Origin of the sequence: Thalassospira profundimaris, from assembly GCF_003326755.1 — a bacterium.
Classification (GTDB): domain Bacteria; phylum Pseudomonadota; class Alphaproteobacteria; order Rhodospirillales; family Thalassospiraceae; genus Thalassospira; species Thalassospira profundimaris_B.
The window spans coordinates 1-57,156 of record NZ_JPWH01000013.1; the positions used below are offsets into that span (position 1 = coordinate 1).

Annotated in this window: 54 protein-coding genes, 1 tRNA gene and 1 pseudogene; 20 read left to right on the forward strand and 36 right to left on the reverse strand. The window is 55.5% G+C overall.

Going from position 1 to position 57,156, the window contains the following annotated elements; all coding sequences use genetic code 11:
* Positions 1–91 precede the first annotated feature (91 nt).
* A complete protein-coding gene (locus TH25_RS15185) occupies positions 92–700 on the forward strand; it encodes a phage tail protein (protein ID WP_114089212.1) in 609 nt (202 codons plus the stop codon).
* A gap of 55 nt (positions 701–755) precedes the next feature.
* On the opposite strand, the gene TH25_RS15190 is transcribed toward TH25_RS15185, so the two are convergent.
* The gene (locus TH25_RS15190) at positions 756–1,286 is read right to left on the reverse strand and encodes a GNAT family N-acetyltransferase (RefSeq protein ID WP_114089213.1); all 531 of its coding nucleotides are present in this window, start codon (positions 1,284–1,286) and stop codon (positions 756–758) included.
* 112 nt (positions 1,287–1,398) lie between these two features.
* On the opposite strand from TH25_RS15190, the gene TH25_RS15195 reads away from it, so the two are divergent.
* The 3 genes from TH25_RS15195 to TH25_RS15205 all read left to right on the forward strand — a co-directional run bounded on the left by TH25_RS15195 (position 1,399) and on the right by TH25_RS15205 (position 2,810).
* Positions 1,399–1,713: a hypothetical protein gene (locus tag TH25_RS15195; RefSeq protein ID WP_147253030.1), complete on the forward strand. Its 315-nt coding sequence runs from the start codon at positions 1,399–1,401 to the stop codon at positions 1,711–1,713.
* On the forward strand, positions 1,697–1,978 hold the full coding sequence (locus TH25_RS15200) for a hypothetical protein (RefSeq protein WP_114089215.1): 282 nt from the start codon (positions 1,697–1,699) through the stop codon (positions 1,976–1,978). The genes TH25_RS15195 and TH25_RS15200 overlap by 17 nt, the downstream gene beginning before the upstream one ends.
* A gap of 202 nt (positions 1,979–2,180) precedes the next feature.
* Positions 2,181–2,810 carry a phytanoyl-CoA dioxygenase family protein gene (locus TH25_RS15205; RefSeq protein ID WP_181847648.1) on the forward strand — a complete coding sequence of 210 codons (630 nt, stop codon included), beginning with the start codon at positions 2,181–2,183 and terminating at the stop codon, positions 2,808–2,810.
* Between the two features lie 78 nt (positions 2,811–2,888).
* On the opposite strand, the gene mntR is transcribed toward TH25_RS15205, so the two are convergent.
* Positions 2,889–3,332, reverse strand: coding sequence for a manganese-binding transcriptional regulator MntR (gene mntR, locus TH25_RS15210; RefSeq protein WP_114089217.1), 444 nt, complete (start codon positions 3,330–3,332; stop codon positions 2,889–2,891).
* Positions 3,333–3,429: 97 nt separating this feature from the next.
* The gene (locus tag TH25_RS15215; protein WP_114089218.1) at positions 3,430–4,548 is read right to left on the reverse strand and encodes a siderophore-interacting protein; all 1,119 of its coding nucleotides are present in this window, start codon (positions 4,546–4,548) and stop codon (positions 3,430–3,432) included.
* A gap of 150 nt (positions 4,549–4,698) precedes the next feature.
* Here TH25_RS15215 and TH25_RS15220 point away from each other — a divergent pair, with 150 nt between their 5' ends.
* The 4 genes from TH25_RS15220 to TH25_RS15235 all read left to right on the forward strand — a co-directional run bounded on the left by TH25_RS15220 (position 4,699) and on the right by TH25_RS15235 (position 9,097).
* Positions 4,699–5,583 carry a GNAT family N-acetyltransferase gene (locus TH25_RS15220; RefSeq protein ID WP_220151419.1) on the forward strand — a complete coding sequence of 295 codons (885 nt, stop codon included), beginning with the start codon at positions 4,699–4,701 and terminating at the stop codon, positions 5,581–5,583.
* 240 nt (positions 5,584–5,823) lie between these two features.
* Positions 5,824–6,597: a motility protein A gene (locus TH25_RS15225; protein WP_114089219.1), complete on the forward strand. Its 774-nt coding sequence runs from the start codon at positions 5,824–5,826 to the stop codon at positions 6,595–6,597.
* A gap of 70 nt (positions 6,598–6,667) precedes the next feature.
* Entirely contained in the window at positions 6,668–7,567 is a 900-nt protein-coding gene (locus tag TH25_RS15230; protein ID WP_114089220.1) for an OmpA family protein, read from the forward strand.
* A gap of 117 nt (positions 7,568–7,684) precedes the next feature.
* Positions 7,685–9,097, forward strand: coding sequence for a pentapeptide repeat-containing protein (locus TH25_RS15235; protein ID WP_114089221.1), 1,413 nt, complete (start codon positions 7,685–7,687; stop codon positions 9,095–9,097).
* Between the two features lie 10 nt (positions 9,098–9,107).
* Here TH25_RS15235 and mutL read toward each other — a convergent pair whose 3' ends face one another.
* Both mutL and TH25_RS15245 read right to left on the reverse strand, forming a co-directional pair.
* Positions 9,108–11,078: a DNA mismatch repair endonuclease MutL gene (mutL, locus tag TH25_RS15240; protein WP_114089222.1), complete on the reverse strand. Its 1,971-nt coding sequence runs from the start codon at positions 11,076–11,078 to the stop codon at positions 9,108–9,110.
* A gap of 153 nt (positions 11,079–11,231) precedes the next feature.
* Positions 11,232–12,134, reverse strand: a complete 903-nt coding sequence (locus TH25_RS15245; protein ID WP_114089223.1) for a LysR family transcriptional regulator — start codon at positions 12,132–12,134, stop codon at positions 11,232–11,234.
* Between the two features lie 108 nt (positions 12,135–12,242).
* Here TH25_RS15245 and TH25_RS15250 point away from each other — a divergent pair, with 108 nt between their 5' ends.
* Complete coding sequence (locus tag TH25_RS15250) at positions 12,243–12,833, forward strand: hypothetical protein (RefSeq protein ID WP_114089224.1); 591 nt, start codon at positions 12,243–12,245, stop codon at positions 12,831–12,833.
* A gap of 75 nt (positions 12,834–12,908) precedes the next feature.
* Here TH25_RS15250 and TH25_RS15255 read toward each other — a convergent pair whose 3' ends face one another.
* The 7 genes from TH25_RS15255 to TH25_RS15285 form a co-directional block, all read right to left on the reverse strand.
* Positions 12,909–14,258: a M16 family metallopeptidase gene (locus TH25_RS15255; protein WP_114089225.1), complete on the reverse strand. Its 1,350-nt coding sequence runs from the start codon at positions 14,256–14,258 to the stop codon at positions 12,909–12,911.
* A 1-nt stretch (position 14,259) separates the two neighbouring features.
* Positions 14,260–15,675 carry a M16 family metallopeptidase gene (locus TH25_RS15260; protein WP_114089226.1) on the reverse strand — a complete coding sequence of 472 codons (1,416 nt, stop codon included), beginning with the start codon at positions 15,673–15,675 and terminating at the stop codon, positions 14,260–14,262.
* Positions 15,676–15,867: 192 nt separating this feature from the next.
* Complete coding sequence (locus TH25_RS15265; protein WP_114089227.1) at positions 15,868–16,440, reverse strand: DUF3035 domain-containing protein; 573 nt, start codon at positions 16,438–16,440, stop codon at positions 15,868–15,870.
* A 50-nt stretch (positions 16,441–16,490) separates the two neighbouring features.
* On the reverse strand, positions 16,491–16,964 hold the full coding sequence (gene lspA, locus TH25_RS15270; RefSeq protein ID WP_114089228.1) for a signal peptidase II: 474 nt from the start codon (positions 16,962–16,964) through the stop codon (positions 16,491–16,493).
* A 71-nt stretch (positions 16,965–17,035) separates the two neighbouring features.
* Positions 17,036–19,873 (reverse strand): isoleucine--tRNA ligase, encoded by a 2,838-nt coding sequence (gene ileS / locus TH25_RS15275; RefSeq protein WP_114089229.1) that lies wholly within the window; start codon positions 19,871–19,873, stop codon positions 17,036–17,038.
* Positions 19,874–19,975: 102 nt separating this feature from the next.
* Entirely contained in the window at positions 19,976–20,953 is a 978-nt protein-coding gene (locus TH25_RS15280) for a bifunctional riboflavin kinase/FAD synthetase (protein ID WP_114089230.1), read from the reverse strand.
* A 207-nt stretch (positions 20,954–21,160) separates the two neighbouring features.
* Entirely contained in the window at positions 21,161–21,607 is a 447-nt protein-coding gene (locus TH25_RS15285; protein WP_114089231.1) for a MaoC family dehydratase, read from the reverse strand.
* 330 nt (positions 21,608–21,937) lie between these two features.
* Here TH25_RS15285 and TH25_RS15290 point away from each other — a divergent pair, with 330 nt between their 5' ends.
* Positions 21,938–22,729, forward strand: coding sequence for a class I SAM-dependent methyltransferase (locus TH25_RS15290; protein ID WP_114089232.1), 792 nt, complete (start codon positions 21,938–21,940; stop codon positions 22,727–22,729).
* A gap of 19 nt (positions 22,730–22,748) precedes the next feature.
* Here TH25_RS15290 and TH25_RS15295 read toward each other — a convergent pair whose 3' ends face one another.
* Positions 22,749–23,597: a sterol desaturase family protein gene (locus TH25_RS15295; RefSeq protein WP_114089233.1), complete on the reverse strand. Its 849-nt coding sequence runs from the start codon at positions 23,595–23,597 to the stop codon at positions 22,749–22,751.
* 202 nt (positions 23,598–23,799) lie between these two features.
* Between TH25_RS15295 and TH25_RS15300 the strand changes: the two genes are divergently transcribed.
* The 3 genes from TH25_RS15300 to TH25_RS15310 all read left to right on the forward strand — a co-directional run bounded on the left by TH25_RS15300 (position 23,800) and on the right by TH25_RS15310 (position 26,963).
* Positions 23,800–24,828 (forward strand): M23 family metallopeptidase, encoded by a 1,029-nt coding sequence (locus tag TH25_RS15300; RefSeq protein WP_114089234.1) that lies wholly within the window; start codon positions 23,800–23,802, stop codon positions 24,826–24,828.
* A 755-nt stretch (positions 24,829–25,583) separates the two neighbouring features.
* Positions 25,584–25,910, forward strand: coding sequence for a hypothetical protein (locus TH25_RS15305; RefSeq protein WP_114089235.1), 327 nt, complete (start codon positions 25,584–25,586; stop codon positions 25,908–25,910).
* A gap of 183 nt (positions 25,911–26,093) precedes the next feature.
* The gene (locus tag TH25_RS15310; RefSeq protein ID WP_114089236.1) at positions 26,094–26,963 is read left to right on the forward strand and encodes an NUDIX hydrolase; all 870 of its coding nucleotides are present in this window, start codon (positions 26,094–26,096) and stop codon (positions 26,961–26,963) included.
* Between the two features lie 45 nt (positions 26,964–27,008).
* On the opposite strand, the gene TH25_RS15315 is transcribed toward TH25_RS15310, so the two are convergent.
* The 3 genes from TH25_RS15315 to TH25_RS15325 all read right to left on the reverse strand — a co-directional run bounded on the left by TH25_RS15315 (position 27,009) and on the right by TH25_RS15325 (position 29,028).
* A complete protein-coding gene (locus tag TH25_RS15315; RefSeq protein ID WP_114089237.1) occupies positions 27,009–27,590 on the reverse strand; it encodes a hypothetical protein in 582 nt (193 codons plus the stop codon).
* 157 nt (positions 27,591–27,747) lie between these two features.
* The gene (locus TH25_RS15320; RefSeq protein WP_114089238.1) at positions 27,748–28,221 is read right to left on the reverse strand and encodes a methylmalonyl-CoA mutase; all 474 of its coding nucleotides are present in this window, start codon (positions 28,219–28,221) and stop codon (positions 27,748–27,750) included.
* A gap of 153 nt (positions 28,222–28,374) precedes the next feature.
* Positions 28,375–29,028 carry an NnrU family protein gene (locus tag TH25_RS15325; RefSeq protein ID WP_114089239.1) on the reverse strand — a complete coding sequence of 218 codons (654 nt, stop codon included), beginning with the start codon at positions 29,026–29,028 and terminating at the stop codon, positions 28,375–28,377.
* Between the two features lie 192 nt (positions 29,029–29,220).
* On the opposite strand from TH25_RS15325, the gene TH25_RS15330 reads away from it, so the two are divergent.
* Entirely contained in the window at positions 29,221–29,643 is a 423-nt protein-coding gene (locus tag TH25_RS15330) for a GcrA family cell cycle regulator (RefSeq protein ID WP_114089240.1), read from the forward strand.
* Between the two features lie 136 nt (positions 29,644–29,779).
* Here the strand turns inward: TH25_RS15330 and TH25_RS15335 are convergent, their stop codons facing one another.
* Both TH25_RS15335 and TH25_RS15340 read right to left on the reverse strand, forming a co-directional pair.
* On the reverse strand, positions 29,780–31,738 hold the full coding sequence (locus tag TH25_RS15335; protein ID WP_114089241.1) for a bifunctional 2',3'-cyclic-nucleotide 2'-phosphodiesterase/3'-nucleotidase: 1,959 nt from the start codon (positions 31,736–31,738) through the stop codon (positions 29,780–29,782).
* 186 nt (positions 31,739–31,924) lie between these two features.
* Positions 31,925–33,268 (reverse strand): MFS transporter, encoded by a 1,344-nt coding sequence (locus TH25_RS15340; protein WP_114089242.1) that lies wholly within the window; start codon positions 33,266–33,268, stop codon positions 31,925–31,927.
* 147 nt (positions 33,269–33,415) lie between these two features.
* Between TH25_RS15340 and TH25_RS15345 the strand changes: the two genes are divergently transcribed.
* Positions 33,416–34,207, forward strand: coding sequence for an AraC family transcriptional regulator (locus TH25_RS15345; protein WP_114089243.1), 792 nt, complete (start codon positions 33,416–33,418; stop codon positions 34,205–34,207).
* A 133-nt stretch (positions 34,208–34,340) separates the two neighbouring features.
* Here the strand turns inward: TH25_RS15345 and TH25_RS15350 are convergent, their stop codons facing one another.
* From TH25_RS15350 to TH25_RS15365, 4 genes are all read right to left on the reverse strand, one after another.
* On the reverse strand, positions 34,341–35,000 hold the full coding sequence (locus TH25_RS15350; RefSeq protein ID WP_114089244.1) for a hypothetical protein: 660 nt from the start codon (positions 34,998–35,000) through the stop codon (positions 34,341–34,343).
* A 794-nt stretch (positions 35,001–35,794) separates the two neighbouring features.
* Positions 35,795–36,421 (reverse strand): DUF4347 domain-containing protein, encoded by a 627-nt coding sequence (locus TH25_RS15355; protein ID WP_114089245.1) that lies wholly within the window; start codon positions 36,419–36,421, stop codon positions 35,795–35,797.
* Between the two features lie 225 nt (positions 36,422–36,646).
* Complete coding sequence (locus TH25_RS15360; protein WP_114089246.1) at positions 36,647–37,555, reverse strand: ketopantoate reductase family protein; 909 nt, start codon at positions 37,553–37,555, stop codon at positions 36,647–36,649.
* A gap of 149 nt (positions 37,556–37,704) precedes the next feature.
* Positions 37,705–38,007 carry a DUF6506 family protein gene (locus TH25_RS15365; RefSeq protein WP_114089247.1) on the reverse strand — a complete coding sequence of 101 codons (303 nt, stop codon included), beginning with the start codon at positions 38,005–38,007 and terminating at the stop codon, positions 37,705–37,707.
* Between the two features lie 572 nt (positions 38,008–38,579).
* Here TH25_RS15365 and TH25_RS15370 point away from each other — a divergent pair.
* Positions 38,580–39,059 (forward strand): hypothetical protein, encoded by a 480-nt coding sequence (locus tag TH25_RS15370; RefSeq protein WP_114089248.1) that lies wholly within the window; start codon positions 38,580–38,582, stop codon positions 39,057–39,059.
* A gap of 110 nt (positions 39,060–39,169) precedes the next feature.
* A pseudogene (locus tag TH25_RS25720) lies at positions 39,170–40,003 on the forward strand (DMT family transporter); the annotation flags it as partial.
* A gap of 87 nt (positions 40,004–40,090) precedes the next feature.
* Here the strand turns inward: TH25_RS25720 and TH25_RS15385 are convergent.
* Both TH25_RS15385 and TH25_RS15390 read right to left on the reverse strand, forming a co-directional pair.
* On the reverse strand, positions 40,091–41,314 hold the full coding sequence (locus tag TH25_RS15385) for a CaiB/BaiF CoA transferase family protein (protein ID WP_114089249.1): 1,224 nt from the start codon (positions 41,312–41,314) through the stop codon (positions 40,091–40,093).
* A gap of 113 nt (positions 41,315–41,427) precedes the next feature.
* Positions 41,428–42,612 (reverse strand): acyl-CoA dehydrogenase, encoded by a 1,185-nt coding sequence (locus TH25_RS15390; protein ID WP_114089250.1) that lies wholly within the window; start codon positions 42,610–42,612, stop codon positions 41,428–41,430.
* Positions 42,613–42,806: 194 nt separating this feature from the next.
* On the opposite strand from TH25_RS15390, the gene TH25_RS15395 reads away from it, so the two are divergent.
* Positions 42,807–43,712 (forward strand): LysR substrate-binding domain-containing protein, encoded by a 906-nt coding sequence (locus TH25_RS15395; RefSeq protein ID WP_114089251.1) that lies wholly within the window; start codon positions 42,807–42,809, stop codon positions 43,710–43,712.
* A gap of 23 nt (positions 43,713–43,735) precedes the next feature.
* Here the strand turns inward: TH25_RS15395 and TH25_RS15400 are convergent, their stop codons facing one another.
* The 5 genes from TH25_RS15400 to TH25_RS15420 form a co-directional block, all read right to left on the reverse strand.
* The gene (locus TH25_RS15400; RefSeq protein WP_114089252.1) at positions 43,736–45,169 is read right to left on the reverse strand and encodes a hypothetical protein; all 1,434 of its coding nucleotides are present in this window, start codon (positions 45,167–45,169) and stop codon (positions 43,736–43,738) included.
* Positions 45,166–46,182: a hypothetical protein gene (locus tag TH25_RS15405; RefSeq protein ID WP_258549178.1), complete on the reverse strand. Its 1,017-nt coding sequence runs from the start codon at positions 46,180–46,182 to the stop codon at positions 45,166–45,168. The genes TH25_RS15400 and TH25_RS15405 overlap by 4 nt, the downstream gene beginning before the upstream one ends.
* 610 nt (positions 46,183–46,792) lie before the next feature.
* On the reverse strand, positions 46,793–47,365 hold the full coding sequence (locus TH25_RS15410; protein ID WP_114089254.1) for a DUF4865 family protein: 573 nt from the start codon (positions 47,363–47,365) through the stop codon (positions 46,793–46,795).
* A 1-nt stretch (position 47,366) separates the two neighbouring features.
* Positions 47,367–47,795, reverse strand: coding sequence for a cupin domain-containing protein (locus TH25_RS15415; protein ID WP_114089255.1), 429 nt, complete (start codon positions 47,793–47,795; stop codon positions 47,367–47,369).
* Entirely contained in the window at positions 47,795–48,190 is a 396-nt protein-coding gene (locus TH25_RS15420; protein ID WP_114089256.1) for a tautomerase family protein, read from the reverse strand. Before TH25_RS15420 ends, TH25_RS15415 begins: the two co-directional genes overlap by 1 nt.
* 107 nt (positions 48,191–48,297) lie before the next feature.
* Here TH25_RS15420 and TH25_RS15425 point away from each other — a divergent pair, with 107 nt between their 5' ends.
* The gene (locus tag TH25_RS15425; protein ID WP_114089257.1) at positions 48,298–49,242 is read left to right on the forward strand and encodes a LysR substrate-binding domain-containing protein; all 945 of its coding nucleotides are present in this window, start codon (positions 48,298–48,300) and stop codon (positions 49,240–49,242) included.
* Positions 49,243–49,375: 133 nt separating this feature from the next.
* On the opposite strand, the gene TH25_RS15430 is transcribed toward TH25_RS15425, so the two are convergent.
* The 5 genes from TH25_RS15430 to TH25_RS15450 form a co-directional block, all read right to left on the reverse strand.
* Positions 49,376–50,032 carry a hypothetical protein gene (locus TH25_RS15430; protein ID WP_114089258.1) on the reverse strand — a complete coding sequence of 219 codons (657 nt, stop codon included), beginning with the start codon at positions 50,030–50,032 and terminating at the stop codon, positions 49,376–49,378.
* 665 nt (positions 50,033–50,697) lie between these two features.
* A tRNA-Arg gene (locus TH25_RS15435) sits at positions 50,698–50,774 on the reverse strand.
* Between the two features lie 195 nt (positions 50,775–50,969).
* The gene (locus TH25_RS15440) at positions 50,970–51,461 is read right to left on the reverse strand and encodes an acyloxyacyl hydrolase (RefSeq protein ID WP_258549179.1); all 492 of its coding nucleotides are present in this window, start codon (positions 51,459–51,461) and stop codon (positions 50,970–50,972) included.
* A gap of 121 nt (positions 51,462–51,582) precedes the next feature.
* The gene (gene pip / locus TH25_RS15445) at positions 51,583–52,539 is read right to left on the reverse strand and encodes a prolyl aminopeptidase (RefSeq protein WP_114089260.1); all 957 of its coding nucleotides are present in this window, start codon (positions 52,537–52,539) and stop codon (positions 51,583–51,585) included.
* A gap of 73 nt (positions 52,540–52,612) precedes the next feature.
* Positions 52,613–53,776 carry a hypothetical protein gene (locus tag TH25_RS15450; protein ID WP_147253031.1) on the reverse strand — a complete coding sequence of 388 codons (1,164 nt, stop codon included), beginning with the start codon at positions 53,774–53,776 and terminating at the stop codon, positions 52,613–52,615.
* A gap of 295 nt (positions 53,777–54,071) precedes the next feature.
* Here TH25_RS15450 and TH25_RS15455 point away from each other — a divergent pair, with 295 nt between their 5' ends.
* On the forward strand, positions 54,072–55,490 hold the full coding sequence (locus tag TH25_RS15455) for a M48 family metalloprotease (RefSeq protein ID WP_114089262.1): 1,419 nt from the start codon (positions 54,072–54,074) through the stop codon (positions 55,488–55,490).
* Between the two features lie 108 nt (positions 55,491–55,598).
* Here TH25_RS15455 and TH25_RS15460 read toward each other — a convergent pair whose 3' ends face one another.
* Together TH25_RS15460 and TH25_RS15465 are read right to left on the reverse strand one after the other, a co-directional pair.
* Complete coding sequence (locus TH25_RS15460; protein WP_114089263.1) at positions 55,599–56,408, reverse strand: hypothetical protein; 810 nt, start codon at positions 56,406–56,408, stop codon at positions 55,599–55,601.
* A gap of 89 nt (positions 56,409–56,497) precedes the next feature.
* Positions 56,498–56,998, reverse strand: coding sequence for a CarD family transcriptional regulator (locus tag TH25_RS15465; protein WP_114089264.1), 501 nt, complete (start codon positions 56,996–56,998; stop codon positions 56,498–56,500).
* Positions 56,999–57,156 lie beyond the last annotated feature (158 nt).

Genomic DNA, 57,156 nt, shown 5'->3' on the forward strand with positions numbered 1-57,156 from the left:
TTTTACCTCAATTAATGAGTCCTGAGCCTAGGCAAAATCGCCCATCGCGTCGAACAGCTCAATATGACAACATCAAAGACAGGAAAAGATAATGGATAATCCTTTTATCGGAATGCTGGCATGCTTCGGATTTAATTTCCCCCCACGTAACTGGGCGTGGTGCGCCGGTCAGTTTGAAACCATTAGCAGCAACACGGCACTTTACTCCCTACTCGGCACGCAATTTGGCGGCGATGGCAGAAGCACTTTCCAATATCCTGATTTACGCGGACGGGTTGCCATGGGCTACGGCACCGGTATTGGTTTATATCCCAGACAGATGGGCCAGATACTTGGAACAGAAACAACCACACTGAACACAACAAATATGCCACCACATAGTCATACCGCGACATTTACACCGACATCAGGCGGGTTCGTTGCCAGCGTCCAGGTATCTATGTCGCCAGCAACCAAGCCTCAAGCTGCAGATGGATACTTTATTGGCTCAAATAGCCCGTTTGGAGGAAATCCGGTATTTGTCGAAGACCCGGATACCTCCTCTCTGGTGGAACTTGGCGGTGTTTCCGCCGCAGGTGGTGCTACTGGAACAGTTACCGTAGGTACGAGCGGAGACGGAATCGCCTTCAATAATATGCAGCCTTCTCTGGGCGTAAACTGGTGCATTGCACTACAAGGGCTATATCCGTCAAGAAACTGATTATGGAAAAGGAAGGGCTGGGAATATCATCCCACCCCTTCCTTTTTTCGTGGTGTTATTGTCGGGGTGCGGATACCGGCATTTGGGAAATATCACGTTTCATTAAAATATGGGCGGCTCCTGCCGGATCGGAAACAGGGATAAAGTCATAACTTTGCAGAAAAGCCATCAGCGCGGGTTTTGTAACAGGACACGTTACGATTAAAGGACACTTCCCCTGGTCACAGGCAGCCACAAGCGCCCTGATGATGATTTTGCCAAATCCTTTGCCCTGTGCCTTTTGAACAAAACCAAGGTCAACCAGCCGCGCACTTTCACCATCCCATTCCAGACTGAGCTTGCCAATCGACTGTCCATTTTTTTCAACAATGAAATAGGCCGCATTGGGAAACATTTCACCATATGCACCACTTTGCGCCAGCAACTGCATTTCCATCAAATGCTCGACCTGATCGCGAGACAGCTTCGGGTGCTCTTTAAGCGCGGAAAACTTGTCATCACTTATTTTGCGCAGAAACGGAGAATCGCTTTTACGCGCAGGTCGAACAGCAATTCCGCCCGGCAGGTTTTTTAATCCATTCAGCATCTTGCAGTCATCCATTGAAAAGTTGAGAAACAAAACTAATTCAACAAAAAGTTGTATATATGCATATAATAGAACTCATCAAAATACTCAATAAAAACGATAATTTTTGAATATGAAATTTTCTCAGGAATTAATCATGACAATAACACACGCTTTAGTTGTTTCCATTTTTAAATTTATGGCTGACTGCGGCCTTGTCATACTGGAAGGAAACATTGAGGAAAGTTTTCCGCCGGACGTCCTGATTGATCACGGCACGCTTCGGATAGATTATGGAAAGCTGCTTTATCCTGGTGATATTCTGCATGAGGCAGGACATCTTGCCGTCATGTCACCAGAGAGCCGGAACAGGGCACATGTGAATATCGGCACGAACGGCGGCGAGGAAATGGCGGCCCTGGCCTGGTCTTATGCTGCCAGCCTGTGAAATCGGCCTTGATGCAGATATTGTATTCCACGAATCCGGCTACAAAGGTGAAGGCCCCTGGTTGTCTGAGCATTTCCAGAATGTCGGCAACATTGGCGTCCCGCTACTGGTATTTTTCGACATGACAGATGCCAGCATGCCCACCCCGGCAAGCGGGGTATCGCAAGATGAAATAATCCTTTTCCCCAAAATGCGCATGTGGTTGCGCCAAATGCCCGATTTTTCAGAACAAAGCTGTCATCATGAATCACGTCACGAATCATAACCGGATAAAAACGACCGGATACTGCCACCTCCCGGGGGCAGCAGATCGTCAGGACATCGATTTCCTATCTCACCGGCTGGATCAACTCACCGACAAGCTGATATCCGATCACCAGCAAGGCCATCAAATTACCGATTGCTGTATCATTCCGATATGTACAGGCAACCAAAAACCGCAGCCCGCCGCATTTCGCATCAACCAATTGCTGGCACATGACCCGATACTGGCCCTGTATTTTCTGGGCCATCCCGCGGTGATCAGCCTGGGCAAGAAATTATGCGGCGAGAATGCCGTGCCAATTTATTTATCGGCCCAATTTCGCACCCTGGGTGAACGCAATACAATCAACTGGCATCAGGATATGGTGCATGACCGGCAAGGACCGGTTTATACTGTGGGCCTGTATCTGGACGACGCCAAAGATCTTGACGGCGCCCTGCGCATCATCCCGGGAACCCAGCATTCCCGGGCAAATATCGCACCCCTTACAAATGATTGCGTTAACTCACAATGTATCCCGGCCCGGCGCGGCGACATCATTACCCATGACGTCATGCTGGTTCACTGTTCTGACAATCTGACCCAAATGCAACGGCGGCGTACACTCTATGTCGAGTTCCGGTCCCCTGAACAGGCTTTGAAAAACACAACGATGACCCGTGACTGGATAAAAGCACAACAAAACCTACTTGGACGGGCTGAAAGTTTTTATCGCCGCGCGAGAAAATCACAACATCTGGAAAACACCACGTTTCCCGAAACGATCACGCATCCGCACGCCACACAAATTCGACTGGAAGCAGCAAATTACTGCGATAGAACCAATGTGTAACCGCTGGCTTTATCCGCAATACATTTATTCATTAAGACAAAAAACATCCGTTTGGCGCACAAAACCGCCAACAGCATCTTAATCGCCCGTCTTGCGTGCCTCGGTGAATTTACGAAAAACCTCAAGCGTTTCCGCGCTGACATGATGCTCGATCCCCTCGGCATCAAACTCGGCAATTTTGGCATCCAGGCCGAGTGCGATCAGGAAGTCATACACGATCTGATGGCGTTCGCGGCATTTGTCGGCCAGCGCCTGGCCGGCCTCGGTCAGGAAAATGGAGCGGTAAGGACGGCTGGAGACAAAGCCGTCGCGTTCCAGCCGTTTGATGGTATTGTTCACCGTGGCCGGGGTCACGCCAAAACGTTCTGCCAGGGATACGGCACGGGCCTCGCCTTCCTCGACGATCAGATCGGCAATCATTTCCACATAATCTTCGGTGACTTCACGCGCATGGGCATCGCGCAGTCTGGCGAAGGTTTCGGCATGATTTTCCTTGGTTGGAAGCACGGCCCCACCGGCCATTCCCGTCTCCCGCTTTTGAACGACTGTTTTGTCATATCAATTTCAAAAGCAAAAATCAATTTAGCATGGGCTAACTTTTTGCAGTGTGATCAAACACTCACCCGTCCTGCCCTTCCGCCCGCCAGAATGTCATGACCAGGCACTGATCGCGGCCCAGGCCGCATTCCTTGCGGAAATGCTGTTGCAACTGGCGGTGTACCGCCTGTTCGCTGGCGGTCCAGCAAAAGATACGGCGCCCGTCATCCGGCAACGCCACATCGCACACCGCCGTGGCAAAATCCGCCCGATTGGCACGGCCAGACTGCCCGTGTCCGGCACTGCCTCCGGCAGAGGTGCCATCGCGAAACACCCAGACAGTTTCAAAGCCGGGATGGGCAGGAATGTCGATTTTTGCTCCGGGACCTGAAACCTCGAAAATCACCTGGCCGGTTTTATCGGTCGGCAATGCCTCCAGATAATGGCAAACAGCCGGAATGCCGGTTTCATCTGCGGCAAACAGATACCAGTCGGCATCGGGCAAGTCATTGCCAATCGGGCCGGTCACACCAACAAGCTGCCCTGGCGCGGCATGACCGGCAAAGCGCGATGCCGGGCCGTTATCCCCATGAAGGACAAAATCAATGTCCATCCAGCCTTCATCCACATTGATCCGCCGGATGGTATAAGTCCGCTGTTCCACCCGGTTTTCACCTGTCGGCCACACCAGCATGCCATTTTCGCCCAGGCCAGGCCATTGCGGCATGGTCTCGCCCTGGGGCGGAACAAGCAGGCGCACATGAATACCACTTCCCGCCCGATACGGGGAAAGGTCATCGCCATGCAGGCGCAAACGGCGCATATCCGGACCAAGGTCGGTCACATTTCCCACGGTCAGTTCCCGGAAATTGGGCAGCTTGCCATTTGCTGCACGCCCCCGCCCCGCCCCCTGCCAGCGGCAATTGACATCAGCCCCCGGCACCATCCGGTCAATCAGGGTGATGATATTGGTCTGAAGCTGGCTGACACCGGTATCGGTCGGCGCTGCCACGGTAATGCCGAGTTTTTGATCACCAGTCCCCAGCCGAAACGTGCCTGGCCCGGCGGCAATCACCGTGATCTCGCCATTCTGCTGCACATCACAATCATGCTCGCGATAAAAATCACATAACAGATCCATCGCCGCCGCAGGGTCGGGTACACGGACCTGTGTCGTTGCATGAAGCTCGGTCGAAGTCATAACGCTATCCGCCTGTTGGAATCAGAAAACCTCTTTTTATTACAAATGAAAATCATTCGCAAATTTTTGTGGCGAATAATGTCGATATTCTTTTTTCTGGCCGGGGAAATGCGTTATTCCATAGCATTCTCCACACGATTTGATGGACATATGATGACCCCTGCCGAAAAAATCCGCCGCCTCCGCCCCCATGACCTCGCGACCATGCAGCAATGGGCCGCAACAGAGGGCTGGAACCCCGGCCATGCCGACGGCACAATTTTTTCGACCACCGACCCGGAAGGATTTTGGGGCCTGTTTGACAAAAAGGGCCTTGTCGCAACCCTGTCACTTGTCACCTACAGTGCCGATTTTGCCTTCATCGGGTTTTATATCTGCCGCCCGGACCGGCGCGGTCAGGGGCTGGGTCTGCGCCTGTGGAACAGCGTGCTGGAAGATGCGGTTGCCCAGACCATTGGCCTGGATGGCGTGGTGGACCAGCAGGAAAATTATGCCAAATCGGGTTTTGTGCTGGCCCATCGCAATATCCGCATGGCGGGCATTCTGCCCACCCCGTCCGATGTCACTCCATCCGATGTCACCCCGCCCGACGATTTATATGAACTGCAGATCGGCGATATTGCCGTTGTGGATGCCTATGAGCAAAGCCTGCACCTGTTTGGCGAATCGCGGCTATCGTTCCTCAAAGGCTGGATCGGCAGTGAAAAACACACCGCCCTTGCCCTGTATGGCCCGATGGGCCTTCGCGGGTATGGCGTGATCCGCCCCTGTCTGGATGGTCATAAAATCGGCCCGCTTTTTGCTGAAAATGAAGCCGACGCCCATTGCCTGTTTCAGGCGCTGTTGGCACGGCGTGAAAACAGCCAGGACCGCCCGGTTTACCTGGATATTCCCGAACCGAACACAGCTGCCGCCGGGCTTGCGGCACATTACGGGATGACGGCAGTGTTTGAAACGGCACGGATGTATCGCGGGCCCGATCCAAAACTGGATCTTGACCGTATTTTTGGCATCACCAGTTTTGAACTGGGCTAACACATGCCGCCCTCATTACTTGCAATTGAAAAGCGGATCACACAATCTAAAATGAGCGTATCCATGATATCGTATCCTCAAATGAGGATAGCGACAGATCGCGTGGCAGGGCATTTTGCAGGTGGGGAATAAAATCGGTTTGACTATGGAAATCGACTGGCACATCACCAATTACTTGTATATTGGCACAAAACCGCCCCGTTTGATCTGGTAAACCACAACAGATAGCAGTCATACAGAATGGATATTGCAACACTCATTGGAATTATTGCCGGAATGGCCGTCATTGTCGGTGCCATTTTCATGGGTGGCAGCCTTGGTGCCTTTATCGATGTGCCGTCCATTATGGTGGTTTTCGGCGGCACGGCGGCGGCAACGCTGATCAAGTTTCCGATGCGCGATGTTATCAAATCGATGAAAACCGGCATTGCTATTGCCTTTAAGAACCCCAAGGAAGACCCGCAATCCATTTACGACAAGGCAATGGAGCTGTCGGCACTCGTGCGCAAAAACGGCCTTTTGGGTCTGGAAAGTGTCGAGATTGAAAACGAGGTGATGAAGCGCGGCATCCGCATGTGTGTGGACGGGCATAGTGGCGAGGTGGTCAGAAGCTCCGTTTCCGCCGAGGTTGCCAAATCGATCCAGCGCGACGAGCTGGGCGAACTGATGTTTCGCGGCATTGGCGAAACCGCCCCGGCCTTTGGCATGATCGGCACCCTGGTTGGTCTGGTGCAAATGCTGGCAAACCTGTCGGACCCGGCCGCCATTGGCCCGGCAATGGCGATTGCCATGCTCACCACCTTTTACGGGGCCGTGCTGGCAAATCTGATCGCCATTCCCATTGCCGACAAACTGGCCCTGAAAGTTGAACAATTACGCAACACCAAGGAACTTATTGTTGAATCGGTCGTTCAAATACAGGCCAGCCAAAGCCCGATGGTGATGAAAGAAATTCTTGGTCCCTATTTGCCCGGTGGCATTCCGGCGGATACCGAAGCTGCCGAAGGCGCCTGATCGCGTAACGGCGAACAGCCCGCCCCGGCCCGCCATTTCTGTTTTCACATAACCCGGATAATCTTGTCTCATGGCCAATAAACCCGCAGCAGGCGCACCCGCATGGATGGCGACATTTGCCGACCTGATGTCGCTGTTGCTGGTGCTGTTTGTATTGCTGCTGACATTTGCCGAAATGGATGTGGTGAAATACAAGGCCATTGCCGGATCGGTCAAATCCGCCTTTGGCTTTGCCAAGGATGACCAGTTGGCCGGGGTGATTGAAATGGACGGGTCGCTGCTGGGCAAGGCGATTAAAAACCCCTCGCCCGATACGCCGCGCGTTGTGACCGAATTGCCGCCGGTTCAAACACCCAAAGTCGAAATCGAAAAAACCGATACCGGGCAGGAACAGGCAGAAAAACTCCAAGATACCCTGGGCACCGTTCTGAAAAAGATGGGATTGAACGACCAGATCGGGATCGAGCGAAAGGGCGACGAAGTTGTAATGCGCTTTCCCGACGAAATCGCCTTTCCATCCGGTTCCTCGAAAATGACGGAAAATTTCGGGGCCATTCTGGACCGGGTTTTACCGGTGATCAAACAAACCGAGGGGACTGTGATCGTTGCCGGTCATACCGACAATATTCCGCTGTCATCCTCGTCATTTTTTCAGTCCAACTGGGATCTTTCCGCCTCGCGCGCGACATCGGTGCTGCACTGGATGATCGACAAGGACCATATGGACCCCAAACGCCTGATCCTGCAGGGATTTGGCGACAGCCGCCCGATTGCCGATAACGACACGCCCGAAGGCCGTGCGAAAAACCGCCGGGTGGAACTGACCATCATTCTGGAAGATCCCGCTGCCAGCAAAAATGCGCCGGCGACAAACGCCCCCTCCGGCGATGCGGAACAAAGTACCGCCCCGGCAGTGGAAGAACAGAGCAACCGTCCCGGTACAGGGTTTATCCGCCGCGCACGGCCCTGATTGTAGAGCGACCTGAAAATCCGGGCATGAAAAATAGATTGTGCTTGCCTCTGCACAAATCGGTATATATCACCATATTCAATGGTATAGTTTTCTCTCAGGATATGCTGCAGTCAAATGTCGTCGATACCGGAGTTATCCATCCTCTATGCCGATTACAGCCCCAAGGCCGCCAGCCTTGTGCGCAAAGCGTTGCAGCCGCTGAATATCAGCGCCTTTTATACCAGTGAAACCCAGGAAGAAACCCTGGCAATGGCCCATCGCTATCGTCCAAACCTGGTGATGGTCAGCCTGCAACTCGATGGTTATCAGGGCATAAAAACCATCGGCTATCTGCGCGCGCTGTCGCGCAATAACGACCCCTATTTCAACCAGGTGCCGGTCCTGCTGGGCGCAAAATCGCTGAGCCGCGATGCCATGCGCCGTGCGGTTGCCGTGGGCATCGAGGGTGTTTTTCGCCAGCCTGTCAATCCTGACCGCTTGAACCGCATCGTCAATACGGTTGTCGCAACGCCGCGCCGCTTTGTGCTCGACGGGGATTATTTTGGCCCCTCCCCGCAAAAAACAGCCGAAACCACCCCGCCCGTTGCGGAACGCGGCGCGAACGATACCCCCGACGCCGCCCCGAACGATGCGGGGATGACGGGCAGCGACCCCGACGACCAGAGCAACACGGATTTGCCGGCTTTGCGCAGCGCACGGCAATCCAATGCCGGGGTTATTCTGCGCCCGACCCGCAAAACAGCAAGCGTTTCGCGCCTGCCACTTCGCAAGGGACGCGGGACAAGCGGGTCAGGTCCGGCCCTGTCAGACGAAGATCTGGCTGCACCGGCGGGTGAACGACCCCAGCCCACAACACTGGATGCCAGTGACCTTGTGCGCTCCAACCAGGATGCGGCCAAATCCCCCCTGCCGCTTGAGACCGCACCAGTACCCGACGCCAAGGCCCCTCCCGCAACTGAAGCGAAGGACGAGGACAAAGACGACGATGAGCACGCAAGCGGCGATGATCAGAACCTGATCGAGATTGACATCAAAACCGCCCTTTTGACCCACAAAACCTGGGTCGATACCGGGGGCAAAGAAGGGCAAATGGTGTCTTTCGACCATGCCGATTTGCGCAACGAGGATCTGGAAGGCATTGATTTAACACGCTGTGTTTTGCCACAGGCATCCTTGCACAATGCCAATTGCGAAGGGGCTGTTTTGCGGCGCTGCGATTTGACGATGGCGAATTTCACCGGGGCCAACCTGAAAAACGCCATTCTGGCCGCCAGCCGCCTCAGCGGTGCCAATTTCAAAGATGCCCAAATGGCTGGAACGGTGTTTTTGGGGGCGGATCTGGCCAATGCCAATCTGCGCGGGGCCAAACTGCCGCAATGCGATTTCAGTGGCTGTAACCTCTCGCAAACCGACCTGCGCGATGCCGACCTGTCATCGGCCAAGGGCCTGTTTTCCGAACAGATCCAGCGGGCACGCATCAATGCCAATACCCGCCTGCCCCGCGACATGAAGCTTAAAACGGTCTAGAAAATCCCGCCTAACGACGGCCAAACATCTTTTCAATGTCGTTTAATTTCAGTTCCACATAGGTCGGGCGACCATGATTGCACTGGCCGGAATGCGGGGTGGCTTCCATCTGGCGCAAAAGCGCATTCATTTCGTCGGCATTCAGCTTGCGGCCCGAGCGAACGGAGCCATGACAGGCCATTGTCGCACAAACGTGCATCAAACGGTCCTTGAGTGCCATGCCCTGCCCCAGTTCGGCCAGTTCGTCGGCCAAATCACGGACCAAAGCCGCGACATCAACCTTGCCCAGCATCGCGGGCACTTCGCGCACCACCAGCGCACCGGGACCAAAGGGCTCAATCACCAGCCCGAGTTGGGCAAATTCTTCGGCCCGGTCGGCCACACGCTCGGCCCCGGATTCATCAAGCTCCACCACTTCGGGCAATAACAGCCCCTGGCGCTTCACCCCGGTTTCGGCAAGGTCCGCCTTCATGCGTTCATAGACAATGCGTTCATGGGCGGCGTGCTGATCAACAATCACCAGCCCGTCGCGGGTTTGCGCGATGATGTAATTGGCATGCACCTGCCCGCGTGCCGCCCCCAGGGGGTGATCGACAAACCGGGCATCATCGGTGGCGTCAATGCGCGCCGATGGCGATGCGCTGGCATAACCCCCGGCAAGGGCCGCTGCCGCCGCGCCAGCAAAGCCGTCATTCCCGGTATGTGCCGTGCCATCTGCCCCCGCCGGATGCCCGCCAAAATCACGCGGGCGGTCAAACAGCCCGCCAATCGCCGGGCCACGCCCGTTATCAAGCGGGGCCTGGGCAGCATAATTGCGTTCAATCGCCTGATGGCCGGGATAGGAGGATGCACTGCCATAACCGCCATAGCCACTGATCCCAGGTCGCGCCGCACCATAGCCTGCCGTACCGCCGGGCAATTCACCCTCGCGGCGTACCGCCCCCATTGCCATATCGGCCACCGTGGTGGAGGCCCGGTGCCCGGCCCCGGCCAGGGCATGTTTCAACGCCCCCACAATCAGGCCGCGCACCAGCCCCGGGTCGCGAAAGCGCACTTCGGTTTTGCCGGGATGCACATTCACATCCACATCGCGTGGTTCCAAATCCAGAAACAGGGCAAGTAACGGATGCCGGTCACGGGCCAGAAAATCCTGATAGGCACCGCGCACTGCGCCTTGCAACAGCCGGTCCTTGACCGGGCGGCCATTGACAAACAGAAACTGCATTTGCGCATTACCCCGGTTAAGGGTCGGCACCCCGGCATAGCCGGTCAGGCGAATACCTTCGCGTTCCGCCTCGATCTGCAGGGCATTATCCTGAAATTCGCGGCCCATGACGGCCCCCAGCCGTTTTAACCGCGCATCAAACAAATCCCCCGCACAGGCCGGATAATTCAGGATCGATTTGTTGTTATCCCCGCTTAAACTGAAGCTGACATCCGGTCGCGCCATTGCCAGGCGTTCCATGATCTCGCGGGCATACATTTGCTCGGTCCGGGCGGTTTTAAGAAATTTCAACCGCGCCGGCGTCGCATAAAACAAATCGCGCACTTCCACCCGTGTGCCAAACGGATGGGCGGCAGGTTCCGGCTCGCCCTTTAAACCGCCCTCGACACTCAGGGTCCAGGCGCTATCCGCCCCCTTGGTGCGGCTGGTCAGGCGCATCCGCGAGACAGAGCCGATAGAGGGCAATGCCTCGCCGCGAAACCCCATGAAGGCAATGTTAAACAGGTCATCATCGGGCAATTTCGATGTCGCATGGCGCTCAACCGCCATCATCAGTTCATCTGGCGTCATGCCCCTTCCATCATCGGTGACAGAAAGCAGGGTCCGACCGCCTTCGCGCAGGGCGACATCGACCTTTTTTGCCCCGGCATCCAGGGCATTTTCCACCAGTTCCTTCAGCGCCGCAGCCGGGCGCTCCACCACCTCACCGGCGGCAATCTGATTGATCAGGTTCTGGGGCAGAATGCGCAGCGACATAAACAAAAGCCTGTGTTGTTCGTTCCCCTATATAGAAGGGCACAGGCCCCAAAAGCAACAGGGGCGGCAAAAATGGATGAGCCCTCACAATCCGGTTCCCGCCAATGCGGGCGGATCATAGGCATCTATCGTCTTTTCATGCCTGAAAGCAGGCTATTCCGGCTGCCATTGTTGCGACAGGGCCCTGGCAAACCATAACCCTGCCGGGCCCAACACCTTGTCCCGGCGATAAGCCACCACGATCCTGAGTTCGGGCAATTGATCCAGCCCGTCCCATTCCACTGGCGAGAGTTCCACCAGACGACCGGCTGTAATATCAGCACAGACCATATATTCAGGCAGCGCGCCCCACCCGGCCCCGCGCAGAATCATGCTTTTTTTCATGTTCAAATCATCGGTTTTCCAAAAATCCGGGGCCTGAAGGGCATAATTTCGTTTGTCGCGCCCCTCGATCCGGCCCGAAACCATGATTTGCAAATGCTGCTGCATGTCCGTCGGATATAACGCCGTTTGCCGGGCGGCGAGCGGATGGTCCGGTGCCGCAACGGCAACCATCCGTTCCGTACCACAGGAATAACGGATATAGCCGCCGCCCATTGGCAAAAATTCCGGCATGATGGCGATATCCGCAAGACCATCATCCAGAATTTCGGCGCGCTGAATCGTCTGCGTCATCAATTCCACCCGGACCGTCGGAAACTGCTCCTGAAAATCGATAAGGGTATCAATCACCGGATCGGGCGAAACAAACTGGCTAACAGAAATCGTGACCGAGGCCTCAAGCCCCCGCGAAATACCCGCCGCCTTGCGCCAATATTCCGAGACGTCACTTTGCACCTTTTGCGCATAAGGCAGCAACAAATGCCCGGCCCGGGTCAATGTGGGGCGATACATGTCGCGATCAAACAAGACCAGTCCTGTCTGGGATTCCAGCTTTTGCACGGCATAGGTAATCGCCGACTGCGTTCTGTTCAAATGACGCGCCGCTGCCGCAAAACTTCCCAGTTCCGCGATACACACAAAAACCTTGAGCTGATCGAGGGTGATTTCTGCCATATCTTCAAATTATTTGAACATGATTAGCAAAACAATAGAATTTTTATTGAATGAGACTGTCAGTAGGTTTTGCCAGGAGCGGACAAAACTTTACCAAGGTTGCATAATATGACACTTGCTAGCCCCGATTTTCTTAAGGCGCTTATTTATCAGGCGGTGCTGATTGCCCACCTGTTTTCCTTTGCGTTTGCCATTGTGCTGGTTGCCAGGGCGGATTTGGCAATGTTAAGCGGCGCGTATCATGCGGGTCGACGCGACCTTGCCAAAGATGCGCGAAACACCGCCTTTTGGCTGGCGATGCTGTGGATTTCCGGCGTGGCGCTGATTGGCATGGGGATTGGATTTGACCTGGCTGCGATTATGGCAAACGGCAAGGTTTTTGCGAAAGTCACCGTGGTGGCGATCCTGACCCTCAACGGCCTGTTCCTGCATTTTTACGCCTTCCCGCTTTTTGCCGGGGGCCAAAGCAAAATCACCAACTTTCAAATTCTGATTTGCAGTGTCGCTGGTGCCATCAGCTCTGTTTCATGGCTGTTTGCCTCGCTTTTCGGGGTGGCGCGCAAAGTGGCCCCGTTTTTATCCTATCAAAATTTCATGTCGGTCTATCTGATTTGCCTGGCCTTTGGCCTTGTCATCGCACTGACATTTGCCCGCCCGTTTATTCGGCGGAATTTCACGGCATCTGCCCAGCCCTCCTGACAATCGGGCAAAAAACAGGGCCTGCATCGGTTTGATACAGGCCCTGTCCTGGAAGTTCCAAACGCATGTCGTTTGCTAAAAACTCAGCTTGCCTTCCGGCTTGCCCACCACAATGGCGGTCACATGATCCGGGTCGAGCAACTGCTTTGCCACCCGGTTGACATCATCAAGCGTCACCGCATTGACGTAATCATTGCGCTTATCGAGGAAATCGATCCCCAAATCTTCGGCCTGCATGCCGACCAGCATGCCCGAAAGATTGCCCAGGCTGGTAAAGCGCAGCGGGAAGGCCCCGGTCAGATAGGATTTGGCATTGTCCAGTTCGGTTTGGCTAATGCCCTTATCCTTCATTTTCTGCCATTCATCGCGAATGACCGACAGGCTTTTGCCAATCGCATCATTACGGGTGGCAACACCGCCCATCATGAAATTGGCTTCGTCCAGATTGGCAAGATAGCTGTAAACGCCATAGGCAAGGCCGCGTTTTTCGCGCACTTCCTCGGTCAGGCGCGATGAAAAACCGCCCCCGCCCAGAATGTAATTCATCACATAGGCGGCGTAAAAATCCTTGTCCTTGCGATCAATGCCCTTTTGGCCCCAAATCGCCTGGCTTTGCGGGTTATCCTGCGCAATCACCTGCACGTCCCCGCCAAACTTAGGCGTTACCGCCGGAATTTCCGGGACTTTGCTGTGTTCCGGCAGGCCACCAAAGGCCTCGTCCAGAAGCGGGCCAAGTTCCCTGGCGGTAATATCGCCCGCAACCCCAATCACCAGATTGTCGCGCGCCAGCGACTGTTTGACGAAATCGCGCAGGTCGGCAACCTTCAGGTCATTGACCGTTTCAAAGGTGCCTTCTACCGGGCGGGCATAGGGATGGGTGCCAAACACGCTTTTGAAAAAGGCGCGCTGGGCCATCGAGCCGGGGTCGGTTTCCTGCTGCTTCAGACCCGCCACGATCTGGGAACGAATGCGTTCCACCGCCTCGTCATCAAAACGCGGCGATGTCAGCGACAGTTTCAACAGGTTAATCGCGGTCGGGCGTTCGCGGGTTAATGTCACCACCGATCCGGTAAAGTCATCGCGCCCGGCATCATAGGACAGGCTGATCGATTTGTTTTCCATCAAGCCCCGAAAGGTCTGACTGTCCATATCGCCCGCCCCTTCATCAAGCAGGCCCGAAACCATGTTGGCCCGGCCCAGCTTGCCATCGGGGTCGGTCGCGGCACCGGCCCCCTTGAAGGCGAAATCAATGGTCAGCAGCGGGTTTAAATGATCCTCGATCAGCCAGGCCTTGATCCCGCCCTTGCTGACCACTTCCTGCACCTCAACTGCCTTGGCCGGGGCCATATCAAACCCGGTCAGTGCCACCAGTGCGACCAGACCAAAGGCAAACTGGCGCGATGTGTTTTTCAATGAAAAGGCCATATCAATGCGTCTCCATCGTACCGGTTACGGGGGCCGTGGGCATACCGGGGCCTTTGGCCCCCTTGGGCCGCAACAGCCAGCCCGTGACAGACCGTTTGTCATCCAGCACATTGCGCGCTGCCGCATTAACCTGATCGAGCGTGACAGCCTTGATACGGTCCGGCCAGCTTTCCACCTGGTCCACCGTCAGGCCAACAGCCAGGGCCTCGCCCAGTGTCCGTGCCCCGGCCGAAAGCGAATCGCGGGCAAAAACCGCACTATCAAGCAGGCGCTGACGGGCGTCATCCAGTTCCTTCTGGGTAATGCCGTCTTTCAGGGTTTTGGCAATTTCAGCATCCAGGGCCGCTTCAAGATCCGCCATTTCAACCCCGTCACGCGGCACTGCATAAAACCCGAAAGTCGAAAGGTCCATTGCCACCGGGTCATAAAAACTGCCTGCCGATGTGGCGAGCTTCTGGTCCACCACCAGCGATTTATAAAGACGGCTGGTGGTGCCGGAGCCGAGAATTTCGCTAAATATTTCCAGCGGGGCGGCTTCGTCAGAATGTTCGGTATTATAGGACGGAGCCAGATAATAGCGCGACATGGACGGCTGGCCGACACGGGCGTCGGTCAATGTCACCTTGCGCGGAGCGTGCTGGGTCGGTTCCGTCACACGCACGCGTTTGGGAACCTCACGGGCCGGAATGCTGCCGTAATATTTTTCGGCCATCGGCTTGAGCTCGTCCATCGTGATGTCACCGGCCACCACCAGAATGGCATTATTGGGCGCATACCATTTCTTGTACCAATTCATGGCATCTTCGGTGGTCAGTTGCTTCATTTCATGCAGCCAGCCAATAATTGGCCGCCCATAGGGATGCTGCATGAAAAGGGCATTGCGCATTTGCTCGCCCAGAAGCGCACTGGGGTTATTGTCGATCCGCATGCGGCGTTCTTCAATAATCACGTCGCGTTCGGGCAGGACCACCTTGTCGCTCAATTGCAGGTTCTGCATACGGTCGGCTTCCATTTCCATCACCATACCCAGGCGGTCCCGGGCGATATTCTGGAAATAGGCGGTATAATCCCAGGCGGTAAAGGCATTGTCCTGGCCGCCATTGCGCGCCACGATTTTGGAAAATTCACCCGGGGCAATCTTTTTGGTGCCCTTGAACATCAGATGTTCCAGAAAATGGGCAATACCCGAGGTACCGGGCACTTCATCGGCGGCACCGACCTTGTACCACACCATTTGGGTGACAACCGGGGCACGGTGGTTTTCCACCAGCACCACCTGCATGCCATTCGATAAAGTTGTTGTTTTGGGGTTAAAAACCCCGGCCTGCGCCAGCGGGGCAAGCGTTACCAGCACCAGCAGCAAAACCGGAAGCACGACCGGAAAGCGATGCCAAACACGTTGGGACGAAAATTTCATGCTGTCTTCCTTGGGGATCTGTCCGGGAATTTAGCGAATTCTTTTTATAACCTGCCACTTGTCACACAATTTGGCAGGCTATCCTGCTTAAGAAGCGATTATGACAGAACAAGGGCGCGGAAGATCCGCGCCCCTGCTTTTTGCATCACAATTTGGCGAGCAGCCCATAAGGGCTACGCCGGATTGATATTCCTAGAAAATATCTTCCAGAATGCCTTTTTTGCGGCGTTCAATGGTCGGCGTTTCGCCTTCCGTTACCGGATTGCCCAATGCCTGCTGATCGCGAATGCGCTTGGCTTCTTTTGCCGGGTCAACCTCGCTGCCAAAGGCCGGTTTTTCCTGCCAGAAAACCAGGCGGTCAATCACGCTTTCGTTTTCCTTGATCAGGATCGAAGTTTCGCGGTCCACTTCGGAGCGAATATTGGGATCGGCATATTGCGCACCGCTTTTTTCAAGCAAAGCCACTTCGCCGCTGCTGCGATCTTTGTCTGTCAAATCATGCGCCACCGGCGTTGGTGATTCGCCAGTCAGAAGGCTGCGGGCCTGGTCGGTCATGGTGCCGGTCTGCGGGCGGGGTGCGCCCGGGTCCGGGGCACGCAGGTTAAATTCGGGCGGCATGCTCAGGGGGGCGCGCGAAACAACCTGAAACTCGTCGGGTGACTGTTTATTCAGCCCAAAGGTTTCCTTGGTTGATTCACAACCGGTCACGGCAAGCGCCAACCCGGTTAGTGCCGCAATCCTGATCAGATGAGATTTCCGGGTCATACACGCCTCTTGCAAGTCTGTCATCGGGGCCCCATTTGGCCCGACCAAAATTATCGCGAAGTTTTTTTACCGCCAAACAGGGAATCGATCAACAGCAACGCTGCCCCAATCGTAATTCCCGTATCGGCGACATTAAATACCGGCCAGTGATAGCCTGCAACATGCAAATCGATAAAATCCGTCACAGCACCATGGCGCAGCCGGTCCACCAGGTTGCCAACCGCACCACCAACCACCATTGCCAGGGCGATTCCCAGCACGCGATCCCGGGTGCGCCACATCCAGACCAAAAAACCAATCGTGATGGCCGCCGTGCCAATAATCATCACCCACGGTGCCTGGCCCTGAAACAGGCCAAAGGAGACACCGGGATTCCATGCCAGCACGAAATTCATAAACGGCGTGACCTTGATATAGCGCGCCGGGTCGGACAGTGCGTCAATCGCGATCTGTTTTGTCCATTGGTCGAGAATAAACACGACCGCCAGCACCGGCAGGCCCAAGGCAAAGGCACGATGTTTCATCAATTTTCTTTCCGTCTGCCCATATGACAGGGCCGGACATTGCTGCCCGGCCCGATTTTCGTGCTGACCGCTTATTGTGCGTCAACGCCCATTTCATCAACGGCGTCGGCGCAACGGTTACAAACGGTCTTGTGGTTCGGGTGCGATCCGACTTCGGGCAGGATCTGCCAGCAACGTTCGCATTTTTCGCCTTCGGCCAGGGCTGGCACCACCGCCACACCGGCAACATCCTCCAGACGATAGGCCGTATCGGGCCCTTCGCCTGCAATCAGTTCGATATCCGATGTAATGGCAATCTCCGCCAAATTAAGGCCCTCAAGCGCGGTGATATAGGTTTCATCGGCATAGACCTTTGGCGCGGCATCAAGGCTGCCGCCGATGCGTTTTTCCGCCCGTTCCACTTCCAGCGCGCCGGTAACGACACGGCGAAGTTTGCGGATTTTTTCCCACTTCACTGCCAGTTCGTCGTTTTTCCAGCCATCGGAAACGCTGTTATAGGTTTGCGCATGGACCGAGCTTTCAGTGCCGTAGCGTGCCCGCCAGGCTTCATCGGCGGTAAAGCACAGAACCGGGGCCAGCCAGCGCACCAGGCAATCAAACACGCGGTCCATCACCGTGCGGGCCGCCCGGCGGCGCAGGCTTGAGGGCGCATCGCAATAAAGCGCATCCTTGCGAATATCAAGGAAGAAGGCCGACAGATCCTGGGCACAGAAATTGTGCAGTTCGATGAACAACTGGTGGAAGTCAAACGCCGCCGTGGTTTCCTTAACGGTGTCATCAAGCATGCTAAGGCGGTGCAAGACCCAGCGTTCGAGTTCCGGCAAGTCGCTATCGGCGACTTTTTCTTCGTCGCTAAAGCCGGCAAGGTTGCCCAGCAGGAAGCGCAGCGTATTGCGCAAACGACGATAAATGTCGGAATGACGCTGGATGATTTCATCGGAAATACGCAGGTCATCATGGTAATCCGAGCTGACAACCCACAGGCGCAGAATATCGGCACCAAATTTCTTGATCACATCCTGCGGCGCAACCACGTTATTGAGCGACTTGGACATTTTATAGCCCTTGCCATCCAGAACGAAGCCGTGTGTCAAAACCGCATCATAGGGCGCACGGCCGCGCGTCCCGCATGATTCCAGAAGCGACGAATGGAACCAGCCCCGATGCTGGTCCGACCCTTCCAGATACAGGTCGGCAGGCCATTTCAGGTCCGGGCGTTCCTCGAGAACATAGCTGTGCGATGATCCGGAATCGAACCATACATCGAGCACATCCATGACCTGTTCGTAATCATCGGAATTGTAATCATTGCCCAGGAAACGCTGCGCATCCCAGGTAAACCAGGCATCGGCCCCTTCTTCGCAGAAGGCGGCATAAACGCGGTCGAGAACGGCCTGGTCGCGCAGGGGTTCGCGGGTTTTCTTGTTGACGAAAACCGTAATCGGAACACCCCAGGCGCGCTGGCGCGATACGCACCAGTCCGGGCGGTTGGCAATCATGGAATGCAGGCGCGCGCGCCCGGCTTCCGGCACGAAACGGGTATTGTCAATCGCCTCAAGAGCGGTTTCACGCAGGCCGGTTTCCGACATGGAAATAAACCATTGCGGCGTGGTGCGATAAATGATCGGTGCCTTGGAACGCCAGGAATGCGGATAGCTGTGTTTAAGGCGACCACGCGAGAGCAATGCGCCATCCTCAACCAGCTTGGCAATCACGGTTTCGTTGGCATCGCCTTCCTTGCCATTGGCATCATAGATACAGCGACCGGCAAATAGCGGCACATGATCGTAATATTTGCCTTCGGCATCAATCATTTCCGGCACTTCCAGCCCGTATTTCAGGCCGGTGACATAGTCATCCGGGCCATGCGTGGGGGCGGTATGAACAAAGCCGGTACCGGTATCTGTCGTGACATAGTCCGCGGGCAGCAGCGGCACATCATAATCATAGCCCTGCCCGCGGAACGGATGGGCACTCATCGTGCCCTCAAGGTCGCGACCCTTGAAGGTGCCAACAACCTTATGGCCCAGGATACGGCCATTTTTACACATGTCTTCAACCAGATCGGCACAAACCGCCAGCTTCTCGCCAACCTTGGCCCAGCATTCCTCGGCGGTTTCGGTGACTTCGATCACGACATAATCAATGTCGTCACCATAGGAAATCGCGCGGTTGCCCGGAATGGTCCAGGGCGTGGTGGTCCAGATAACGATACTGGCATCCTTCAGGGCCTCGACCGATGATTTAACCACCGGGAAGCGCACATGAATGGTTTTGCTGGTATGGTCGTGATATTCGATCTCGGCTTCAGCCAGGGCGGTCTTTTCAACAACCGACCACATCACCGGCTTGGACCCGCGATACAAAGACCCGTTCATCAGGAACTTGCCCAATTCGCGGGCAATCGCGGCCTCGGCCCGGTAATCCATCGTCACATAGGGATTATCCCAGTCCCCCATCACGCCCAGGCGTTTGAATTCCTCGCGCTGGATATCAAGCCATTTCTGGGCAAATTCCCGGCATTCCTTGCGAAATTCGGCAACCGGAACCTCGTCCTTGTTTTTGCCCTTGGCGCGATACTGTTCTTCGATCTTCCATTCGATCGGCAGGCCGTGACAGTCCCAGCCCGGCACATAGACCGCATCCTTGCCCGTCATCTGCTGGGAACGGGTGATCACGTCTTTCAAAATCTTGTTCAGGGCATGGCCAATATGCAAATGACCATTGGCATAAGGCGGGCCATCATGCAGCACGAACTGTTCGCGCCCCTTGGAAATGCCCCGAATGGTGCCGTAAAGATCGTCCTTCTGCCATTGCTCCAGCAATGTCGGTTCCATTTTCGGCAACCCCGCCCGCATCGGGAAATCGGTCTGGGGCAGGATAACGGTCTTTTTGTATTCGACGCTCATCGTGACAGTCCTGTCGTCTTGCACTTTTTAATTCACAGGCAAACCCGGGCCCGGGCGAAACCCTTTCGGGGCGCGCGGATCATAGCGGGTTCGCAACCAATTTCAAATCCCGGGATTGACCGGCGGGTTCGCCGCCAGAATTTCACGGGCCGTTTGCACATCACGGCCAATCTGGGCCTTCAGGGCCTCAAGCCCGTCGAACTTCTGTTCGCCACGTATAAAGCCGATCAGGCGGACCCGAACGGCGCGATCATATATATCACGGTCAAAGTCAAACAGGTGGGCTTCCAGCCCGGCTTCTTCATCACCGCCAAAGCTGGGGCGGATGCCAATATTGGCGACTCCGTCAATCCAGCATTCGACAGAATGCGGGTCATCCTGTTTGACCAGCCCCAGACGGATGGCATAAACGCCAAATTTGGGCCGCAAATGCAGGCCCAGCGCCACATTTGCCGTAGGAAAACCAATGGTCCGGCCCCGTGCATCCCCATGAATGACGATCCCGCCAATTTCCCACGGCCGGCCCAAAAGGGTACGGGCATCCTCCGGTCTTCCTTCGCGCAGGGCCTGGCGGATCGCGGTCGAGGAATAAATGATGCCATTATCATGGGTGACGGGTTCCACCGCCGTCACACCAAACCCGGCAACGTCGCCCATCGTTTTCAGGGTATCGACATTTCCGGCCCGGCCCTTGCCAAAACAGAAATCCCAGCCCACCACAATATGCCGCGCGCCCAGCCCATCAACCAGCACCTTGCGCACGAATTCCTCCGCGCTCAGGGTGGCAAATTCGGGGGTGAAGGCAACCTCGTAGAAAATATCAATACCAAGTTCCGCTGCCGCGGCCAGGCGGTCCTGTGCCGAAGTCAGGCGAAAGGGCGGCTCGCCAGCGCGAAAAATGGTGCGGGGATGGGGCTCGAAACTCAGGATCGCCAGGGGAACGCCAAGACGCTCGGCAATGCGGCGCGCCTGGGCCAGAATGGTCTGGTGCCCCAGATGCAGGCCGTCAAAATTGCCAATTGCAACAACAGCGCCACGCGCATCGATGGGCAAATTTTCAAAGGATCGAAAAACGCGCATCAATGCCGTTCTCTCTGTTTTGCTCGCACAATGGTTCCGATACCGGGTGTTTCATAACAAGGCCCGGCAGGCAGCTATAAATCGGCCAGGGCCGCACCGTAAAGCCTTTTCCTGCTTATAACAGGACAAAACAGCCATGCTGGCACTTTATTTACCGGCAGGAAACCAGGCCAGCCGTGATCGGCTGGCCTGCGAAAGTTCGACAAATCAGCTTGCCGTGCCGCGTGCGGGCACCATAACGGTGGCTTCACCCGAAATCACCACACGGTCGCCAACGGTGCAGGTGGTATCAAGCACAATGCGTTTTTTCGCCGCAATAATTTCCCGCACTGTCACCTTTGCCGTCACGGTATCGCCAATGCGCACCGGAGCGCGAAATTGCAGATTCTGCGACAGGTAAATCGTGCCCGGCCCGGGCAAACGGGTACCAAGAACGGTTGAAATAAACCCGGCCGAAAGCATGCCATGTGCAATGCGACCCTCAAACATAGTGGTTTTGGCAAACTCGTCGTTCAGATGCACCGGGTTGCTATCGCCCGACACACCGGCAAACAGGATAATGTCGGTTTCGGTTACGGTTTTGGCATAGCTGCCTTCCATGCCAACTTCGAGATCCTCGAGATAATACCCTTCCAGGCCGTCACGCTTGGTCATCCTGTCGCTCCTCTATTACCATCTTTGTGCAACGCAATATAAGCAAAGTATCATCATCAAACGGGCATTTCGCAATGCCATTTTGCAAAAACAAACGAACTGTCACATTATTTTGCCCGGTTTTCGATGCAACGCACAATACGACGATAGGCCCATCATTTTGACTGGCAGACCATCTATGGTCCTGGCTTTGCTACATGAATGTCCATTGCTTTGTTCATCGCGGCAATCAATATTAAGGGCAACAATCAGGCTTTTGGCACCCCTGCGATTTTCCCGCGAGGGTGACATGACCTGTATCACCGAAGTGCCAGTTTACGGAATCCAGCCATGAGATCCTCTGCCGCCGACATTTATGAAATCGCAATGGGCCGCTGGAGCCGCCGTCTTGCCCGCGCCTTTCTGGCCTTTGTCGATGCCCCGGCCTGCGGCACGCTGCTTGATGTCGGGTGTGGTACCGGCAGCCTCACACTGGCAGCCGCCACCCGGTACCCATCGGCGGACATTACCGGCATCGATTTGATGCCCGATTATCTGGGCGAAGCCCTGTTAAATGCCGCGCCCAATGTCAGGTTTGACACCGGCGATGCGGGCCACCTGCCCTATGAAACCGCCAGTTTTGACGCCACCTTTTCGCAACTGGTGTTAAATGACCTGGCCAACCCGCAACAGGCCCTGCATGAAATGCAGCGCGTTACGCGACCCGGTGGCATCATTGCCGCCACGGTTTGGGACCGCGCGGGCGGGCTCGCTTTTTTACGGCTTTTCCTGGATGCCGCCGCCATCCTGTTTGACGGCGAAGGCGAGGCGTTGCGTGCCCGCATTTTCAAGGTGCCCTATCATGACGAAGACGCCCTGCTGGATTTATGGGCCGATGCCGGGCTGAGCGAAATTGGCACCGCAACCCTGTCAATCCGCATGGATTTTCTGGATTTTAACGATTACTGGCAGTCGCTTCTGGGCAGTCACAGCCTGATTCGCGAATTTTTCACATCCCTGGATGGCGAACAGGCCCACCACCTGCAATCCACCGTACGCCGCGCCTATATTGCCGGCGACATGGATGGCAAACGCTCGCTTGTGGCCTCTGCCCTAGCCGTGCGGGGCATTCACGCCGCCTGATATCTTTGCCTTTCATCCATCACGCATCCTTGTCAGCATGGCGAGGATGCGGGGTTTGCCGGGGCTGCTGAACCGACGGGGTACGCCGAAACGGCAGCAACAGGCTGCCGACCAGCGACTGGCTTTCCCGGTCGCGGAATTCGGCAAGACCAATCCTCATTTCGCGGTCATCTTCGCCCGCTTTTTCCCGGTAGCTGGCAAAGATGCGGTCCCACACCGACAGGATATTGCCGTAATTGCTGTTGGTTTCATCCATGACCGCCGAATGATGAATGCGGTGCATATCGGGTGTCACAAAAAGCCCGCGCAGGGCCTGATCGAGCATATTGGGCAGGCGCACATTGCCATGATTAAACAGCGCAAAGCTGCTGAGCAGGGTTTCATAAATCACCACAGCCCAGGCATCGGCCCCAAGGATCAGGACAAAGCAGGATTTATACACCGCCGACACAGCAATTTCGAGCGGATGAAACCGCACCGCCGTTGAAACGTCAAAGCCGGGATCAACATGATGCACCCGGTGAAACCGCCACAGCACAGGAAACATGTGGGTAAAACGATGCTGCCAGTATACCGCGCAATCCAGCCCGACAATCGCCAGCAAAACCGCCACCGGGGCCGGTAAACCAAGCCAGGGCAGCATGCCCCATCCCTGCCCCTGGGCATAGGAGGCCGCAAAGACCATGGCCGCCCCGATGGTAAAACGGCTGAGCGCGGCCCCGCAAATCATCAGGGCGAAGTTGGTTGCCCAGCGCCCGGCACGTTTTTGGTCATCGCCCCGCCGGTAAGGTACCAGCACCTCCCACAGGCCCATGACAACCAGCAGGATGGCAAAAACCGCCAGACGAAAAAGCACCGTATGATCCATGACTGTAATGAAATTCCTGTGTAAAATGGATTTGAACTGTCTTGACCGTCCGTATAAATATGGCGGTTAACGCTGTCAGGTGCGTGACGCTTTATTTGGGGTATCGGGCGCATTTTAAAATACGATACCCTTGGGCTGTCTATGGGGCATGACACCCACAATATGGGTTCCCCGCAACAAGGCAATCAGCAAGGAGACCTTGATGGGTCACAAAATGGTGTTTTCCGCAATGTGTGCCGCAGGCATTCTGGCGGGGGCGCTGCATGCGGCACCGGCACGCGCCGACGGCCCGCCCTTTGACCTGCCGGTTGATTGCCCTTATGGCGAATGCAATATCGTCCATTATGTCGATCATGATGCCGGACCTGGCATTCGCGATTTTGCCTGTGGCACCAGCACCTATGACGGCCATCGCGGCACCGATTTTGCCATTCCCGACGAGGAAGCCATGATCAGCGGTGTTGCCGTGCTGGCCGTGGCCGACGGCATTGTCAGCGCCACCCGCGACGGGGTGGAGGATATTGATGCCGGACGCCTGAACAAGGATGCCTTAACCGGCATTGAATGCGGCAACGGCATTTTGATTGACCATGACGATGGCTGGCAAAGCCAGTATTGCCATATGCGACGCGGGTCGATTGCCGTGCGCAAGGGCGACCATGTCAGCCGGGGGCAAACCATCGGCCTGATCGGCATGTCCGGCCAGGCCACTTTTCCGCATTTGCATTTCAACCTGCGTCAGAATGATAATTTGATCGACCCGTTTAGCGGCACCGACATGGCCGACCCGGGCACCGATAATTGCAGCACCGACCAGACCGTTCTCTGGACGCCCGATGCCGCCGCCCAGATGACCTATCGTCCCGTGCATCTTTATGCGCTGGGCTTTTCATCGGGCCGCCCCAACGCGACGGACATCAAGCGTGGCTATGACCGGGGGGACACCCTGCCTGCCACCAGCCCGTCGCTGTATTTTTGGGGCTATCTGATTGGCGTGAATGATGGCGACGTGATCACCCTTAATGTTGCTGGCCCGCGTGGTTTTAACGGCAGCCGTGATTTCACCATCAAACTGCCCAACGATAATGGCCCGCGCGCCAAGTGGTTTTATGTCAACGCGGATCGCCCCGGCGACCAGTGGCGCAGCGGCACCTATCAGGGCCGCGTGCTTTTTTCGCGTGATGGCAAGGCGCCGGTTGAAATCGGCACAACAGAGCTTCACATTCCCTGATCTCCCTGTTGTCCTGAATTTTGGAAAATGCCTGGCAAACGCCCGGCACGTTCCTTGCCGATTGCACCAACCTGTCTTGTCAGGCACATGTCCCGCACCTTTCTCTTGCCATCGTCACAAATGCGGGGTGCGTTTGTATCTTGTCAGTTGAAATATCGCCCCTGAATCGGCAGGCCAAACATGCCCAAGGGTTGCTCAAAAACCCGCGAATCCCATCTCTGGATGGAACCAAATTGTCAGCGGGTCGTTTTATCAGGGTTGGAACTGTTAATTTGTGCCCCGCAAACCCGCAGAAAACCTTATCTATTCCATCAGGTTGAAGGTTTTTTGACGTTTTTGACTGCACAGCACTTGTAACCGGCGCCAATGCCTGCCTATATTTCAATGGTGCACCGAGCCGTGCATGTGCCTGTCACTTAGACGGAGAAAGATGATGAACAAACGCAAAGCTGTTGCTATCGCCATTGCCCGCGAACAGCAAATCGCCCGCTCGATGGAAATTCTGTTTGCCGGAACCATCGTTGCCCTCATCGCGTCGCTTCTCGTTCTCTAAGAAACGAACGGTTCATCATCCTGGGGAAGGATCCCCGGTTTTTCCGTGACAGGCGGCACTGGAAGGTGCCGCATATTTTCAGACAAGCATGACCCAACACCACGTCACTGCCATTCAGATTACGCGAATTATTCGCCCGGTGGTCTAAGGACCCCGGGACATTTCTCGTTTTATCTGAATAATCTTTGATGTGTGAATCGTCATGACCAATCATGCCCTTTTGGCGCAGGATGTCCCTGCCCGCTCCCCTCGTTCCGTTTATTGCTTTGCTGTTCACGCGGTTGCCGAACCCGATGTGATGCCGCGCGTGCTGGAACTGTTTGCCAAGCGCAACCTGATCCCGGCCAGTTGGCATTCCATTGTTACGCATGACCGCAATGGCAATGAAGAACTGCAAATCGACATCCAGATTCAGCAGCTCGAAACCCGCATCGCCGACCATATCGCGCGCTGCCTGCGCCAGATCGCCAATGTGCAAACCGTGCTGACATCGGAAAAGGGCTATTCCAATTCTGCCATCGGTGCCTGAGCGGCCCGGCGTGACGTATTTTGTGGCTGGCCGTACAACCCGCCAGCCACAGCCGATTTTGCACAAATGATCGTGCGACGGTGATATTGCACAGGGCAGCGCATATGCGCTAACTATGGGCTGATAATGTAGCAGGATTTATGCCTGTCACATTCCGGTTTGCCCCTGTTGCGGAGTCGCCTGATGGCTTTTATCGACCATATCCATGCCTGCAATACGGCCAAACCAGAGGATTACACCCCGTTTTGCATGGATGGGCGTATCATTGGTGGCACTCGCCCGGCCTTTGCCAATGCCCTGCTGGCCCATCCGGCGGGCATGATCACCCGGCACCCCGATACAGGTGCCCTTCATCTTGCCCCCGAAATTGCCAGCCATGCTGCGCGATCAAACGCCTTTGCCGAACTGGTGGGCGATTTGCACCGTGATGGCGTGATCAAAAGCCTGCATGGCGAGAAATTCGATGTGCGCCCCAACCTGACCGATGCCCCGTTATGTGTCATGGACCGTTCGGCGATGTCCTATTTCGGGTTTCGCTCCTGGGGCGTACATTTGAACGGCTATGTGCGCAAGCAGGACGGCATTCATATGTGGATTGCGCACCGCTCCAAAACCAAACCGACCTATCCCGGCCAGCTTGACAATATGGTCGCGGGCGGCCAGCCCACCGGCTATGGCTTTCGCGAAAACATGATCAAGGAATGCGCCGAGGAAGCCAATATCCCCGAAAACCTGACGGCGGATATGAAAGCGGTCGGCACGGTGTCCTATGTTCACCAGACCGAAAAGGGCATCAAACCCGATGTGATGGTGAATTATGACCTGGAGCTACCGCAGGATTTTGTCCCCCGGCCGGTTGATGGCGAAGTCAGCCATTTTGAACTTCTGCCCATCGCCGAGGTTGCCGGGATCGTGCGGAACGGATTTGATTTCAAATTCAATTGTGCGCTGGTAATTATCGATTTTCTGATCCGCCACGGCATGATCACACCCGATAACGAACCCGATTATGCCGACCTGACCATCGGCCTGCATCGCGACATTATTCGCTAAGGCCTTTTACCCAACCGCCCGCAGGCTGCGCCTCAGTCGCCAAACTTAATGCCCGGCCTTGTCCTTGCCATCCATGCCAAAGGCGCTTAAGGCCATCAGGGTCAGTTTCATGCGCGCATCCGGGTCCAGGGCATCGAGATCAGCCTGTTTCTGGCGCATGGTGCTTAAGGCCTCCAAAATCAGCTTTTCACGCCCCGGGGCCGATCCGGCCTTGGCCTGGCGGCCTTTTTCCTGCCCCAGTTTGTCATCAGCCTCCTTCAATGCGCCCAGCACAGCCGAAGACGGATTTTGCGCCTCGGTCAGGGTTTCGGCCAATGCCAGGGCACGGGCTTCTTCGGTGCTCATGCCGGTGGCTTCATGGGCAATGGCCCGGTCGGCAATGCGCCGCGCCTGACGGGCCTGATCGGCCTGCTGGGCCGGCGTTTGCACCCGTGCCGCCGTGCCGGTACCACCGCCATAAGCCGCACTGGCCGCCGCGCGGTTGGTGGCATTTGGCGAACCGGTTGCAGACGGGCGTGCATCAAGCGGGTCCACCGGCAAGGCCTGTGCATCCTGATAGGCGCGGAGAGCCTCGCGCCCGCTTTTGCCAACAAAAACGCGCAAAAGCGTTTCTTTAAGCATACCCATTAAACTTCCCTTCGCACATCTACCTGACGACAACCGGGGGTCTGGCCCCGACAAAACAGGGCGGATTGCGCACGCTCTTGCGCTTCCCGGATCAATATCATGCCGCAATGGCGGCAAAAAATCACGGACCTTTATGGTCGTGCCAATATAAAACGGTCTAACGCGGATTTGTCGCGACGGGCGACATCCGGCTTTCTTCCACCAGCAGCAAAAACTGCATCAGCGCCCCGATGTCACCGGTGGCAAAATGGTCAATATCAAACACGAAATCGACATTGTCCCGCGCGGGATCATCCGGATGGCCGACAATGCCAAACTGCACATATTGCGCCCCTTGCGCATCCAGCGATGAAATAAGGTCTGCCACACGCACCCGGTCATCGCTTTCCGCCTGCAGGCGGATCAGGGCCAGAATATCGGCATCACAATCCACAACCTGGCGGGCAATCGACACCTCGGTCGATTGGGGCGGGGCAATATCAACATCAAATCCGCCATCGGCAAACAGGGTTGCCACGGCTTTAAGCTGTTTTTCTTCAGCGCTGGAGGCCGCAGCGACCAGAATGCGGGGATGTCGGCCTTCTATTTCAGCAAAGCGCGACAACATGGAGGCAAGTTCACTAGAGGTCATGGCACCTCGCAAAATAACCCGGCAGAGGAGCCGCCGGTAAACTCGCAACCCGTCCATAACAGTCTGGTTGCGATTGGAAAGACACATCCTATCACATCCTGCCCACCAAAGAGCAAGCATCGCAAACCAAGGCACATTAAAAAATGGAAATATTCAAAATGCCAGCGGGTCGCGCCCCAATACCAGCGGATGCAAAGCCAGGATCGCGCCATATAAAATGAGGCCGCCCAATATATCGCGCCAGTCCAGCGCCCCTTTGAACAGTCCCGGCAGGTAAAACCGCCGAGTCCCTGCTGACAGACGATCAAATTCCGCGGCACCAAGCTGGCGAAGACGCATTTTTTCCATTCGCGCCATGCCCAACACCCCAAAAAGCGCACTGCCGCCAAAAAATATTGCGGCCGCCAAATGTCCATTGGGAAACAAATGCGCACTGCCCCAAATCACAACCCCCAGCAACAGGGGATGACGGGTAAAGCGGTTAATGCCGGGATGATCGGGGTCATAGCCCTTTGCCCGGCCAATCGACAGTGGGCAGGGCTGGCGCACGGCGGCCACCCACAGCCAGCAGACCGGCAGCATTGCCACCAGCGGAACCCAATGACTGCGCGGGTCATAGGGCCAAAGGGCAATATAATCGGCGTTCAGTTCCGCCCCGATCACCCAAACCAGCAGGCCTATTGAAATTGCCGAAAAAGCGAACAGATAAAGAGAGGTTCCCAAGGCCGCGACCAGTTGACGGCGGAACATGCCCGGCAGGATATGACCTGCCAAAAATGCAACAATGGAAATGAAAAACCACGTCAAAATGCGATCACCTCTTTACTTTGACGGCGCAACATGCAAATTGCCCTCCACGTTTCGCGCACCCTGAATGGCCAGCCTGTCGGCTTCGCCCCTTGCGCCGCGCGACTTTAGCGGATACCTCTTTATCCCTAATTGATTTTACGCAATAAAGCTGGGTTTATCCCAAACATCGGAACACGGAATATACTCGACATGAGCTGGACACCGGAAAAGATTGAATTGCTGACTTCGCTCTGGAATCAGGGTTGGACCACGGCACGCATCGGTGAAGAGCTGGGTGTGGGAAAAAATGCCGTTGTTGGCAAGGCACACCGCCTGGGTCTGCCCAAACGTCCGTCGCCGATCCAGCGTCGTGCTGAAGAAACAGAAACCAAAAAGGCCCCGGCGCCCAAGGTTCTGTCGAAAGGCATCAGCATTTATGACCTTGGACCGGGCATGTGCCGCTGGCCGTTTGGCGATCCCGGAGATGATGATTTCCATTTCTGCGGCAAAAAAATCATCCCTGGCAAACCCTATTGCGATGAACATTGCGCTGCGGCCTACCTGAATGGCAAAAGCCCGCGTGAAGACAATCCGCGCAACCCCAATCACGGCGGCCCGAACAACAAACGCTGATCGTGCGCCCCTGCTAAAAAAATCGGAGAGGCCGTCCTTCGGGGCGGCTTTTTTCGTGCGATCAGCCTTGCCGAAACGACAAAACCCCGCCATAGCGGGGTTTGCCAAAACGACGACAATCAGAAAACAGTCGCATTTATTTCAACGTTGTCAGCACATATTGGGCAAAACCTTCGGGGGTTTCACCCACATAGCTGATATTGGTCGGCGCATTTACCGCATTCGAGGCCTTCGGGCTGGTGACAAATGTTACCTTGCTGGCATTGTCCATCGGGGCGAGGTGCCAGTTGCCATCGGCTTTGGGGTCGATAATTTTTTCTTCCATGATGTAATTTGCCAGCACGGTGCGGTTTTCATCGGGCGCATCGACAATAATCGTCGAACCATCCAGCCCCGGGAAATGCCCGCCGCCACTGGCCCGGTAATTGTTGGTTGCCACGACAAATTTCTGGTCGCCGTCAATTGGTTTACCGTCAAACTGCAAATTGACGATGCGATGCGCATCCGGGTTCACAACCGCCCCATCCTTGTTATAGCGGGCCGGTTGCGTCACATCGATTTCATAAGTCACACCATCGATGACATCGAAATTATAGGTCGGAAAATCCTGATTGATCAGCATCTGTTCCTGATCACTGTTGGGATCAATCTGGTTAAATTGCCCGGCCGACATTTCCAGCCATTCGCGTACCTGATTGCCGGTCAACAGCACGGCGCGCACGGTATTGGGGTAAATATACAGGTCCGCCACGTTTTTAAGGGCGATTTTGCCTGCCGGAATATCGGTATAATAATCCGGCCCGCCGCGCCCACCGGCCTTAAACGGCGCCCCGGCCGAAAGGATCGGCAGGCCGTCATATTCGGTCCCGGCCAAAATCTTTTTCAAATACCATTTCTGGGCATTGGTCACGATCTGGATCGAGGGGTCATCCGCCACCAGGGCAAAAAAGCTGTTAATCGCGGACTCACTCGTGCCCACGCCTTCGCGCATGTAATCAATCGTTGCCTTGTGCTCGGTCTCGACCGCCTTTAAAATTTCCGGGTCGGCATCAACCAGCGGCACCACGTCGCGCCCTTCACGATGATAAATCGGTTCGGCCTCCGACAGGGAATTTGTCACCTGCCAGGTGCCGTCATCCTTCACATTCAGGCTTAAATCAATCACGCCAACATGGCTGCCCCAAAAGCCGGGCATCACGGCGGGAACCCCGTTAATTGTGCCTTTGGTCAGGTCAACACCTTCAATATCGGCGAATTTTTCCGACGGGAAAACTTCGTGGGCATGACCAAACAAAATGGCATCAATGCCCTTGACCTTGGACAGATAATAAATGGCATTTTCTTCCATGCCGTGGCGGGTTTGCGTGCTCATGCCCGAATGGGGCACGGCAATCACCAGGTCCGCGCCCTTTTGGCGCATTTCCGGGACATATTTTTCGGCCATATCCACAATGTCTTTGGTGATGACATGACCTTCCAGGTTGGCCTTGTCCCACTGCATGATCTGGGGCGGGGCAAAGCCGATAACGCCAATGGTGATCGGATGTTTTTTGCCATCCTTGTCCACCAGTTCACGCTGCAAAAGCTGATAGGGGGTAAAATAGGGCTTGTCGTTGTCGGGGTTATCATCGCCATCATCGACAAAAATATTGGCATTCACATAGGGGAATTTCGCCCCGGCAATGGCATTGGCAAGAAATTCCAGCCCGTAATTGAATTCGTGATTGCCGACATTGCCCACATCATAATCCATCAGGTTCATGGCCTTGTAAACCGGATGGGTTTCGCCCTTTTTCAGGCCGTGGCGTTTGGCCATATAATCACCCAGCGGGTTGCCCTGGATCAGATCACCATTATCAATAAGGATGCTGTTATCGGCCTCTTGCCGCGCCTTTTTAATCAGGGTGGCATCCTTGGCAAGGCCCACCGTTTGCGATGCAGCATCGCGGTAATAATCGTAATTGACCAAATGCGAATGAATGTCGGTGGTTTCGAGAATTCGCAACGACACGGCACTGTCGGCAAGGGCGGTGCCCGCCATCAAACTTACGGACAGGCCCATGATCGCGCAGGCCAACGGACGGTAGAAAGTCATTTCGTGCATCCCTGAAAAATGGTGGTCTGTCTGACCAATCTATTTCTGATTATCCGGTCAGAATTTGAAGATTTTGCGAAAATCACACCAGAGAGGCAAACAAAAACACCCATCCAGCAGAACAGGCGTTTTTCACGTTGAATGTTCACGCCAGAAAAACCAGCCTGACAAAGGGTTTGGCGCAAATTACCGGGCAGCCTGCCCAACGGATGGCGCCGGGTCCGTGCCCCCCAAAACCACCTCGTTGCCCGGTCGCGGGTCATGGGGAACATTCAGCGACAGAATCAGCGACCCCAGCGCCAGCACCGCCCCGGTCAAAAAAACGGCACTAGGCGAAACCAGCCACAACAACCCGAAGGCCGCGGGCAAAAACACCGCCGCAATATGGTTGATGGTAAAACTGACCCCGGCCGTCGAGGAAATGTCGCCCGGATCAGCGATTTTCTGGAAATAGGTTTTCATCGCAATCGCCATCGCAAAGAACATATGGTCGATCACATAAAGCCCGGCGGCAATATGGGCATTTTGCACAAAGGCATAGGAGGTGAAGACGATAAACAACCCGCAATATTCCACCACCAGCGCCCGTCGTTCGCCCCATTTGCCAATCAGGCGGCCAATTTTTGGGGCCAGTACCATATTGATGGCGTGGTTCAGCAAATACAGAATGGTGATGGTGCCCACATCATAACCAAACTTTTCCACCATCAGAAAACCGGCAAACACGGTAAAAATCTGGCGCCGCGCCCCGGCCATAAAGGTTAGTGCGTAATAGAGCCAGTAACGACGGCGCAACACCAGCTTGCGGGTTTGCGGATGGGCATCCTTGAATTTGGGAAACACCATCCAGGCAATAACCGCACCGATAATGGTCAGCGCCCCGCCCGCCACATAGACCCCGCGATAGGGCATGGCGAAAATTTCCATCATTACCCACACGCCGCCAAACATAAGCAATGACGCAATTGACTTTGCCGACAGCTGACGGCCCATCACCATTGCCGCCCGGTCCTTCGCCACCCATTGCAGGGACAGCGCCTGTTGCATGGTTTCAAAATAATGAAAGCCGATCGACATCAGGACGGTGGTGCAATAAAGGCCGATCACGGTGGGGAAATAGCCACTCATGGCAACGCCCAGCCCCAACACCATCAGGGACAGGATGGCAAAAGTTTGCTCGCGGAAAATCAGCAGGGCAAAAATGGCCGTAAAAGCCAAAAAACCGGGAATTTCCCGCAAAGACTGCAAAATGCCAATTTCCCTGCCGGTAAAATCGGCCATTTCGACGGAAAAATTGTTCAAAAGCGCCATCCAGGTCGAAAAGGACAGTGGCATGGCAGCTGCCATCAGGATCAGCAGCACTTCGGGGTTGTTGCGCCAGCCGGTTGGTCCGGCGGCTCCCCCTTTGGCAAAAGCCGTCTTGTCCGGGGCCGTACTTGCCAAATAATCTGGCGCATGGGCATCCGGCTCTGTCGGGTTATGGGCCTCGGCATTGTCCGTCGGGCGTGGGGCAGGATAAGGGGTGGGCATGGACGGTTTCCTGAAAGTTCATGAATCCGCATCACGAATTCATCCGGCGATCCCGGGAGTTGTCTGGATTGCTTCCAAACTAAACTTGTCCTGATCGTCTGTCTCACGGTAATCTGCCATTGAATGCGGCAAACAGGACATATTTCCATGTTAAAACCCGAAAATTCACCCCCACCCCGCCCCCGCCCGGATATATTGCCGCGCCCGGTTTATGTACGGGTCTCTGATTTTCCGGCCGGGCGCTGTGTGGGCATGCACCATCACGACTGGTACCAGCTTATTTATTCCACCGAAGGCACCATGACGGTCACGACCGAAGCCGGCATATGGGTTGTACCGCCTCAACGCGCGGTTTGGGTGCCCCCCGGTGTGGACCATGCGGTGGCCCATGCCACCTTTTGCCGGGCACGTCATGTGTATATTGCGCGAGATGTTCCGGCCCGGCTAAACAATCAGTGCATGGTGATTGAGGTCAGCCCGCTTTTACGCGAACTGATCCGCGCTGCGGCACAAATTCCCATTGAATATGACGAACAGGGTGCCGAAGGCCGCCTAATCCGGGTCCTGCTGGATCAGCTTGCCGCACAGGTCCATAGCAACAACCTGCATCTGCCCGCCCCGAAGGATCCACGGCTGGCCCGCATTTGCCATCATCTGCAATCCGACCCGGCCGATAACCGCACCCTTGAGGAATGGTCGCGCGATTGCGGGGCATCGTCGCGCACATTAGCCCGACTGTTCTTGCGCGAAACCGGTATGCCGTTTCGCGAATGGCGGCAAAAATTACGGCTGCTCTATGCGCTCGAAAAACTCGCCCATCACCGGCCGGTCACGGAAATTGCCCTTGATCTGGGCTATGAAAACACATCCGCCTTCATTGCCATGTTTCGCAAGGCAACCGGCAAAACACCGGGCACCTATTTCAATACGCCGCCTTAAAAATAAATAAACGGCCCCGAAGGACCGTTCTAACAGACTTGAACAACAGCGGGCGAAACAGGGGGCTTTCCTCATCCTGATACGCCTGTCGGACAGATCGGCAAGGCAACAACCCGGCCTGTGAAACCCAGGATCAGTCAATATCCCGCCCAAACCGATCGCCGGGCAGCAAAATATCATCCTCTTCGGTACGAAGACGGTTCAGATATCGCGATGTTGCCTGCGACAGGCTCCGTCCGGTCCGGCGCGTTTCCGAACACAGATTGTGAATGTAAACCGCATCTTCAATCGACCAGTCGCAATCGGGTTGAGATCCCTTCTCGCGATCGCTGGCACGTCGATTGGGATGATGTTTTTTGCCCTTCACCACCGGAGCGGACATCTCGCGTTCGGCCAAAAGGCGCAACAGCTTTACCAGATCAGGCAGGGCCTCCATCACATTTTGCAGAGATGACAGACCTTCATACAGGGCCTTCATCAGGGCGGCGGCCTGCTCTGCCGACAACGCGGCAGGCGGATTGTGCCCGAAAAAAGACGTTACATCGCCAGCCGCCGGGGGCGCAGACATGCGTCCTGTCACGTCGGCCAAACGTGCCGTCATCTGCGAAAGCGCCTCGGACGAGAGAGAGTCCGAACCCGAAACCAAATTCAACACCTGAAATTTTTTCCAGGCACGATGGTTCGGCTCACCGCTTCTGCGGCCCGGGCTGATATCGAGTTGTGGCTGATGAGGCCCGCGATAATTTGCCTCGCCCTGTCTGCGGGCGGGGTGCATATCATTGACCGTACGCATTTCCTCCTCCTGAGAATCCGCAATACCTGATGCTTCGGGACCATGCCCGAAAACGAGCTCTTATTACCTATAAGAGCGACTACCATAACAAATTTAATCGCATTGCGATACTATACGTTCTCTCGCCCCGCCAAATTCGCACAATTATTTCAATATCCCTGTTCTTTAGATTAGGCCCCCACCCACATCCTAGCCGACAACATAATTGCCCTTGTGCATCCGGTCTTTATTATAAGTTGTATAATATCGGTCGTAAATTCCCGACTCGGCACCAGACAAACCGACAAACGGTTGATTGGGACATGACACAGCAGGCATTAAACGGCAGCACCAAAGCCCGTGCTGATCCATCGTTGCTATATGAAACAAATACACCTTGCCAACTATGTCTACATTGTAACGCAAACAGGCGAAGGCCATGACGGCGCCAGAGCCGCAAGCATCGATCGGCACCTACCATTTCGCTATAACTTTTCGCCAAGATACCTGATAGCAGGCGTGATCATGTTTTTTATTGGAGTCCCAGGTTAAGGCCTTTTCGAACCAAAATTTCGCTTAGTATGCGTGCGTCAAAACTCAAGGAAGCCGGAAAATTTTAATTCGGCAACTTTAATGCATATCCTATTTCAACAAAAAAACCGGAGGCCACCGCACGGGCCTCCGGTTTTGGGACTGGCAGGATATGGCTCAACCTCCCCCGAGCGGCCATATCCCTGCCAGTCTGGCGCGGACAGCCAGCCTGCAAAGGCTGCAGCGTCGCGCCGTGATATATCCATAAAGGACCAACCCCGAACTCAACCCCGCCGTCGTTCGGCAATCCGGCGATCATTGCCCGATCGCCGCTCGGCCCGCGGTCCTGCGTTAAGATAGCCCGTAGCTTCATCCGCCTCATTGATCTCGGGCAAGGGCGACGGACGCACCATAGACGGGCGGTCCTTGCCCACATTCACCAGTGCACCGGTGAAAGCTTCAAGTGTGGCCGCCAGAACCTGATCGAAGGCAGGGTCCGTTACCGCACAGCCATGAAAAAAGAAAAACGCATCATTGGCGAGGCCCGCACGCCAGCGACGAAACCTTTCAGGATGACGTCGCAAACAGGGCGCATCGAGCATGGATGTGCCAAGAACCATGCCATCATGACAGGCCCGCGCAAAGACATGCACGGTCTGGACATTTTCGTGTTGCCCCAGAACATTTCCCATCAGGGAAAGGCCGTCCTGCGCCGCACCCACCATAAAAATTTCGGCAATACCGGCATAGCGCCAGATAATGGCTTCGATATCTGCCAGCGACTGATCGATAAATACAAGGCATGCCGCACGTCCCTGACGTGCCCCAAAACCCGTCTTGCGCACCGTTTCCGACAGCCGCCCGACAGGCGCGTTTTGCCAGAATTGAACGGCGTTATTCCCGTTCGTCATAGATGCCCCCTACCTGTGGTCATCCTGTGATATGATAAACGTCCCACTGTCGCGCCTTCATGCGCACGACTATTATTAATTGATATCAATATCAGTAGCGAAAACCCTGCGACTCGTCCAGTTCCAATAACTGACACCCAAGGGTCGGAGCCTATCCCTTTTCCCGCAAATCACTATACGTCCAGATATATTTACAGGTCCGCATCAAAGAGGACAATCGACATATCAGGTGCCGGTTTGCTGTTCGGCCCGCATTTCGAGAAGTTTTACCATCGTATAAAGCACCTGATTGGCCGGTGTGGGCACGCCAAGCGCGCCGCCCTGGCGCACGATATAGCCGTTCAGATAGTCAATTTCGCTGGGTTTTCCCCGCATCAGATCCTGCGCGGTCGAGGAATATTGCGCGGGCATGGTCTTGATGATACCGGCAACCGCCGCCTGAATATCCCCCGGAACCGAAACCCCGATGCCATTGGCAACGGCAAGGCATTCCGCCACCACATTTTCAATCACGGTCATGACACCCTCGCCTTTTGCCAGTTCGCCATAAGGCAACCGCGACACGGCCGAAAGCGCATTATAGGCGCAATTCAAAATCATCTTGGCCCACAGCGCCCCAGGCGCATTCCCGGAAATCTCTACCGGAATGCCTGCCGGGCCAAAGCTATCGGCTATCCTGTCACTTTGTGCGCCCGGTCCAATCACAAGTTCGCCCCGGCCAAAATGCGCCACATGTCCGTCACCGGCCATACCCACCGCAACATAGACAACCGCAGGAAGCACCACACGCCCGATGAGTGCCGAAAGACGCTCCGCATTGTCCACGCCGTTCTGAAGGCTTAACACAATCGCATCTTCCGCCAGATGCGGCGCGATTGCAGCCCCGGCACTTTCGGTATCGGTCGATTTTACACAAAACAAAACAATGTCCGCCCCGGTCACGGCTGCCGGATCAATACTGGCTGCAAGCCGAACCGTTTCAACAATCCCGCCGCTTTCAAAAACAAGCCCGTTTTTGTTAATCGCCTGCACATGGTTCGGACGACCGATTAAAACCACGTCATGCCCGCGCTGCGCCAGTTTTGCCCCGTAATAACAGCCAACGGCCCCCGCGCCCATAACCGCGATTTTCATTTTGCTTTCCTCGCCTTCTTCGCAATTTCATCAATGAGGGTACCACAAAGCCCCGCCGCATATCTGCGACACCCGCACGGTCCGCGCAACCCGCACCTGATCAGGACCAACCAACTGCCTGCCACGATCTGTAGGTTCCGGGAAAGTCCCTATTTCCGCCATCCCGGCTTTAACCGGGCGGCATTTTTATCGTCATACAGGACCCGCCCAACGGGCACCCCATCGCCGATGGCATCCTGAATCCGGGCATAGTCTTCATCACTAAAACCACCCGCCAGCTCGATCAGTTGTATCCCCTCGGCCACCATCGCCATTGCCTCGGCAACCAGGGCATCAATATCGCCGCTGGCAAATATGATCGATGTAAAGCCGTCTCCGGGAAGGGTCGTTCGCAAACCGGCAGGCGGATAACCATTTGCCTTGATCAGAAAAGCGTATTTTCGCAATACCATACGGGGTTCCTCTCAATCCGGCGTCCTCACCAGGGTCACATTGACAGGGGACACTGCAACGCACAACCCCGAACCGCTTTTTCAGATTTTCCAAATCGTTATCGTTTTCAAACAAAAAGAAAATGTTCGCTTGTGACCGGAAATTGCGATGCAAACTTTCTTTCTTTTACGTCACAAAACCGTCCCCGGATTACGGCAAGTCATTTTTGCCTGTTCATGACATTCAAATCTCCATGTCTTTTCATATCACAACTTTCAAGTGCAATCGTCAATAACATGCAACGCGAATGAAAAGCGTGTCTGCAATCGTTACAGACCCTGGCATGAAAACAGGTTGGGACAGATCGCCTAAAACACACAAAAGACTCTCATTATGCCATCCGTTTTTCGTGACCCCGACAAAACGGATGGCAGACAAACTGCCTTCAGAACAGCCATCAAACCTTCTGGCGGAAAACTGATTTCCGACAAAAGAATGTGACCCAAAAGACAGCCGCTACAGTCACCCCCATCCTCATGCCGGTAGGGGAATTGTCACGCCTGTCAGCCATCAACACATCAGGAGATTTAAAATGCCCAATAGCAAATTGGCGATTACCAACTTCACCATTCAGTCCATTGGTTCGGCCGGACCACAATACGAGCACGGCTGGGAATTTTTCCCGACCGACCTGAATGCGACAGTCCGCGGCAACTACATTTATTGCGGCTTTCAACAGGGGACAACCGACCCGGTAACGGAAGTCAATTTCATTGCCTATGACGGAGCACAATCCGCCCCCATCCCGGGCTGGGAATGGTCGCCCGAAGACCTCAACAAAGGGGCGAAAGGCCAATACATCTATATGTACTGGCGCCGGGGCAACGGTCACAAACCCATCACCAGCATGACCTTTCTGGTAACGTCATCTTCGACGCCGCCGCAAATCTCGGGCTATACCCAGGTTGGGTGCGATCTGAACAAGGGCGCAGGCGGTGAATATATCTGGGCCTATTATTCCAACACGGCACAGCCCTTCGCGTTCAAAAAAGAACTGTTCGAGCGCGCCTGACGCAAAAGGGTAACGCAGTGCCTTGCGCAGGCCGTGTGTTACCCCGGTCCCTGCTGACAGAAAGCTGTCAGCAGGGCTGCGCTATGACATGGCATATCCACACAAAGGAAATGCCATGTCGATGCCAGCCGCCAAAACAAACTCCCCGTCCGGTCGTGGTTTTCAACTGGTCTGCCTGTCGGCTGTCATGTTCAGCACGATGGGGGGTTTTTACCAAGGGTGTTCATGCCGATGCCTGGACCATCATTTTGTGGCGCGGGCTGGTTGCGGCGATTGCGGCCATTATTTTGCTGGCCCTGCGCGGCAAACTCACCCGTGAAATACGCCGTTTTCACGCCCCGGCCATTTTGGCAACCCTGCTGATGGCAAGTGGTACGGCTGCATTTATTCCGGCCTTTAAACTGACCACCATTGCCAATGTCGCGATGATTTATGCTGCAGCCCCCTTTGTTTCCGCCCTGTTTGGCTGGCTGTTTTTACGCGAACGTCCCACAGCAACAATCCTGCTGGGCAGCTTTGCCGCCCTTGCCGGTGTGGCGGTGATTTTTGGCGGTTTGCCCGGCAAGGGAGATGTATGGGGCAACCTTTTGGCCGGCTGGATGACATTGGTGATGGCGGGCATAACCATCATTTACCGCCGCTGGCCCGATACGCCCACCACCCTGCCCGGTGCGGCATCCGCCCTGTTGCTATCCCCGATTGCCGCTGGCCTTGGAACCACAAGCAGCATCGCCCCAAACGAGATGGTCATTCTGGCTGGTTTTGGACTGTGTTTTACCGTTGCCTTCATTCTGCTCTCAACCGGGGCCAAACATCTCCCCCCGGCAGAAACCGCGCTGCTAATTGCGCTGGAAACACCGCTGGCCCCGATTTGGGGCATTCTGTTTTTCCATGAAATCCCGACAGGACACACCGTTTTGGGTGGCAGCCTTATTATCGTCGCGGTTTTTGGTACCTATGGGCAGCAATGGCGCCATAAACGCAAACAGGCCTGCCTGACATGCGGCAATTGGGTTAAACAACGCGACGGATCATATCACGCCCGCAGCACGCAACCGTTCGATTTGCGTATCATCCAACCCGCCAATGTCGCGCAAAATGGCCTCGCTATGCTGCCCCAATGTGGGCGGGGCGGTTTCATCACAAATCGGTGTTTGCGACAGTTTGAGCGGATTGGCAACCGTCGGCACCTTACCCGCCAGCGGATGATCCAGATATTTTACCGTGCCGCGATGTTTGACCTGCGGGTTTTCAAAAACCCGGTCCAGCGTATTGATCGGCCCGCACGGCACATTGGCCTTTTCCAGAATGGCAATCCAGTCATCGGTGGTTTTTTGCACCATGGCCTGGCGCACCAATGGCACCAGTTCGGTGCGGTTGGCAACACGGGCACGGTTGGTGGCAAAGCGGGCATCGGAACTGGCTTCTTCCATGCCCGCGACCTTGCAAAAGCTGGCAAACTGGCTGTCATTGCCCACCGCCAAAATGATATAGCCATCCGCCGTCGGAAAGGCTTCGTAAGGCACAATATTGGGGTGTGCATTGCCCAGGCGGCCCGGTGCCTTGCCCGTGGTCAGGTAATTCATCGCCTGATTGGCGAGAATGGCGGTTTGCACATCGAGCAGGGCGAGGTCGATATATTGCCCGACGCCGGTTTCATCGCGATGGCGCAAGGCCGCGAGAATACCGATGGTCGCATAAAGGCCCGTGAAAATATCGGCCACCGCCACGCCCACCTTCATGGGCTGTCCGCCCGGTTCATGGTCCGGCGCGCCGGTCAGGCTCATCAACCCGCCCATCGCCTGGATCATGAAATCATAGCCCGCCCGTTTGGCATAAGGACCATCCTGACCAAAGCCGGTGATGGAGCAATAAACCAGCCGGTCATTCACCGCCTTAAGCGATGCGTAATCCAGCCCGTATTTCGCCAGCCCGCCAACCTTGAAATTTTCAATCACCACATCGGATTTTGCCGCGAGATCGCGAATAACCTGCTGGCCCTCGGATGTTGTCATATCGACCGTTAGCGATTTTTTGCCGCGATTGGCCGACAGATAATAGGCCGCTTCGGAGGTATCATTCCCGGCTTCATCGCGCGCATAGGGCGGGCCCCAGCCGCGTGTATCATCGCCATTGCCCGGCCGTTCGATCTTGATCACTTCGGCCCCAAGGTCCGCCAGCGTCTGGCTGGCCCACGGCCCGGCCAAAACACGCGACAGATCAAGAACACGAATACCGCTCAAGGCTCCGAGCATAGTCTTTTATCCTTTAACAGGGGATTTCAGGCGGAAAATAAACGGCATATATGCCATAAAACCCAAATCGGGTTGCTCGCGAAACCAGCAAGCAACCCGTTTTTCCATCAGGATCAGGCGGTAAAGGCCTGAATTCCCGTCTGCGCACGGCCCAAAATCAAGGCATGCACATCATGCGTCCCTTCATAGGTATTGACCGCTTCCAGGTTCATCACATGGCGAATAACGTGATATTCGTCGGCAATGCCGTTACCACCGTGCATATCACGCGAAACGCGGGCAATATCCAGCGCCTTGCCGCAGTTATTGCGCTTCATCAGTGAAATGGATTCCGGGGCCGCTGTTCCGGCATCGAGCATCCGGCCCACTTGCAGTGCACCCTGCAGGCCCAGGGCAATTTCGGTTTGCATATTGGCGAGTTTCAGCTGGATCAACTGATTTGCCGCCAGTGGACGACCAAACTGGATACGATCGAGCGTATATTGACGCGCAGCATGCCAGCAGAATTCCGCCGCCCCCATCGAGCCCCAGGCAATGCCATAACGTGCCTTGTTCAGGCAGCCAAACGGCCCGCCCAGGCCCTTGGCATTGGGCAGCATATTTTCAGCAGGCACAAACACATTATCCATCACGATTTCACCGGTGATGGAGGCACGCAGCGAAAACTTGCCTTCGATCTTGGGTGCGCTTAGGCCTTCCATGCCTTTTTCCAGGATGAAACCGCGAATGACACCTTCGTCATCCTTGCCCCAGACGACAAACACATCGGCAATCGGGCTGTTGGTGATCCACATTTTGGCACCATTCAGGATAAAGCCGCCATCAGCCTTGCGTGCCCGGGTTTTCATGCTGCCGGGGTCAGAACCATGATCCGGCTCCGTCAGGCCAAAACAGCCCACCCATTCCCCGGTTGCCAGTTTCGCCAGGTATTTTTTGCGCTGTTCTTCGCTGCCATAGGCATAAATCGGGTGCATCACCAGCGAGCTTTGCACCGACATCGCCGAACGATAGCCACTATCCACCCGTTCCACTTCGCGGGCCACCAGGCCATAAGCAACATGGTTTACCCCCGGTCCGCCATATTCCTCTGGGATGGTCGGACCCAGCAGGCCCAGTTCGCCCATTTCGCTCATGATTTCGCGATGGAATATTTCATGGCGGTTGGCTTCCAGCACACGGGGCATCAGCCGTTCCTGGCAATAATCATGCGCCGCATCGCGGATCATGCGTTCTTCTTCGCTTAACTGGGCATCCAGCCCCAGCGGATCTTCCCAGTGAAAATGTACGCGGCCTGCCATGTGTTTCTTTCCTTGTGACATGCGAAATCGGAAATGCCGCTACGGGCACGAGGCCCCGTGGGCGAGACGGCAGCATTTCCGAAACTCGAAAAACTCTGATGTCAGGCTAGGGATTGGCAGGCGCTTTCGCAAATGATAAATCTGTGCAAGTTTATGCAAAAAATTCATGAACTTTACAGGCAGGATGACTGACAATGGCGCGACGCATTCCCGGAACCAAGGCCCTGGCCTGCTTTGAACAAGTTGCCAGATACGGCACTGTTTCACGCGCGGCAGAAGAACTTTACCTGACGCAAAGTGCCGTCAGCCGGCAGCTTCAGGGGCTTGAAAGCTGGCTTGACTGCAAACTGTTCATGAGAAAAAAGCAAAGACTGATTTTAACACCCGAAGGTGAAGACTATCTGCAGGCCATTCGCCCCGCGCTTGACCAACTCGAAACGGCCACCCTGAAACTGCTTTCGGGCGGCAGCGACGGCGGGGTGCTGACCATTGCCGCCCCACCCACCTTTGGCAGCAGACGGCTGATCCCGTATTTACCGGATTTTCGCGCCCGCCACCCCGATATCGTCATCAATTTCATTTCGCGCATTGGCATGCCCGATTTTGACCGCGAACAGATTGATATTGCCGTTCTGTTTGGCAGCGGCGACTGGGACGGCCTGGAAGCCCGCCGTCTGGAAGGCGAAAACATGGTGCCAATTTGCAGCCCGAACCTGATCGCATCAATGGATCATGCGCCAAAACCCGATGATTTGCGCCAGTTTTCCCTGCTGCATATCGCAACACGCCCCAATGGCTGGCGTGACTGGTTAAAGGCAGCCAAGCTGGACGGCATTGACGGAGATAACGGCCCGAAATTTGAACATTTCACAATGGCAATGCAGGCGGCGATTGCCGGGTTGGGGGTTGCCCTGCTGCCAACCTTTGCCATTGGCGATGAAATCGCCAATGGGCGCATTATTGCGCCCTTTGGGCCGCCACGCGCCAGCCCCTATCATTATTTTGCCACCTGTCCGCAAAACCGGGTGCGCACGCCAAAAATCCGTGCTTTCATGAAATGGCTGGCCGATCACAGCCGCACCGAAAACCCCGGCGCCTGACTGGGTCAACGCAGCATTCACGCCTACCCGCGTTCTTCAATCGCGCGCAAGGCCGACATGCCACGGCGGCGCAACAGGTCGGCATCTTCGGGGCCATCGATAATTTCCAGCAAACGTACAATCGCCATCAAATGGCTTTGGGCGTTCTCATATTCCGCCATACCCAGCTTTGCCATGCTGTCCACCCCGGCGCGCCCGACCTGGTTCAATTTCTTCTTGATCTCGACCACCGCCTTGGTAGCCGAGCTTTGGGCGGCCAGAATGTGGGCAATGCTTGCCATCTCGGCGATGGCTTCGGCGGCCTGTTCGGCGCCCAGCACCCTGTCACCGTCAAAGGGCACGGCAAACAGGGGCGGCACAACGGCACCGCGCCCCATCGGCGCCTTTGGCGGTTGCGGCAGGGCTTCGGTCACGCGTTCGGGGCTGGCGCCAAACATGGTATTGGCAATCGCCTGGCTGACGCGACGACGGGTACCCAACAACCGTTCACCCCACGGGCCATCCTTGCGAATGTTCAATTCGCGGGTTATCCGCACAAATTCCGAGGCATACCAGCGCGCCAACTGCAAAATCTGGTGTTCGTCATTGCCCTGGCGAATGCCATCCTCGATCTTGGTGACAATTTCGGCCAGCATATCGATCACCATATCCCCGGCACTGGCAAGGTTGGTACTGCCCAGTGAACGATCATCGGCCTTGCTTGACAGCACGCGAATCACCTTGAAAAGCTCGCTGGGGCGCAGGAGCCGGGCCAGAACAGCAGACATGAAATCTGTCTCGTAACCCGGTTTCTCGTGTGAAACCTCCAGAAACTTCTCGCGCAGCCATACCAGGTCGGAATTGCTTAAACTGCGGATCGGGGCGGAGGGAAAACGCAAACGCATTTCCGTCACCGGCTCTGCCACCCGCAAGATGCGGGCCACGGCCGCAAACGGTTTCATATGCACGCGCGATCCCAAATGCGTTGCCAGGGCACGTTCCTGTTTTACACCCTGTTCGGAAACGGCAAGTTGCTGTTCTATGCAGGTTGCGGCCTCGGCCCACAAGATGCGTTCGGCCCGGTAAATATTCTCGCGATGATTAATTTCGGCAGCCGCTTCAAGGTCTTTGCAGGCCTTGTGAAAATCACCCGAGGCACTTTCGCACACCACCTTCCAGATCGGCACCAAAGAGGGCCTGCCAATGCGAATGCTGGTTTCCGATGGCATGTCCGATTGCAGCAAATCCTCAAACGGGGTGCAAAACTGCCGCATGGGGGTGGGGTACCGCTCCGGCTTTAACGATGCCAGCCGGGGGCGCAAAATCTGCAATATCTGGTCATGGGGCAGCGGCAGACGCGGCGCGTTACGGTCGCTTTCAATCGCCCGGGTAAATTTTGTGATTTCGGCGGTACTTAAGGAATCAAAAAGCTGCTCAAGCTGATTGATCGACGGTCCCGCTCCCCCGGCAGTGGTCATTGCCCCCCCTCCCGGAAACGCTCCAGACGCGTCACCATTTCGGAATCCATATCCCCCGATCCCAGTTTACGCACTTCTGCCGCCCACATGACCTGATTAACCCGGATATCGGTCCAGAAAGAATATTCCTCCGGCTCCAGTTCATTGATCGGAATGATCGGCAGAAAACTCGCCAGTTCCTCAAGCGCATCGCGCTGATCTGTCCGCGAATTCTGTCGGGCAGTCTGCCAACGGGCAATCAGCTCTTCCCAGCCGTCCAGCAACCACCACAAACGGTCTATGCTGCTTTCAATTTCCCTTTGCGCTTTGGGCCAGTTCAGCAAAACCGACCCCATGTCATTGCTCCAGCGGTCAATGATCCGCAGCCAGCGCACCGCATGGTCATAGGTCGCCCCGGCCCCGTTCACCACATGATTGGCCATAAAGCGCATATTCGACATTTCCGAGGTGGACCATTCCTCAAGCTCGTTGGACAGTTTGCGCAAACCACTGACCAAATCCCGCAATGGCCCGGCACATCCATCTGCCGACAAACCGACAGGCCCGGTCAAAACACTCCATTCTTCCAGGCTGTCAATGACCGACTCATTTGCCGCCCCGGCATTGCGGGCAAAGGCGTTCAGGGCGGCGCGGGCGCGCTTCTGCCCCTCAAGTGTTGCGAGATCGGCCATTTTCATGTCCTGAACCTCGTCACCGCCCAGCTTGCGCAGGGCCTGATAAACCAAAGTCAATTGCCCGGTATCGCGGCTGGCTTTTTCCTGCGCATCAAGGCGTATCGCCTCGCGCGCCAGCTTGACACCCCCCACACCGGTGCGGGCGATATTACGCGAAATGCGGCGTAAAATTTCGGGATTGGGCCTTGAAACCGGTGCCAGTTCCTCAAACAGCATCCTGTCATGCACCGACAGGTGAAAAATCTGGCGCATGGTTTCAAGCGGCATTTCATAGGTGCCAAGCCCGCCTGACAGGCCCGGCAGATTGATCACCAGCTTGTTGTAAGAGTCTCGCACCACCCGCGCAAATCTAAGCGGGCGCGTTGTAAAAGGTGTTCTGACCCCACGCGCTTCAAATGTCTTTGGCAAAGATGATAACGGGTCCGGCTTCCCCGAAAGACTCCCGGACGCCCCGCTCTGGCCCTGCTGGCCCCGTTGCAGATTTTGTTGTCTCTTCATTCTGCCTGTCGATCAGTCCGCTTCAACCGAAGCGCCCCTCGTAAGTATAATCCATCCTGTAAAGAAGATTACACCCGTTCACCTTATAAACATATTTCATAAAAGCGCACATTGCGACAACCCTAATGCTGCGGAAAAACGGCCAAATGTTAAATCTTTTGCAAAAGTGACATCACAGGCATCCGCCCCATATCGCCCTCGCGTCAAAATCCCCAAAAACTGCAATTTTTGGCTCATTTCCGGCACAAAAATCCCGTCAAAATAGCACCACCTCCTCCTGCTGCTGCCGAGATAGAATCTCACTGGCTTGATTCTTATATTGCGATGTACTCACCAACAAAAAAGACCCGAACAAACCTTTTGGGTTTGCCCGGGTCTTTTTCTTCTAGTCTGACAGGCAGATGCAAACGGATATCTGTCCTGCGAACAGTCACATAATACAGTCACATAATCATGTGGATGCAGGCAGGGAAACATGCCCAACATCATAAACCTGCCCCGTTTCCGCAATCACCGGCACGTCGGCAGCACGCCGCCACAGACAAACCTGCACCTGCTGCCATGTCCCGGGATCAAAGGCCGAAACCACCGCCAGCGCCCCCGCCTTCATCGCGGCTTTTGCATGGTCTATGGCCGCGTCCCGGTGGCTGGCAAGGTCACGATAGGGGGCAATTCCCCCAATAATCCGCGTGGCATATTTGGGCTTTCCAATATCTGTGGTCACTCCGTGATGCCACACCTGCCATACCTTCACCGATGGCCGACCAAAATCACGGACAAGGGTCGCAAAGCCCGGACTGGAAAGGAAACTGTCAATGCCTTCGGCGTCATCCCACAGATAAAATGGCGCATAAAGATTTTCAGAACTGGCAAAATCCGCACCCTGCTGGCGTGCAGACAACCAGGCCTTGAAACGCAAGCGCGGAAAACCGTCAAGCAACGGCCCTTTATCGCGAATACGCCGATCAATGATGGTCATGTCGTAATCGGCTGGCAGGGTAAAGCTGTATTGCATGGCAATCATGTCAAAATGCCTCCGGCGTAACGGGTTCAAACCAATCAACAGCTTTGCCGTCTTTAACGGGTTGTATGCTGAGATATTCAAAGGAACTTTCGGGGGCGGCCCCATGCCAGTGACGTTCATCTGGCGCAAACCACACCGCATCCCCCGCATATAGCGCCACAGCTTCATCCCCCATGCGCTGCGCATGCCCGGTGCCATTCAGCACAAATAACAATTGCCCGCGCGGATGGCTGTGCCAATGGGTGATAATGCCGGGCGGCATATGGGCACGCATCGCGGTCATCTCGCCTTCGCTGCAACTTGATAACAGCATTTGCACATCAAACGTGCCATTTGAAACACCTGCCGGGGCAGGCGAAATACCTTCGCCAGCACGAAAAACACGCGTGGTTTGCGGGCAAGCTGGCAGCATGTCAAAAACTGACCCCATCACCCGCGCCCGCCAAATGTCGAGGCCATAACACCGTCTGAAAAGGACCAGTCATCAAAGGTCGCATTCACAATCGAAACCATCACATCCTCGGGCCGGACACCGGGGAATACCGCCAGATTATCCACCAGCCTTTGATAAAAGGCCGCCTTGGTTTCACGCGAACGGGCCATCCCCGTGGTGATGTGAAAGAAAATATAATCGTCTGATCGTGGTCCACCGCAATAATGACGATCAAAAATCAGCTCTCCGGGCTGGTGCTGATGGATCGCGACAAAGCGGTCATTCTCGGGAACCTCGAAACACTCAACCAGCGCGCGGTCAAGGCTGTCGCGAACAGCGCCAAGATATTCTGGCGACTTGCCGGCAAGCAGGGAAATACGGGTGAAAGGCATCTGTCGTTCCTCCAAACGCAATTGACAGATGCAGTATGAAAGCACAGGATTATCCTGAAAATCGCATAATTCAGGATCAAATTTCCTGTTTTTCAGGATTACTATTCATGCGCCTGACCAACCTTGACCTTGCTGCCTTGCGCAGTTTTGTTACCGGCATTGATGCCGGGTCCTTCATGCAGGCAGCCGACCGGCTGGGGCGTTCCACATCGGCGGTCAGTGCCCAGCTCAAAAAGCTGGAAGACCAAACCGGAAGTGCGCTTGTGCGCCGGGCCGGGCGCGGCCTTGCCCTTACTGATCAGGGCGAATTGCTGCTTTCCTATGCCAGGCGCCTGCTAAGCCTGAATGATGAAGCCATCAGCGCCCTGCAAAGCCCGGAACTGGAAGGCTGGGTCCGTTTGGGGATTCAGGAAGATTTTGGCGAAACCGTTTTGGCACAGGTGCTGGGCCAGTTTGCCCGCGCCCATCCCCGTGTCCGCGTTGAAGGGCGCATTGGCCGCAACAGCGAATTGCGCGAAAAACTTGCATCGGGCCATCTTGACCTGGCACTTGCCTGGGACGACGGCACAGCAAAAGACGACGACATTATAGCATCCCTGCCGCTATGCTGGCTCGGCCCGGCGGAGGAAGGCCCCATTCCCCTTTGGCAACCGGGCGCGAATGCCGATCAAAGCGAACCCTTACCCCTTGCCGTACTTGAAGCCCCCTGCATGCTGCGCACAATCGCCTGCACCCACCTTGACCAGCACGGCATCCCCTGGCGGATCGCCTTTGTCAGCCCCAGTCTGGGTGGCATGTGGGCAGCAACGGCGGCGGGCCTTGGCATTTCGCTGCGTACACCCTTCGGCCATCCGGCCAGCCTGCGCGTGCTCGACCCTGCAAGCTACGGCCTGCCCGCCATGCCATCCCTTGGCCTCGCCCTGCTGCGCGCCCCCAAACCCGACAATCAAATCAGCAACCACCTCGCCGCCATCATCCGCCAGGCTTTGCAGGATACGCTGCCAGCAGCTTGGACGATGTCCCAACTAAAATTTACCCCGAGACAGGTATGATCAATCAGTCAGACTGCCCAAAGCCAAGGTTAAAAGATCGCCTTGGCAAAAACAATCCGCGCATTCGGTCTTTTATTTTTCTATCGCTGCTTTAATAAAAACAGAAACAGGTAAAAAATCACATTATGAATGGTCAATCAGGCCATCGCATATCTTTCATGTTACGCACAAGCCTCCCAAAATCAGCAGCAACAATACGCTGCCAAATAGCATGAACGTTGTCGTCCGCACGCTGTTGCGCCGCAGAAAAGTCCGATAGAGACCCCGTGCGCACATTCCATCCCGCACCACTCGACGCCACATAATCGATCACTTCTACCCATCGCCCAGGCCTGTCTTCACGAACATTTAAAAGTGCAGCCGGCCGTCGCGTGATCTCCTGTTTTTCCTGTCCAGGAAAACGCACAAACATCTCATCGCCAATCACAAGAAGGTATTCCCGGCCGCCGAAAATAAACTGCCTGATAACAGCAAAAATTGATCTGTAACCGTCAGGATGCTCCGCCTCGCTGTAAAAAATATTCCAATCACCAAAAGGCAGCTTAGCATGTGAAACACCAGCACCACACGCCTTGCGAAACAGTACATCCCCATAATCCGCACCGGACGCAGCAAAAGCCATGCGGCCCGGATTATGCTGACAATAAGTTGCAACCCCGGATAGCACATCAAACAGGTTGGCCTCGAACCCCTTGAACGTCAATCCGTTGCGAGCATGGGCGTCCATCGGCCTGTAAAACAGACAGGTAACGGCCAAAACCGCCATGATGAATTTTCCAGCACCAAACATCACCAATTCCTTGTTTAAGCAGAAAAAAACAAATCACTATAGCCAGAATAGCAAAATCTGGAATCAGAGACACAAAATGTCCAGCACCATCAAAAGCCTTCTAGCCAAACGTACCCCTCCCCTTCAAACCCGGTCCGCCCCCAAGAAGACCTTCAATCCCGCCACAAAGTTGCACGGCTTACAACGCCAGCAGCAAAGTCAGCCAAAGAGTGAGGTGGGACAACCTATTTGCCTGCATGTGAAGCAATCACAAAGGGTAAAATTTGGGTAGTCCGGATAGATTATTTTTCAAATAGACACGGAGCGGCAAACAGCAAGCAACCTTCCCTTATATCCCCCCTATCGACTATCGAGACAAAGAAGATGAAGGTCGCGCGACAGCAGCCCCTGTAAATCTCGTTTCGTGTCTGCCCCCTTTGGGGGCCTTACAAGCGTCTGCATACTTGATGCCTCCGTCAGCTATACCATTCCTTGGCACAAGCCCTACTGCGCCCCCCCCAAAAAAAAATCCTACAATCAAATCAACCGCCCCCCTGCGGCCATAGTCCGCCAAGCTTTGCTGGTTATGTTACCAGAGGCGTGAACGACGCAATAGCGACCACAGTTCGCAACAACCTTTGAATTGCGAAGAGCAGAACAACTGAAAATAAGACAAGGGAGAGAATTGGTGCGCCCGACAGGATTCGAACCTGTGGCCCCCAGATTAGGAATCTGGTGCTCTATCCTGCTGAGCTACGGGCGCACAACCGTGCGAAGGGTGATTTGACTTAGCAGGTTCAACCGCGCGGATCAATTATTCGATAGGGGCAGGATGCGTTTTCACCCTGGCCCCATTCCCGGTCCATAATCCGTCGCAGGTCAGATAACCTGCCAGCCCCTTCATAACAGGCAAATATCCGGGCCAGGCACAATTTGTAGCGCGGCCCGGATAACAGATTTAGTTAAAAATCGATCCCACCGGGATCGTATAGGTCAGCGACAGCACTTCGGCACCGGGGTTTTCATCGCCCAGATTGGCGTTGGAAATATGGGCAAAGCCCAGCCCGACGCGCGACTGGTTATCGAAACGATAGGCCAGTTCAATGCCGGAGCGGAACTCGATCCAATGCCCCAGATCTTCGCCGTCGCCATCGTGGAACGCGCCAACCGACGTATAAAGCGAGGTCGCGAAATGATCGCCCCACAGAATATCGGCCATCACGCCGCCATATCCATGCACGGCCTTATCCGATGTCACCATCACACCCGCGATCGGACGCAGGAAATCCAGCAGGGCGTGATTATCCCGGTAATCAAGGCGAAACTCGGTCGCTTCGTCATCTTCACCGACATTGAAAATCCCGGTTGAAAAGCCGATCTGGGCCGAATCATTGCTGCTATTGGTAAATTCCTGTGCCTGGCAACTGCCAGCCACAACAAATGCTGCCATCCCCGCCAGCACTCCCCAAAACTTCACGCGCATTAACCATCCCTCATTATATGACACGTCGTTAGTATCGATCTTAGCAAAACATCGGTTACTGGCAATCTTCTAAATGAAAAACAGCAGGTTATTGCGCAAGCTTTGCAGCAAAAAGGTCAGTGGCACGCACCAGTTCGCGGGCAATGCCCGGTTCGCTGGAGGCATGGCCAGCATCATCAACAATCACCATTTCCGCCTCGGGCCAGGCGCGGGCAAGGTCAAAGGCGCTTACGGGCGGGCAGACCAGGTCATACCGCCCCTGAATGATGGTTGCAGGCAAATGCCGAATTTTGTGCAAATCCTCCAGCAACTGGTTGTCGCGGAAGAACCCCAGATTGACGAAATAATGATGTTCCAGCCGCGCCAGTGCCAAAGCCACACCATCGCCTTCAAAACCTTCGACAAAGCTTTCATCGGGCAAAAGCGTGCAGCAGCGCGCTTCATAACCGCTCCAGGCGCGGGCGGCCTGGCTTGCGGCATCGGCACCATATTTACCGGCAAAATAATCGCCATAAACATCCAGCAAAGCCTGCGCACCGGGGTTTTCCGCAAGGCCAACAGCAGCAAGAAACTGTTCCTGCGCATCGGGGAGAAAATTGCCCATCCCCGTCATGAACCAGTCAATTTCCAACGGACGGCACAAAAATATCCCGCGCAAAACAAATCCCAGGGCGCGCTCCGGGCAGGCCTGCCCATAGGCCAGCGCCAGCGTTGACCCCCAGGATCCGCCAAAGACCAGCCATTTTTCTACATTCCGTTCCATCCGCAGAGCTTCAATATCGCCAATCAAAGCCTGGGTGGTATTGTTTTCCAGCGAACCAAACGGCCGCGACCGCCCGGCCCCACGCTGATCAAACAAAATAACGCGATATTTTTCCGGGTTGAAATACCGCCGGTGCGCCGGTGAAATTCCGGCACCTGGCCCGCCATGCAGGAAAATAACAGCAACACCCTCCGGGTTTCCCACTTCTTCCCAGTAAATCTGATGTCCGTCCGGCCGATCCAGCCAGCCTGATATGTGCGGTTCAATTTCCGGATACAACATGAAAATCCTTTAAAATATTCACTGTTTCAAATCGGTTCACGCCCGGATCCTATCGCGCCCGGGCCGTGATCGTCTATTGCTTTGCCACACATAAAGACACGAGATTAAGCGGCGCGATATAGGGCCCGCCGCGATTTTCAATCATGCCACGCACCAAAATCCGTTGTCCGACCCATCCGGCCAAACCAAAACCGGAGGCCGCAATCGCAGCCATCTGGTCCTGATCCAGCGCAATGGTGAAATCTTTGCGCCAGTCCTTGCCGAAGTTCAAATAGGCCCGGTATTTCTGAATCTCGACAGAGCGCAATCGCCCCTCAACCACGGCAAAGGACCCAATGCCATCCGCCGCGAACGGAGCTTCCCCCCTGGGGTCATTGCCCTTTAAGGCCACAAAATAGAAGTGCGCGGGCGTCACGTTCTCTGCTTGTCCGCGGCGATATTGCCCTTCCCGCCGCCATATGCCGCGTTGTGCCAGGCGGGCATTTTCCTCCGTCACCACCAGCGCCGTGATCACCGCCTGCCGCGACACTGTTTTACGCTCCGCCTGCTGCCTCAAATGCGAAGGGGGCAAAGAGGGCAAAGGCTGCGCCATGTGCGTTTCGTTATCTGACCTGTCATCGGTATAAAACCCGACAGGCTGATCCGCATCCATCCCCGGTGCAACCATCGCCATACCCTGCCAAACCAAATGCTGCTGCAACACGCTGCCATCCCGCAACATAAAATAGGCGGGCTGGCGCGGATCACGCCCAAGAGCATCCGCATCATCCACCCCCATGCGGCCCCGTCCGTCCATCGGCCCCATTGGCAGGGGAATCACACGGACAATGTCCCGGTAATGCTGGCGCAAATAGGCCAGTGCCGCCGTCTCCTGCCCTGGCACAATCGCAATATCGGCCAGCCGGAAGGCCGCAGACCACACACCATCAGAAAATATTTCCCGTTCGGAACGGGCACGAAGCGTTATGTGCAGGGCATCAATATCCGAGGGCGGGGCCATATCCTCCACAGCATAATCAGGCAGCATATCCGCCTGTTGCGCCGGGCCGATACCACATCGCCAGTCGGTATGTTGTGCATTAAGTGATTTTTCCGTCCCAACGGCAGAACTTTCCAGCCCAGGGGGCGTTTTGCCCCTATCAGGGGAAGGAAGCGTTCCGGGAACGGTATCGGCCCAGGCAAAAACCGGCACCGTCCAGGCGGAAACGGCAAGCAGCAGCCCTCGTTGCAACTGCACGCGACACCATCGGCAGGACACATAACTGACGACTGCGAACCACAAGGATGGCATATGGCGAGCGGCTTTCCTTCTGCAGGATTGATCCCGACGGCAAGTCAGGATACGAAATTAACATCGGTACGGCAAAACCCGGCAACGCAGCACCGACAACAATAAAACCGGCAACGGGTGCCTGGCAAACAAGCAGGCCTCAACGCCACAACCGGCCCAAAAAGCGGAGGTCAGGATAGTGACAGGTTGGTACCATACGCGCAAAGCACGAATCGTATCTTTGGTGTTCGCCATAGGATTAATGAGCGGGCTTGCCGCCTGCTCGACCAATCCGGCAACGGGCGAGGATACCTTTACCGCCTTTATGCCTCCCTCGCAGGAAGCGGAAGTCGGGGCCGAAGAACACCCGAAAATCCTCCAGCAGTTTGGCGGCAGCTATGATGCCAAGGACCTGCCCGGGTATGTTACCGCTGTCGGGCAGAAACTGGCCGCTGTAACCGAAACGCCAAACCAGAAATTCACCTTTACGGTGCTGGATTCGCCCATCGTCAATGCCTTTGCCCTGCCTGGGGGCTATGTTTATGTCACCCGCGGCCTGCTGGCGCTGGCCTCGAACGAGGCGGAACTGGCCGGTGTGCTGGCCCATGAAATCGGCCATGTTGTTGCCCGCCATTCCGCCCAGCGGTACAGCCGGGGGGTGTTGACGCAAATTCTGGCCGGGGGGCTTTCGGCCGCCATTGGCAATGGCGCGGGGGATGTGATTGGCTTGGGGGCCAATGCCTATATGCAGTCCTTCTCGCGCGAACATGAATTTGAAGCCGACAAGCTGGGCGTGCGCTATCTGTCTCGCGCGGGATATGACCCGGCGGCAATGGCAAGTTTCCTGAAAAAACTGCGCGCACATTCGCGCCTCCAGGCCGAACTGGCCGGTCGTTCGCCCGATGAAGTTGATCAGTTTGACATTATGGCAACCCACCCCCGCACGGTGGAACGCATCGAACAGGCCCGCGCAGCCGCCAACACCCCGGTTTCCGGCGCACCTCGCCTGGAAACGGTAAAATACATGACCGAAATTGACGGCATCATGTATGGCGATGGTCCGGAAAACGGCTTTATTCGCGGGCGCAAATTTGTCCATGTGCCGCTGGATTTTTATTTTGAAGTCCCCGAAGGCTTTTCCATGATCAACCAGCCCGATGCCGTTGTCGCACGGGACACCAAGGGAGCAACCATCATTTTTGAAGGCGCCCCCGAGGCGGCCCAAATGGGCCCGGTTGCCTATTTGCAGCGCGGATTTTCCAAATCGATCCCGTTGCGCGACATTCAGAAAATTGATGTCAATGGTCAGCAGGCCGCCACCGGGTCTGCCGATGTGTCGCTGAAATCGGGCACGCGGGCACGATTGCGCGTGGTTGCCATTTTGCATGGCAAATCAGCGTTCCAGTTCCTGTTCCTCGCCCCGCTCAACCAGGCGGATGCCTATAATCTGCCGCTGCGCCGCACCACCTATAGCTTCCGGTCGCTCAGCGCATCCGAGAAGAAGCAATATCACGCCCTGTCGATCAAGGTGCGCGCTGTTAATCCCGGCTACACGGTGAATACTTTCGTCAAATCGATGGCCGTTGACCGCCGCCCCGAAGAAACCTTTGACGTCATCAACGGCCTGGAAGCAGGCCAGCTTCCCCCCGAAGGCTCGCTGGTCAAAGTGATCACGGATTAACGCCTTTGGCACCAAAGAGAAAACAAAAATCCCCTGCCGGTATTTCGCGCCGGCAGGGGATTTTTAGATGACAACAGATAAAAAACCGGTCTTGTGAGACCGGATAAATCAGCTTTCAATCCGGTCCACAATCTGTCCGTTCGGGCCAATGGCCGCGGCCACCAGCGTACCGCCCCGCCCGGCCCCGGCATCCAGCGACAGGGTATATTCACGTTCCGAAATACCGGAATGGCTGTTCGATGACCCACGGATGATACGCGCACAGTCATAATATCGTTCGGTAATGGCCTCAAACATCGACCCGCCCCACCAGAAGGTATCGGTCTGGGCTGTCAGCGCGCGCGAAGAATCAAGCCCGGCATGGACAAAAATAAGCGATCCGTCACTGACATAGGCTGCATGTTTCAGATCGGCCATCAGGGCACCATGCCCCGGATGACGCCGCAAGGCATCGCTAAGCTGGCCGGTCCATTGCGAAATCAAATGCGCCCCCTGGCGCATCGTGGCCTGCACCGTCGCCGGGTCAAATCCATAAGCCCGCACAATGCCCGCCGCACCGCGCGTCAGCATCCATTCAAACACTTCACCGGGATTGGGGGCAAACTGCAATTGCTGCATTTTGGTCAGCATTTCTTCAGCCGCACCGCGCAAAAACACGATATCGGCCATATCCACGCCGTCCTGGGCGATAAAAAAGCGACGGAACAGCAAAATTTCGTTAATCGCGGCGATCACATTATCGCCGGGGCCATCGCCCCAGTAATTGCCGGTATAAACCAGCCTGTCACCGGGGCGTATTTTACGCACAAGCCGGGCATGGACCGACTGCAAAGCCGCAACATCGCCATTTACAGCCCCGACAACCCATATACGGTCCGCAGGTTTCAAAGATGCCAGAACCGCCGCTGCTTGCGCCATGATATGCTCCTGATGAAAAACCGGCCCAAGAATAATACCCGGACCGGTTTTTAGAAAGTATATGCTTTAGGGCGTTCGCAAAAGCGAAATCAGGCAGCTTTCTGCAGCAGCTTTTCCAGCTTGCCCGATGCCTTGTCCTTGTCGATCTTTTCGATCGCGGCCAGTTCGTCCACTAGGCGTTCAAACGCGGCTTCGTAAATCTGGCGTTCCGAGAAAGACTGTTCAGGCTGGGTGGCCGAACGATGCAGATCGCGCACCACCTCGGCAATCGAAACCGGATCGCCGGAATTGATTTTGGCTTCATATTCCTGTGCGCGACGCGACCACATGGTACGCTTCACCCGCGCACGACCCTTCAGGGTCACAAGGGCGGAATCCATCTGTTTTTTCGAGGAAAGCTTGCGCAGACCAGAGTTGCCCACCTTGTTGACCGGCACACGCAGCGTCATGCGGCTGGAATCAAAAGTGATCACATAAAGGCGCAGTTCCTGCCCTGCAATAGACTGGGTTTCGAGGCCGTCAACACAGCCGACACCATGCGCGGGGTAAACTACAAAATCGCCAACAGCAAAGGGCAACTTATCCGACATCAAAGCTTCCTTCCGGCCCAAACGGCCTGGTCATATAAAACACCTTGGTCCAATCGACGCGAAGGCACTGCACGACCATGCTTTTGGCTTAGTCGCGGTAACAGACAGGTAATAAAACGGAAATCCGACAGTGCGGAACGGAGCCTGCCGAGCCCTCA

What these genes read in the sequence shown, in the direction of transcription:
- TH25_RS15185 (WP_114089212.1), top strand. Translation starts at nt 92, where the DNA reads ATGGATAATCCTTTTATCGGAATGCTGGCATGCTTCGGATTTAATTTC.
- TH25_RS15190 (WP_114089213.1), bottom strand. Translation starts at nt 1,286, where the DNA reads ATGCTGAATGGATTAAAAAACCTGCCGGGCGGAATTGCTGTTCGACCT.
- TH25_RS15195 (WP_147253030.1), top strand. Translation starts at nt 1,399, where the DNA reads ATGAAATTTTCTCAGGAATTAATCATGACAATAACACACGCTTTAGTT.
- TH25_RS15200 (WP_114089215.1), top strand. Translation starts at nt 1,697, where the DNA reads ATGCTGCCAGCCTGTGAAATCGGCCTTGATGCAGATATTGTATTCCAC.
- mntR (WP_114089217.1), bottom strand. Translation starts at nt 3,332, where the DNA reads ATGGCCGGTGGGGCCGTGCTTCCAACCAAGGAAAATCATGCCGAAACC.
- TH25_RS15215 (WP_114089218.1), bottom strand. Translation starts at nt 4,548, where the DNA reads ATGACTTCGACCGAGCTTCATGCAACGACACAGGTCCGTGTACCCGAC.
- TH25_RS15220 (WP_220151419.1), top strand. Translation starts at nt 4,699, where the DNA reads ATGATGACCCCTGCCGAAAAAATCCGCCGCCTCCGCCCCCATGACCTC.
- TH25_RS15225 (WP_114089219.1), top strand. Translation starts at nt 5,824, where the DNA reads ATGGATATTGCAACACTCATTGGAATTATTGCCGGAATGGCCGTCATT.
- TH25_RS15230 (WP_114089220.1), top strand. Translation starts at nt 6,668, where the DNA reads ATGGCCAATAAACCCGCAGCAGGCGCACCCGCATGGATGGCGACATTT.
- TH25_RS15235 (WP_114089221.1), top strand. Translation starts at nt 7,685, where the DNA reads ATGTCGTCGATACCGGAGTTATCCATCCTCTATGCCGATTACAGCCCC.
- mutL (WP_114089222.1), bottom strand. Translation starts at nt 11,078, where the DNA reads ATGTCGCTGCGCATTCTGCCCCAGAACCTGATCAATCAGATTGCCGCC.
- TH25_RS15245 (WP_114089223.1), bottom strand. Translation starts at nt 12,134, where the DNA reads ATGGCAGAAATCACCCTCGATCAGCTCAAGGTTTTTGTGTGTATCGCG.
- TH25_RS15250 (WP_114089224.1), top strand. Translation starts at nt 12,243, where the DNA reads ATGACACTTGCTAGCCCCGATTTTCTTAAGGCGCTTATTTATCAGGCG.
- TH25_RS15255 (WP_114089225.1), bottom strand. Translation starts at nt 14,258, where the DNA reads ATGGCCTTTTCATTGAAAAACACATCGCGCCAGTTTGCCTTTGGTCTG.
- TH25_RS15260 (WP_114089226.1), bottom strand. Translation starts at nt 15,675, where the DNA reads ATGAAATTTTCGTCCCAACGTGTTTGGCATCGCTTTCCGGTCGTGCTT.
- TH25_RS15265 (WP_114089227.1), bottom strand. Translation starts at nt 16,440, where the DNA reads ATGACCCGGAAATCTCATCTGATCAGGATTGCGGCACTAACCGGGTTG.
- lspA (WP_114089228.1), bottom strand. Translation starts at nt 16,964, where the DNA reads ATGAAACATCGTGCCTTTGCCTTGGGCCTGCCGGTGCTGGCGGTCGTG.
- ileS (WP_114089229.1), bottom strand. Translation starts at nt 19,873, where the DNA reads ATGAGCGTCGAATACAAAAAGACCGTTATCCTGCCCCAGACCGATTTC.
- TH25_RS15280 (WP_114089230.1), bottom strand. Translation starts at nt 20,953, where the DNA reads ATGCGCGTTTTTCGATCCTTTGAAAATTTGCCCATCGATGCGCGTGGC.
- TH25_RS15285 (WP_114089231.1), bottom strand. Translation starts at nt 21,607, where the DNA reads ATGACCAAGCGTGACGGCCTGGAAGGGTATTATCTCGAGGATCTCGAA.
- TH25_RS15290 (WP_114089232.1), top strand. Translation starts at nt 21,938, where the DNA reads ATGAGATCCTCTGCCGCCGACATTTATGAAATCGCAATGGGCCGCTGG.
- TH25_RS15295 (WP_114089233.1), bottom strand. Translation starts at nt 23,597, where the DNA reads ATGGATCATACGGTGCTTTTTCGTCTGGCGGTTTTTGCCATCCTGCTG.
- TH25_RS15300 (WP_114089234.1), top strand. Translation starts at nt 23,800, where the DNA reads ATGGGTCACAAAATGGTGTTTTCCGCAATGTGTGCCGCAGGCATTCTG.
- TH25_RS15305 (WP_114089235.1), top strand. Translation starts at nt 25,584, where the DNA reads ATGACCAATCATGCCCTTTTGGCGCAGGATGTCCCTGCCCGCTCCCCT.
- TH25_RS15310 (WP_114089236.1), top strand. Translation starts at nt 26,094, where the DNA reads ATGGCTTTTATCGACCATATCCATGCCTGCAATACGGCCAAACCAGAG.
- TH25_RS15315 (WP_114089237.1), bottom strand. Translation starts at nt 27,590, where the DNA reads ATGGGTATGCTTAAAGAAACGCTTTTGCGCGTTTTTGTTGGCAAAAGC.
- TH25_RS15320 (WP_114089238.1), bottom strand. Translation starts at nt 28,221, where the DNA reads ATGACCTCTAGTGAACTTGCCTCCATGTTGTCGCGCTTTGCTGAAATA.
- TH25_RS15330 (WP_114089240.1), top strand. Translation starts at nt 29,221, where the DNA reads ATGAGCTGGACACCGGAAAAGATTGAATTGCTGACTTCGCTCTGGAAT.
- TH25_RS15335 (WP_114089241.1), bottom strand. Translation starts at nt 31,738, where the DNA reads ATGACTTTCTACCGTCCGTTGGCCTGCGCGATCATGGGCCTGTCCGTA.
- TH25_RS15340 (WP_114089242.1), bottom strand. Translation starts at nt 33,268, where the DNA reads ATGCCCACCCCTTATCCTGCCCCACGCCCGACGGACAATGCCGAGGCC.
- TH25_RS15345 (WP_114089243.1), top strand. Translation starts at nt 33,416, where the DNA reads ATGTTAAAACCCGAAAATTCACCCCCACCCCGCCCCCGCCCGGATATA.
- TH25_RS15350 (WP_114089244.1), bottom strand. Translation starts at nt 35,000, where the DNA reads ATGCGTACGGTCAATGATATGCACCCCGCCCGCAGACAGGGCGAGGCA.
- TH25_RS15355 (WP_114089245.1), bottom strand. Translation starts at nt 36,421, where the DNA reads ATGACGAACGGGAATAACGCCGTTCAATTCTGGCAAAACGCGCCTGTC.
- TH25_RS15360 (WP_114089246.1), bottom strand. Translation starts at nt 37,555, where the DNA reads ATGAAAATCGCGGTTATGGGCGCGGGGGCCGTTGGCTGTTATTACGGG.
- TH25_RS15365 (WP_114089247.1), bottom strand. Translation starts at nt 38,007, where the DNA reads ATGGTATTGCGAAAATACGCTTTTCTGATCAAGGCAAATGGTTATCCG.
- TH25_RS15370 (WP_114089248.1), top strand. Translation starts at nt 38,580, where the DNA reads ATGCCCAATAGCAAATTGGCGATTACCAACTTCACCATTCAGTCCATT.
- TH25_RS15385 (WP_114089249.1), bottom strand. Translation starts at nt 41,314, where the DNA reads ATGCTCGGAGCCTTGAGCGGTATTCGTGTTCTTGATCTGTCGCGTGTT.
- TH25_RS15390 (WP_114089250.1), bottom strand. Translation starts at nt 42,612, where the DNA reads ATGGCAGGCCGCGTACATTTTCACTGGGAAGATCCGCTGGGGCTGGAT.
- TH25_RS15395 (WP_114089251.1), top strand. Translation starts at nt 42,807, where the DNA reads ATGGCGCGACGCATTCCCGGAACCAAGGCCCTGGCCTGCTTTGAACAA.
- TH25_RS15400 (WP_114089252.1), bottom strand. Translation starts at nt 45,169, where the DNA reads ATGACCACTGCCGGGGGAGCGGGACCGTCGATCAATCAGCTTGAGCAG.
- TH25_RS15410 (WP_114089254.1), bottom strand. Translation starts at nt 47,365, where the DNA reads ATGATTGCCATGCAATACAGCTTTACCCTGCCAGCCGATTACGACATG.
- TH25_RS15415 (WP_114089255.1), bottom strand. Translation starts at nt 47,795, where the DNA reads ATGGGGTCAGTTTTTGACATGCTGCCAGCTTGCCCGCAAACCACGCGT.
- TH25_RS15420 (WP_114089256.1), bottom strand. Translation starts at nt 48,190, where the DNA reads ATGCCTTTCACCCGTATTTCCCTGCTTGCCGGCAAGTCGCCAGAATAT.
- TH25_RS15425 (WP_114089257.1), top strand. Translation starts at nt 48,298, where the DNA reads ATGCGCCTGACCAACCTTGACCTTGCTGCCTTGCGCAGTTTTGTTACC.
- TH25_RS15430 (WP_114089258.1), bottom strand. Translation starts at nt 50,032, where the DNA reads ATGTTTGGTGCTGGAAAATTCATCATGGCGGTTTTGGCCGTTACCTGT.
- TH25_RS15440 (WP_258549179.1), bottom strand. Translation starts at nt 51,461, where the DNA reads ATGGCAGCATTTGTTGTGGCTGGCAGTTGCCAGGCACAGGAATTTACC.
- pip (WP_114089260.1), bottom strand. Translation starts at nt 52,539, where the DNA reads ATGTTGTATCCGGAAATTGAACCGCACATATCAGGCTGGCTGGATCGG.
- TH25_RS15455 (WP_114089262.1), top strand. Translation starts at nt 54,072, where the DNA reads ATGAGCGGGCTTGCCGCCTGCTCGACCAATCCGGCAACGGGCGAGGAT.
- TH25_RS15460 (WP_114089263.1), bottom strand. Translation starts at nt 56,408, where the DNA reads ATGGCGCAAGCAGCGGCGGTTCTGGCATCTTTGAAACCTGCGGACCGT.
- TH25_RS15465 (WP_114089264.1), bottom strand. Translation starts at nt 56,998, where the DNA reads ATGTCGGATAAGTTGCCCTTTGCTGTTGGCGATTTTGTAGTTTACCCC.